Source organism: Streptomyces kronopolitis (assembly GCF_014646275.1).
Classification (GTDB): Bacteria; Actinomycetota; Actinomycetes; order Streptomycetales; family Streptomycetaceae; genus Streptomyces; species Streptomyces kronopolitis.
Window position 1 is genome coordinate 57,672 of the sequence record NZ_BMND01000018.1, and the last position, 55,556, is coordinate 113,227.

57 protein-coding genes and 5 pseudogenes (2 of these 62 cut by a window edge) are annotated in these 55,556 nt (G+C 68.5%); 43 read left to right on the top strand and 19 right to left on the bottom strand.

What is annotated here, in order from left to right; all coding sequences use genetic code 11:
* From IEY78_RS19905 to IEY78_RS19915, 3 genes are all read right to left on the bottom strand, one after another.
* Positions 1–411: the 5' portion of a hypothetical protein gene (locus IEY78_RS19905; RefSeq protein ID WP_189100158.1), read on the bottom strand. The gene continues 129 nt to the left of window position 1, outside the view; only the first 411 of its 540 coding nucleotides appear in the window; its start codon is at positions 409–411; the stop codon falls past the left edge of the window.
* Between the two features lie 111 nt (positions 412–522).
* Positions 523–1,368 carry a helix-turn-helix domain-containing protein gene (locus IEY78_RS19910; protein WP_189100160.1) on the bottom strand — a complete coding sequence of 282 codons (846 nt, stop codon included), beginning with the start codon at positions 1,366–1,368 and terminating at the stop codon, positions 523–525.
* Positions 1,369–1,442: 74 nt separating this feature from the next.
* Positions 1,443–1,694 carry a hypothetical protein gene (locus IEY78_RS19915; protein WP_189100162.1) on the bottom strand — a complete coding sequence of 84 codons (252 nt, stop codon included), beginning with the start codon at positions 1,692–1,694 and terminating at the stop codon, positions 1,443–1,445.
* 1,420 nt (positions 1,695–3,114) lie between these two features.
* On the opposite strand from IEY78_RS19915, the gene IEY78_RS34520 reads away from it, so the two are divergent.
* Positions 3,115–3,546 (top strand): hypothetical protein, encoded by a 432-nt coding sequence (locus IEY78_RS34520; RefSeq protein WP_229700062.1) that lies wholly within the window; start codon positions 3,115–3,117, stop codon positions 3,544–3,546.
* Positions 3,547–3,866: 320 nt separating this feature from the next.
* On the opposite strand, the gene IEY78_RS19920 is transcribed toward IEY78_RS34520, so the two are convergent.
* Entirely contained in the window at positions 3,867–4,619 is a 753-nt protein-coding gene (locus IEY78_RS19920; protein ID WP_189100164.1) for a hypothetical protein, read from the bottom strand.
* Between the two features lie 328 nt (positions 4,620–4,947).
* On the opposite strand from IEY78_RS19920, the gene IEY78_RS19925 reads away from it, so the two are divergent.
* The gene (locus IEY78_RS19925) at positions 4,948–7,017 is read left to right on the top strand and encodes a tetratricopeptide repeat protein (protein WP_229700063.1); all 2,070 of its coding nucleotides are present in this window, start codon (positions 4,948–4,950) and stop codon (positions 7,015–7,017) included.
* A gap of 27 nt (positions 7,018–7,044) precedes the next feature.
* Here IEY78_RS19925 and IEY78_RS35025 read toward each other — a convergent pair whose 3' ends face one another.
* On the bottom strand, positions 7,045–8,661 hold the full coding sequence (locus IEY78_RS35025) for an IPT/TIG domain-containing protein (RefSeq protein WP_189100166.1): 1,617 nt from the start codon (positions 8,659–8,661) through the stop codon (positions 7,045–7,047).
* A 412-nt stretch (positions 8,662–9,073) separates the two neighbouring features.
* On the opposite strand from IEY78_RS35025, the gene IEY78_RS19935 reads away from it, so the two are divergent.
* Both IEY78_RS19935 and IEY78_RS19940 read left to right on the top strand, forming a co-directional pair.
* Entirely contained in the window at positions 9,074–9,253 is a 180-nt protein-coding gene (locus IEY78_RS19935; protein WP_189100168.1) for a hypothetical protein, read from the top strand.
* 1,535 nt (positions 9,254–10,788) lie between these two features.
* Entirely contained in the window at positions 10,789–11,583 is a 795-nt protein-coding gene (locus tag IEY78_RS19940) for an SAM-dependent methyltransferase (RefSeq protein WP_189100322.1), read from the top strand.
* A gap of 3 nt (positions 11,584–11,586) precedes the next feature.
* On the opposite strand, the gene IEY78_RS19945 is transcribed toward IEY78_RS19940, so the two are convergent.
* Together IEY78_RS19945 and IEY78_RS19950 are read right to left on the bottom strand one after the other, a co-directional pair.
* Positions 11,587–12,513 carry a helix-turn-helix domain-containing protein gene (locus IEY78_RS19945; RefSeq protein WP_189100170.1) on the bottom strand — a complete coding sequence of 309 codons (927 nt, stop codon included), beginning with the start codon at positions 12,511–12,513 and terminating at the stop codon, positions 11,587–11,589.
* Positions 12,514–12,600: 87 nt separating this feature from the next.
* Positions 12,601–12,837, bottom strand: a complete 237-nt coding sequence (locus IEY78_RS19950; protein ID WP_189100172.1) for a DUF397 domain-containing protein — start codon at positions 12,835–12,837, stop codon at positions 12,601–12,603.
* A 715-nt stretch (positions 12,838–13,552) separates the two neighbouring features.
* Here IEY78_RS19950 and IEY78_RS19955 point away from each other — a divergent pair.
* Positions 13,553–14,482 (top strand): DUF5655 domain-containing protein, encoded by a 930-nt coding sequence (locus IEY78_RS19955; RefSeq protein WP_189100174.1) that lies wholly within the window; start codon positions 13,553–13,555, stop codon positions 14,480–14,482.
* A gap of 97 nt (positions 14,483–14,579) precedes the next feature.
* Here the strand turns inward: IEY78_RS19955 and IEY78_RS19960 are convergent, their stop codons facing one another.
* On the bottom strand, positions 14,580–15,326 hold the full coding sequence (locus tag IEY78_RS19960; RefSeq protein WP_189100176.1) for a DNA-methyltransferase: 747 nt from the start codon (positions 15,324–15,326) through the stop codon (positions 14,580–14,582).
* 580 nt (positions 15,327–15,906) lie between these two features.
* On the opposite strand from IEY78_RS19960, the gene IEY78_RS19965 reads away from it, so the two are divergent.
* The 23 genes and pseudogenes from IEY78_RS19965 (at position 15,907) to IEY78_RS34535 (ending at position 36,421) form a co-directional block, all read left to right on the top strand.
* The gene (locus IEY78_RS19965; protein WP_189100178.1) at positions 15,907–17,052 is read left to right on the top strand and encodes a C40 family peptidase; all 1,146 of its coding nucleotides are present in this window, start codon (positions 15,907–15,909) and stop codon (positions 17,050–17,052) included.
* Between the two features lie 90 nt (positions 17,053–17,142).
* Positions 17,143–17,451, top strand: coding sequence for a DUF6112 family protein (locus IEY78_RS19970; protein ID WP_093646278.1), 309 nt, complete (start codon positions 17,143–17,145; stop codon positions 17,449–17,451).
* Entirely contained in the window at positions 17,451–18,125 is a 675-nt protein-coding gene (locus tag IEY78_RS19975) for a hypothetical protein (RefSeq protein ID WP_189100180.1), read from the top strand. Before IEY78_RS19970 ends, IEY78_RS19975 begins: the two co-directional genes overlap by 1 nt.
* A 27-nt stretch (positions 18,126–18,152) precedes the next feature.
* Positions 18,153–19,466 (top strand): annotated as a pseudogene (locus tag IEY78_RS19980) (SCO6881 family protein); the annotation flags it as partial.
* Positions 19,467–19,607: 141 nt separating this feature from the next.
* Positions 19,608–21,080 carry an SCO6880 family protein gene (locus tag IEY78_RS19985; protein ID WP_189100182.1) on the top strand — a complete coding sequence of 491 codons (1,473 nt, stop codon included), beginning with the start codon at positions 19,608–19,610 and terminating at the stop codon, positions 21,078–21,080.
* Between the two features lie 34 nt (positions 21,081–21,114).
* A complete protein-coding gene (locus tag IEY78_RS19990; RefSeq protein ID WP_189100184.1) occupies positions 21,115–21,567 on the top strand; it encodes a DUF6238 family protein in 453 nt (150 codons plus the stop codon).
* Positions 21,568–21,593: 26 nt separating this feature from the next.
* The gene (locus IEY78_RS19995) at positions 21,594–23,093 is read left to right on the top strand and encodes a putative type IV secretion/conjugal transfer ATPase (protein WP_189100186.1); all 1,500 of its coding nucleotides are present in this window, start codon (positions 21,594–21,596) and stop codon (positions 23,091–23,093) included.
* Positions 23,094–23,177: 84 nt separating this feature from the next.
* The gene (locus IEY78_RS20000) at positions 23,178–23,594 is read left to right on the top strand and encodes a hypothetical protein (protein ID WP_189100188.1); all 417 of its coding nucleotides are present in this window, start codon (positions 23,178–23,180) and stop codon (positions 23,592–23,594) included.
* Between the two features lie 89 nt (positions 23,595–23,683).
* Positions 23,684–24,318, top strand: a pseudogene (locus IEY78_RS20005) (hypothetical protein).
* Positions 24,319–24,548: 230 nt separating this feature from the next.
* Positions 24,549–25,319, top strand: coding sequence for a hypothetical protein (locus IEY78_RS20010; RefSeq protein WP_189100190.1), 771 nt, complete (start codon positions 24,549–24,551; stop codon positions 25,317–25,319).
* Positions 25,320–25,703: 384 nt separating this feature from the next.
* Positions 25,704–27,486: pseudogene (locus IEY78_RS20020) on the top strand (type IV secretory system conjugative DNA transfer family protein).
* Between the two features lie 229 nt (positions 27,487–27,715).
* Positions 27,716–28,882 carry a DnaB-like helicase N-terminal domain-containing protein gene (locus IEY78_RS20025; protein WP_189100195.1) on the top strand — a complete coding sequence of 389 codons (1,167 nt, stop codon included), beginning with the start codon at positions 27,716–27,718 and terminating at the stop codon, positions 28,880–28,882.
* Positions 28,883–28,931: 49 nt separating this feature from the next.
* Positions 28,932–29,507: a hypothetical protein gene (locus IEY78_RS20030; protein ID WP_189100197.1), complete on the top strand. Its 576-nt coding sequence runs from the start codon at positions 28,932–28,934 to the stop codon at positions 29,505–29,507.
* Between the two features lies 1 nt (position 29,508).
* Positions 29,509–29,682 (top strand): annotated as a pseudogene (locus tag IEY78_RS34860) (DNA cytosine methyltransferase); the annotation flags it as partial.
* A 121-nt stretch (positions 29,683–29,803) separates the two neighbouring features.
* Positions 29,804–30,703 (top strand): annotated as a pseudogene (locus IEY78_RS20035) (DNA cytosine methyltransferase); the annotation flags it as partial.
* A gap of 93 nt (positions 30,704–30,796) precedes the next feature.
* On the top strand, positions 30,797–31,408 hold the full coding sequence (locus IEY78_RS20040) for a DUF4913 domain-containing protein (RefSeq protein WP_189100198.1): 612 nt from the start codon (positions 30,797–30,799) through the stop codon (positions 31,406–31,408).
* Positions 31,405–32,169 carry a glycosyl hydrolase gene (locus IEY78_RS20045; RefSeq protein ID WP_189100199.1) on the top strand — a complete coding sequence of 255 codons (765 nt, stop codon included), beginning with the start codon at positions 31,405–31,407 and terminating at the stop codon, positions 32,167–32,169. The genes IEY78_RS20040 and IEY78_RS20045 overlap by 4 nt, the downstream gene beginning before the upstream one ends.
* On the top strand, positions 32,166–32,642 hold the full coding sequence (locus IEY78_RS20050) for a hypothetical protein (RefSeq protein ID WP_189100201.1): 477 nt from the start codon (positions 32,166–32,168) through the stop codon (positions 32,640–32,642). The genes IEY78_RS20045 and IEY78_RS20050 overlap by 4 nt, the downstream gene beginning before the upstream one ends.
* A complete protein-coding gene (locus IEY78_RS20055) occupies positions 32,639–33,292 on the top strand; it encodes a hypothetical protein (protein ID WP_189100203.1) in 654 nt (217 codons plus the stop codon). The genes IEY78_RS20050 and IEY78_RS20055 overlap by 4 nt, the downstream gene beginning before the upstream one ends.
* Complete coding sequence (locus IEY78_RS20060) at positions 33,289–34,107, top strand: large ATP-binding protein (RefSeq protein ID WP_189100205.1); 819 nt, start codon at positions 33,289–33,291, stop codon at positions 34,105–34,107. The genes IEY78_RS20055 and IEY78_RS20060 overlap by 4 nt, the downstream gene beginning before the upstream one ends.
* 21 nt (positions 34,108–34,128) lie before the next feature.
* Positions 34,129–34,971: a winged helix-turn-helix transcriptional regulator gene (locus IEY78_RS20065; protein ID WP_189100207.1), complete on the top strand. Its 843-nt coding sequence runs from the start codon at positions 34,129–34,131 to the stop codon at positions 34,969–34,971.
* Positions 34,972–35,086: 115 nt separating this feature from the next.
* Positions 35,087–36,040 carry an SPDY domain-containing protein gene (locus IEY78_RS20070; RefSeq protein WP_189100209.1) on the top strand — a complete coding sequence of 318 codons (954 nt, stop codon included), beginning with the start codon at positions 35,087–35,089 and terminating at the stop codon, positions 36,038–36,040.
* Between the two features lie 66 nt (positions 36,041–36,106).
* The gene (locus IEY78_RS34535; RefSeq protein WP_229700066.1) at positions 36,107–36,421 is read left to right on the top strand and encodes a hypothetical protein; all 315 of its coding nucleotides are present in this window, start codon (positions 36,107–36,109) and stop codon (positions 36,419–36,421) included.
* A gap of 182 nt (positions 36,422–36,603) precedes the next feature.
* Here the strand turns inward: IEY78_RS34535 and IEY78_RS20080 are convergent, their stop codons facing one another.
* Positions 36,604–36,870, bottom strand: coding sequence for a hypothetical protein (locus tag IEY78_RS20080; protein WP_189100211.1), 267 nt, complete (start codon positions 36,868–36,870; stop codon positions 36,604–36,606).
* A gap of 219 nt (positions 36,871–37,089) precedes the next feature.
* On the opposite strand from IEY78_RS20080, the gene IEY78_RS20085 reads away from it, so the two are divergent.
* The 8 genes from IEY78_RS20085 to IEY78_RS20120 all read left to right on the top strand — a co-directional run bounded on the left by IEY78_RS20085 (position 37,090) and on the right by IEY78_RS20120 (position 40,008).
* Positions 37,090–37,437 (top strand): SPDY domain-containing protein, encoded by a 348-nt coding sequence (locus tag IEY78_RS20085; protein WP_189100214.1) that lies wholly within the window; start codon positions 37,090–37,092, stop codon positions 37,435–37,437.
* Positions 37,438–37,548: 111 nt separating this feature from the next.
* Positions 37,549–37,908 carry a MarR family transcriptional regulator gene (locus tag IEY78_RS20090; protein WP_189100216.1) on the top strand — a complete coding sequence of 120 codons (360 nt, stop codon included), beginning with the start codon at positions 37,549–37,551 and terminating at the stop codon, positions 37,906–37,908.
* Positions 37,909–37,927: 19 nt separating this feature from the next.
* Positions 37,928–38,110, top strand: a complete 183-nt coding sequence (locus IEY78_RS20095) for a hypothetical protein (protein ID WP_189100218.1) — start codon at positions 37,928–37,930, stop codon at positions 38,108–38,110.
* Between the two features lie 50 nt (positions 38,111–38,160).
* Positions 38,161–38,421, top strand: coding sequence for a hypothetical protein (locus tag IEY78_RS20100; RefSeq protein ID WP_189100220.1), 261 nt, complete (start codon positions 38,161–38,163; stop codon positions 38,419–38,421).
* 43 nt (positions 38,422–38,464) lie between these two features.
* Complete coding sequence (locus IEY78_RS20105; protein ID WP_189100221.1) at positions 38,465–38,677, top strand: hypothetical protein; 213 nt, start codon at positions 38,465–38,467, stop codon at positions 38,675–38,677.
* An 80-nt stretch (positions 38,678–38,757) separates the two neighbouring features.
* The gene (locus IEY78_RS20110) at positions 38,758–39,087 is read left to right on the top strand and encodes an esterase (protein WP_189100222.1); all 330 of its coding nucleotides are present in this window, start codon (positions 38,758–38,760) and stop codon (positions 39,085–39,087) included.
* A gap of 101 nt (positions 39,088–39,188) precedes the next feature.
* The gene (locus IEY78_RS20115; protein WP_189100223.1) at positions 39,189–39,443 is read left to right on the top strand and encodes a MarR family transcriptional regulator; all 255 of its coding nucleotides are present in this window, start codon (positions 39,189–39,191) and stop codon (positions 39,441–39,443) included.
* A 334-nt stretch (positions 39,444–39,777) separates the two neighbouring features.
* Positions 39,778–40,008 carry a hypothetical protein gene (locus IEY78_RS20120; RefSeq protein WP_189100224.1) on the top strand — a complete coding sequence of 77 codons (231 nt, stop codon included), beginning with the start codon at positions 39,778–39,780 and terminating at the stop codon, positions 40,006–40,008.
* Positions 40,009–40,078: 70 nt separating this feature from the next.
* On the opposite strand, the gene IEY78_RS20125 is transcribed toward IEY78_RS20120, so the two are convergent.
* Positions 40,079–40,681 carry a hypothetical protein gene (locus IEY78_RS20125; protein ID WP_189100225.1) on the bottom strand — a complete coding sequence of 201 codons (603 nt, stop codon included), beginning with the start codon at positions 40,679–40,681 and terminating at the stop codon, positions 40,079–40,081.
* Positions 40,682–41,486: 805 nt separating this feature from the next.
* Between IEY78_RS20125 and IEY78_RS20130 the strand changes: the two genes are divergently transcribed.
* The 4 genes from IEY78_RS20130 to IEY78_RS20145 all read left to right on the top strand — a co-directional run bounded on the left by IEY78_RS20130 (position 41,487) and on the right by IEY78_RS20145 (position 44,390).
* The gene (locus tag IEY78_RS20130) at positions 41,487–41,795 is read left to right on the top strand and encodes a hypothetical protein (protein WP_189100226.1); all 309 of its coding nucleotides are present in this window, start codon (positions 41,487–41,489) and stop codon (positions 41,793–41,795) included.
* Between the two features lie 464 nt (positions 41,796–42,259).
* Positions 42,260–42,901 (top strand): helix-turn-helix domain-containing protein, encoded by a 642-nt coding sequence (locus tag IEY78_RS20135; RefSeq protein ID WP_268240295.1) that lies wholly within the window; start codon positions 42,260–42,262, stop codon positions 42,899–42,901.
* Complete coding sequence (locus tag IEY78_RS20140) at positions 42,898–43,422, top strand: hypothetical protein (RefSeq protein ID WP_189100230.1); 525 nt, start codon at positions 42,898–42,900, stop codon at positions 43,420–43,422. The genes IEY78_RS20135 and IEY78_RS20140 overlap by 4 nt, the downstream gene beginning before the upstream one ends.
* Positions 43,423–43,559: 137 nt before the next feature.
* Positions 43,560–44,390 (top strand): SAM-dependent methyltransferase, encoded by an 831-nt coding sequence (locus IEY78_RS20145; RefSeq protein WP_189100232.1) that lies wholly within the window; start codon positions 43,560–43,562, stop codon positions 44,388–44,390.
* Positions 44,391–44,447: 57 nt separating this feature from the next.
* Here the strand turns inward: IEY78_RS20145 and IEY78_RS20150 are convergent, their stop codons facing one another.
* Positions 44,448–45,425 carry a helix-turn-helix domain-containing protein gene (locus IEY78_RS20150; RefSeq protein ID WP_308426929.1) on the bottom strand — a complete coding sequence of 326 codons (978 nt, stop codon included), beginning with the start codon at positions 45,423–45,425 and terminating at the stop codon, positions 44,448–44,450.
* A gap of 46 nt (positions 45,426–45,471) precedes the next feature.
* A complete protein-coding gene (locus IEY78_RS20155; protein WP_189100235.1) occupies positions 45,472–45,702 on the bottom strand; it encodes a DUF397 domain-containing protein in 231 nt (76 codons plus the stop codon).
* 667 nt (positions 45,703–46,369) lie between these two features.
* Between IEY78_RS20155 and IEY78_RS20160 the strand changes: the two genes are divergently transcribed.
* From IEY78_RS20160 to IEY78_RS20170, 3 genes are all read left to right on the top strand, one after another.
* Complete coding sequence (locus tag IEY78_RS20160) at positions 46,370–47,230, top strand: RNA polymerase sigma factor SigF (protein WP_189100237.1); 861 nt, start codon at positions 46,370–46,372, stop codon at positions 47,228–47,230.
* Positions 47,231–47,409: 179 nt separating this feature from the next.
* A complete protein-coding gene (locus IEY78_RS20165; protein WP_189100239.1) occupies positions 47,410–48,234 on the top strand; it encodes a hypothetical protein in 825 nt (274 codons plus the stop codon).
* Positions 48,227–49,438, top strand: coding sequence for a helix-turn-helix domain-containing protein (locus IEY78_RS20170; protein WP_189100241.1), 1,212 nt, complete (start codon positions 48,227–48,229; stop codon positions 49,436–49,438). The genes IEY78_RS20165 and IEY78_RS20170 overlap by 8 nt, the downstream gene beginning before the upstream one ends.
* 624 nt (positions 49,439–50,062) lie before the next feature.
* On the opposite strand, the gene IEY78_RS20180 is transcribed toward IEY78_RS20170, so the two are convergent.
* The 7 genes from IEY78_RS20180 to IEY78_RS20210 form a co-directional block, all read right to left on the bottom strand.
* Positions 50,063–50,467: a hypothetical protein gene (locus tag IEY78_RS20180; protein ID WP_189100243.1), complete on the bottom strand. Its 405-nt coding sequence runs from the start codon at positions 50,465–50,467 to the stop codon at positions 50,063–50,065.
* Between the two features lie 89 nt (positions 50,468–50,556).
* Entirely contained in the window at positions 50,557–52,323 is a 1,767-nt protein-coding gene (locus IEY78_RS20185) for a relaxase/mobilization nuclease domain-containing protein (RefSeq protein ID WP_189100245.1), read from the bottom strand.
* Positions 52,323–52,991 carry a plasmid mobilization protein gene (locus IEY78_RS20190; protein ID WP_189100247.1) on the bottom strand — a complete coding sequence of 223 codons (669 nt, stop codon included), beginning with the start codon at positions 52,989–52,991 and terminating at the stop codon, positions 52,323–52,325. Before IEY78_RS20190 ends, IEY78_RS20185 begins: the two co-directional genes overlap by 1 nt.
* Positions 52,988–53,212: a hypothetical protein gene (locus IEY78_RS20195; protein ID WP_189100249.1), complete on the bottom strand. Its 225-nt coding sequence runs from the start codon at positions 53,210–53,212 to the stop codon at positions 52,988–52,990. The genes IEY78_RS20190 and IEY78_RS20195 overlap by 4 nt, the downstream gene beginning before the upstream one ends.
* Positions 53,213–53,312: 100 nt before the next feature.
* Positions 53,313–54,365: a DUF2637 domain-containing protein gene (locus IEY78_RS20200; protein ID WP_189100251.1), complete on the bottom strand. Its 1,053-nt coding sequence runs from the start codon at positions 54,363–54,365 to the stop codon at positions 53,313–53,315.
* Complete coding sequence (locus IEY78_RS20205; protein ID WP_189100253.1) at positions 54,362–54,925, bottom strand: WhiB family transcriptional regulator; 564 nt, start codon at positions 54,923–54,925, stop codon at positions 54,362–54,364. Before IEY78_RS20205 ends, IEY78_RS20200 begins: the two co-directional genes overlap by 4 nt.
* A gap of 107 nt (positions 54,926–55,032) precedes the next feature.
* On the bottom strand, positions 55,033–55,556 hold the 3' portion of the coding sequence (locus IEY78_RS20210) for an ATP-binding protein (RefSeq protein WP_189100254.1). Its footprint extends 184 nt past the window's final position; the window shows 524 of its 708 coding nt (coding positions 185–708); the start codon falls outside the window, past its right edge — the gene reads right to left on this strand; it ends in the stop codon at positions 55,033–55,035.

The following is a 55,556-nucleotide window of genomic DNA, read 5'->3' on the forward strand; positions in this document are numbered from 1 at the left end:
GGCATCTTTGCTTATGGCCACGGATGCGATGGTTGCGCCACAGGACAGCAGGGGGTAGCTGTGCTTGTCCCCGTTGGGGAAGGTAACTGTAGTGGTGGCTTGTCCCGTGCCGTGGCAGCGGAAGCTGATGCGGTCGCCGGTCGTGTCACCTGGTTGCTGGAAGCGCAGGGTCACCGGGATGCCGGTCTGAGATTCGCCTGTTCGCACGACCCTTTCGCTGGAAGGCCGGAGGGTGCTGAGATCAGAAAGGAAACGGGCCTGTACTTCATTGTCGTTCTCCGGATCCTCGTTCTGTTCGTCCGTGAGGAATATCCCCGCCAGCGATAAGGTGACCGCGCACAGGGCTGCAGCCCCTAAGGTCACGATGCTCGTGAAGGTGCGCTCTCTACCGTAGTGGGTTGCGGGCCGCATAAGGGATTCTTTGGGGCCAAGACGGCCCCTGTCCTGCCGGGGCTTCAAACGTAGTTCTCCGTTCTCCGCGCATGCCGCCTGCGGGGCCCATCTGTCGAGCCCCGCAGACACTCAGGCGTACGAGCCGATTGCCGAGGCTATGAGAGTGAGGACCGGGCCGCCGTGCTCGGCCAGTTCAGTGAGGCGCACGAAGTCGTCGGTGTAACGCTTGACCTCGTGCGCCTGCTTGACGGTGAGGAAGGCGGAGACAAGTTCGACGTTGGCCTGCCGGTCGTCGAACACCCAAAAGTCCTCCACCGGGGGCATCACGCTGCGATCGGCGTCCCGCGGGATGATCCCGAGGCTGACGGAGGCCAGCACAGTCGCTTCCAGCAGGCGGCTGAGCTGCTCGACCATCACCTCGCGGGGTCCGACTCGGCGGTACAGAACGGTCTCCTCCAAGATGATCGCGAATTGTTTCCCCCCTTCGGTGAGCGCCTTCTGTTTGTCCATGCGTGTGACGACTGCCGCCCCGACGTCGTCCGGGAGGGACCTGCGCTCGCGGATGCCGGACAGGACGGCCCGGGTGTATGCGCGGGTCTGCAGCGGGCCAGGAACGAGGTTCTGCGCATATGCCTTGAACCGGCGAGTCTGCTCCCACAAAGGCAGAACGCTTTCCTGGGCCTGTTTCAGGCCGGCACGTTCCATGGCCCGCCACTCGACATACATGCCATCAATGCCGCGAGCCGTCTCGATGAGGTCCGCCGCAGCAGACTCCTGGCCACATGCCCGGGTCCACATTTCGATGTCGGGGGGCGCCGCAGCCATATGGCCGTTTTCGATACGACTGCACTTCGATTCGTGCCAGCCGCATCTGCGCGCCAGCTCGCGAGCTGTCAAACCGTGTTGCTGTCGTATGGCGCGTAACCGCTGTCCCAGGGCAAGTCGGGCTTCCCTGATGCTTGAGGAGGTAGGCATGCGGACAGTGTGCAGGCTAGCCGTAGCGGGCCACCAACCGCACTCACGTCCAAATAATCCCGATGTAATGTATGTTAGGGGGCTATCGTCTCGCTTTGACTTGCGAACCTCTGCGGCATGCTTTCAGGGGAGGGGAAGAGCATCAGCAGCCGCGCCGGGAACTCGACAATGGTTTCATGGTCGGGAATGGCGACGGACGCCAGCCGGTCGGGATCGTGGACCTTCCACGACTGCAGCAGGTAGCTGTCCGTTTCGTCGTCGTAGTACAAGGTAGGGCTGCCATTGTTAGGGCTCGCCGGGTCCTTGCACAGCAAGTGCAGCGCCACAGGTGCCTCCGTATGAACAGGTGACTGTTGACCCTTCGAGGGTGATCGACCGCGCAAGGTGACGACTACCGGCTTGCGGATACTTGCGCCAGGAAGTCACGCACATGCCGGTACTTGCGGAAACTTGCGCACTGAGGCCGAAGGCACGGTCTCTCCGGCCACGGCATCCATGAATTTGTCGTCTGGCTCGCCTCGTAGCGCAGCCGGCGACTTCAGACTCGGCCGCCTCCCCAGCACCGAGGCCATCCACCAAGCCGTCCTTAAGCAGCCCCCGTTCGTCTGCACGGCGATATCGCACGCCCGGTCCGAGGGCCACCCCGCGGTCGCCGACAACGCGTGAGGGACCACGGGCCCGTCCCATAATCGCCGTCGGTGCGCTGCGAGCCCGGAGCGATATCGCGTCTGCAGGGAGGCAGCGATACAACATCGACGAACGGGGACTGAGCCGGTAGCCGCCTGCCCCGTGGTTGCGACTCGTGCTGGCTGCCGGTGCCCTGGTGGTCTTCGCCGCGGCCTCGATACAACCGGCGATCGGAGCGCACTCTGCCAGCACCGCGTCGACGACTCCCTCGTCCGAGCCGTGACCCGGCGGATCCGCAGCGACCTCTCATCGCCGACGACATCGTTCTCCTGTCGGTCTTCACGGACGCCGTCGAAGGCTTCTTCTGCCTGGTCGACGCCGCCTACGAGCGGGGCGCGATGACCGTCAGCAGCAACCTCCGCCCCTCCAGCCTTGACGAATCATGCCCAAGCCCCTGGCCACCGCGACCATCGCCCGGCTCCTGGCACCCTCACGCCCTCATGACGCAGGGTGACTCATTCCGCCTTCACCGAGGCCACCTCGGGGAAAGCCGCAGCCACCAGTGGGGGCTTCTCATGTCCACCAGTGTGGAGGTCTGTAATCGGCCTCCGGAAGCTCCAGAAATCGGTTGACACCGTTCGGGATCGGTGGAGCGTCACCCGCGAGCACGTGGCAGGGACCGGTGTTGTTCATCGATCTCTCTGACAGAGCGCGTTGCCCTCCATAGTCTTGATGCATCCGAAGCGACAGGGGGATGCATGTCGGATTTAGGCTTTGTGGCCGAGAGCGTCACAACAGCACTTACTGGACTACTCGTCAGCGACGCCTACACGTCCTTACGCCCGCGGCTAAGCGCGATCTTGGGGCGCTCGCGAGGCAACGAAAGCATCCGTATCGAGGATCTTGATCGTCTTCGAGCTGTGGGATCCGCGACACGGCGAAGCACCGTGCATGAGTACGTCCAAAGGCTCGCAGCCTCCGACGAACACCTTCTGCGGCAGCTCCGAGACGTGCTGGGAGCGCCGGAGTCCCACATCCAACTGAACTTCCACGGCAACCAGTTCCGTGGGCCGACCCAGGTGGGTGGCATTCAGATCGTCAACATGCACGAGGTGGAACATGAGCCAGAACTCTGACGCCTCGGAGGTTCACCACAACGTCTTCACCGGCCCCACCGTGATCGGCGGTACCCAGAACCTAGTCGGCGCGACCCCCGTCCCGACGCCCCCGCGGCCGTCGATGGCCTCCCAAGCCTGGATGGCGATCACGCTGGCCTGGGCCTTCTGCCCGACGGCAGCATGGTGGACTATGTCTGCTCCCGGCGGGAGGCCCTTCCCGGGCCTCGCAGACCTCATCCATGCCGCCACTCCGTACGTTTGGCTGGCAGGTAGTGCCGCTGTCCTCCTCGACGCAGCAGGCTACTTTCTGTGGCGATACTGGCTTGTGGCACAGCGAACGATCACCCACCCGGTCACGTGGAAGCTGCGGCTGCTTGCAGCTGCCATTGGGGGTGTCTCCCTGCCCTTGGCCATAGTGATAAGTGGGCGGTAGCTCGCGGTCAGAGCGCGTTCCGAGTTATAGCCACTGCGCGGGCTGCTGACCAGGCTGGAGTGGTGCGTTGTCCTGGTGGACTAACTGCTGTTCAACGACACTCTGTGCGTGAGTGATACACGAGCGGAATGGCGTGGCAGAGGCCACCACGGTGCGCACCACCGACCTGATCAGGTGGTTCCGGACACCGAAGAACCTTCCGGAACCGCCGCCCAGCGAGCTTTGGCCAGGGCTCACAGTCTGGCGGGACTCACTCCCTTGCTTGCTTATTCGTCAGTCGGCGAGGGGGCGGGCTTCGTGTGGGCAAGGAGCCGCACAGGTCACGCTGGATCGCCAGCAGCATCCGTCGGCCTCGCGTATCGCGCCCCCGGCACGTTCCCGTGGCTCGATCCAGGAGTGGGGAGCGCCTGAGGGCTCGCCCCCAAAAACCGCTCGACCTCGCTGACGCCAGCCAGTTCGGCGAGCCCCTCCAGATAGGGGCGGAGGGAGCGCTGGAGTTCCCGGAGTTCGTAACGCCACTCCGCGTCCCGCTCCCAGGAGGACTCTGGTACTTCGGGGTGTGTCTTCTCAAACTCGGTCAGCGCCCTGTGCCAGTATCCCTGGAAAGACCGGACAGGGCCGTTGTACATCTCGTACCAGAGATGCTCCACCGACCGTGCGCCAGGCTTGGCGGTCTTGGCCGGCCCTTCTGTTCGGAGCAGTTCGGCAGAGAACTGTATCCAGGCGTAGATCGAAGTAAGCGCTTCGCGCAGATGTCCCTCTTCCGCTTTCAGCGGCTGGGCAACGACACGCCGGGCGGCCTCGTGGAAGATCTGCCACGCTACCTCGGCCTTGTCGCGTGCGACGACGAAGGTCAAGTCGCCCAATGGGTGGCTGACCGTGGCCGACGCAAGGCTCGTCTTCCTCAAGAGCAGGGCCCCCACCATGACCACAGCACCGGCCGCTGCGCCGGCGGCGGCATACTGAACCTGCCCACCCGCCTTGCTGATGTTGTAGGTGAGGCTCCCGACACCCCACCCGATGACGGCGGCGACGAAGACCGACGCGGCCACAGCCGATGTCTTCCTGATCACTGCTCCCCCTCCCCGGTAGCGATCTTCGGGCTCCAGCGTAGCCTCGCGAGCGTGGCGGGCGCACCGATACCGCCCAGCGCCGAGATCCGACGTTCTGAACGACACGACGGCCGGAGGACCTGCCGTGGAGCATGATGGGCCGGTGATGACGATGTGGAAGGTCCTGCGGAGGCGGCCCCACCTGGCCTCTTGCTCCCTGCCCCCCCCCCCCGCTGATTTGGGGTGATCACTGCCGACGTGGGACTCTGGGCCGTCTGGGGTGTCGCAAAAGCGCAGTGACAGAAAGGCCGGGCATCCGATGAGTCCGCAATCCGCGGGTGCGGAGTCCGTGCAGTGGGACGTATTTCTGAGCTACGCACGTGCGGACAGGCACCGCGCCGGCGTGCTCGCCGCCAGTCTCCAGTCCCGAGGGCTGCGCGTATTCGTTGACGATGCCGCCATCGAAGACTTCTCGTCCATCACCAGCTCGATCACTGATGCGCTGTCGCGATCAAAGGTGCTGCTGGCTCTCTACTCCTCGTACTACCCCGGGCGACGCGCCTGTCAGTGGGAACTCACCTACGCGTTCGTGGCAGGGCAGCGCGAGGGGGACCCTCTCCGGCGGGTCCTCGTCGTCAATCCGGAAGCAAGTGCCGATCATGTCCATCCGTTCGAGCTGCGGGACGCGCGGCACTGGCCGTGGCCGACTTCGGGAGAGTCCCTGCGGCAACTGACCGACCGCGTGTCCGTGCACGTGTCCAACCTCGATACCGCCATGGGGTATCGGGCGACGCCTTCCTCGGGCCCCGACTGGCTGCCGGCCCCCGCCCATGTCGGCAATCCCCGGTTCACCGGCCGACTCTCCGAGCAATGGCTGATCCACAGCAGCCTCCTCTCCCACCGGACTCCCTTGATGCCCGGACGGTCGAGCAGAATCGTTCAGGTCCGAGGCATGGCGGGCATCGGCAAGTCCGTCCTCGCCCAGGAGTACGCTCTCCGGTTCGGACCGGCCTTCCCCGGCGGCGTGTTCTGGTTCGATCTGCACACGGCCCGGGACAGAGACGCCAAACAGACGATGGCCGAGTACGCCGATCAGGTCGCCACGGCCTGTGCTGCTCTCGGGCTACGCAGCGGAGGAGCGACTCTCCCCAGGCTGCTGAGTCGCCTGGCCGTCGTCATGGGCGAAAGGGGGCGCACATGCCTGTGGGTGGTCGACGGGGTACCGGCCGGCCTCAGCCAACAGGACCTACACCTGTTGCGCGGGCCCCACCTGCTCACCTCCACCCTCGTCACCACTCGCTCTCTACTCCACCCCACCTTCGCGCCCGCCATCGACCTGACGCCACTGCCCGAACAGGAAGCTCTGCGCCTCCTCACTTTCGCGCGGACACCCCACGACGCGGCAGAATCGGCGGCGGCAGTCGCTTTGACTCACGATGTGGGAGGCCATCCAGAGGCCCTCAATGCGCTGGCCGACCGCGCTGCCCACAGCGACTTCACCGAACTCCGCCGACGCCTCCACAGCCTGCGCTCGGATCTACTCGCCCTCACGGATGCCAAAAACGGATGCGAGGGCATGCCATTCACTTGGCCCCTGACCGGCGACCAGCTCCACGATGACGTCCTACGGCTGTTGGCGCTTGCCTGTCCTGCTCCACTATCCGAAACCGCCATCGAGGCGATACTCGGTAGCGACGACGACCGCCCTGGCCCCCTGACCGGTGTCCGGCTCGCCATCGAGCAACTGCTTGGGCAGGGGCAGCTACTGCCCGAACCCATGACGACCCGTTCCTGGGGAATCCACCCGCTCATAGCCCGCGCCGTACGCCGACACGACCCGGACCCGGGCCGGCAGGAAGACCTTCGACGGTTCCTGCTTTACCACTTGGCCGCCCCGACCACCACACCGGAGACAGCTTCCAGTACGCACCAGCATCACTCACCTCTCTCCGAGGCACTCGCACTCGGGCTGGCCTCTCCACGCGAGGAGGAGCGGACGGCTGCGTACAACCTCCAGGTAGAGCTGGTGACCCGTATCGGTTACCAGCGACTTGCCCAGGGTCAGGGATCCCTCCGTGAGGCGCTGACATCACTGCACTCCCTCTTCGAGTTCACCCGAGGGACTCTGCACGGCATCGCGCTCACCGGTACCCCAACCTCCGACTTCCCGCTGATCGCCACGACCCTGCTCAACCGGCACCTGCGCCCCTTCTTGAGTCGATGGCATCCTGCGCTCCAGCAGCACGAAGCCCAGCGCCCGGCCGCCGCCAGTCCCACCGAGCACGAACAGAACTGGCCCCGCTCGGCCGCACTCCGCGCCGAGCTGGAAGATCTGCGGACTCCACTCAAGGACATCGCTCACCGACTCGGCGGACTGTGCGGAACCGATCTCACAGTCGACGAATCCGGCTCCAATTGATCTTGCCTTCCCTCCGCGTACCGAAGGTCAGGCGGTCGCCACAGCAAACGGGCCGGTTCCGGTGGTGATGCTGGTCAGGACGGTGTTGGTGGTGGTGTCGATGACCGAGACGGTGTTTGAGCCCTGGTTGGCGACGTAGGCGCGGGTGCCGTCGGGGGTGAGGGCCACGCCGTAGGGGGTGGTTCCGACGGTGATGGGCGTGCCGGTGACTGTGTTGGTTGCGGTGTTGATGACCGAGACGGTGCCGGAGCCGGAGTTGGTGACGTAGGCGCGGGTGCCGTCGGGGGTGAGGGCCGGCCTGCGCGGGGTGGTGCCGACGGTGATGGCGGTCAGGACGGTGGTGGTTGCGGTGTCGATGACCGAGACGGTGCCGGAGCCGGAGTTGGTGACGTACGCGCGGGTCCCGTCCGGGCTGAAGGCGACCCCTCGTGGGCTGGCGCCGACGGTGATGGGGGAGCCGAGGACGGTGTTGGTGGCGGTGTCGATGATGGAGACGGTGCCGGTTCCCTGGCTGGTGACGTAGGCGCGTGTGCCGCTCGGGTTGACCGCGACTCCGTAGGGGTTGCTGCCGACGGTGACGGTCGTCAGGACAGCGTTGGTGGCGGTGTTGATCACGGAGACGATGCTCAGTCCGTTGTGGGTGACGTAGGCGCGGGTGCCGTCCGGGGTGATCGCCACGCCGTGGGGGGTGGTGCTCACGGGGATGGTGGAGGTGACGGTGGCTGAGGCGGTGTCGATGACCGAGACGGTGCCGGAGCCGTTGTTGGTGACGTAGGCGCGGGTGCTGTCGGGGGTGACGGCCACTCCTCGTGGGTTGGCGCCGACGGCGATGGGGCTGCCCACCACGGCGTTGGTGGCTGTGTTGATCACCGTCACGCTGTTGGAGCCGGTGTTGGTGACGTAGGCGCGCTGGAGGGTGTAGGTGAAGCCGCCGGGGACGGTCGCGCTGCCGCCCGGCGTGGTGACCTGGACGGTGGCGGCGCCGGTGCCCGCCGGGGTGGTGCCGGTCAGCGACGTACCCGCGCTGTTGACCACAATGCCGGTGGCTGGCACGCCGTTGAATGTGACGCTCGCCCCTGCCAGGTTCGTCCCGGTCAGCGTGAAGGTCGTGCCACCGGAAGGGGCCCCGAAGGTGGGGGTGAGAGCGGTGACGGTGGGTGCGCCGACGTAGGTGTAGGACAGGCTGTTGCTGGTGCCGCCCGCTGTGGTGACGCTGACGGCGACGGCGCCGGCTGTGTCTCCGGCGGGCGTGGTGACGCGGATCTCACGGTCGTTGACGACGGTCGGGACGACCGTGTGGGTGCCGAAGCGTACGGCGGTGGCGGTGGACAGGTCCGTGCCGGTGAGGGTGACGGTGGCTCCACCCGCGAGCGGGCCGGAGGCCGGGCTGATCGCGCACAGGTACGGCAGGCCGAAGTAGTAGAACGACGCCGCGTTGCTGACGCCCCCGGCGGTGACCAGAGTCACGGCGACCACGCCGTTGCCGGCCGGGGACACCGCGGTGACCTGAGTCGGTGAGATTTGGGTGAGGTGGGTGGCGGGCCTGGAGCCGAACAGCACTTCGCGCGTGCCGGAGAGGTTCGTACCGGTGATCGTGACCAGAGTGCCACCAGCGGTGGGCCCCCGGTTCGGAGATATGGGCATGAAGGCGCCTCCTGGCAGTGATCACCGATAAGAACGCGAGCGCGGACCGACCGGCATGGCGGTCCGAGCACAGCGGACCCGATCACCCGGGGAGGCCGGCAGAAGGCCAAGCTTGCCCGGAACAGGTGGGCGGCCTACGGAACGGGGCGTAGCCAGTAGCCCACCGCCACGAAGCCCCGGCAACAGCCATGCCACGCATTCGCCTGGATGGAGGAGAGCGCAAAACAGCCAACGCACGCCGGCGAGCTGCTCCACCCGGCTATGTCGCATCTGGCAACGGAGCGACTGCCCAGCTGCCTCGTTCGCTGCTGCCCTGCCCTCTCCAGCGTTCTTGCGTACCCGCCCCCAGTGCTCGTCACTTCGTGCTGCGGCGTACGCGGCCCCTCAGCCGAAGCGAGAATGCTAGAGCGAGTTGGTCGCCTACCTCGCGGCGGAGGGCGTCAGTGAGGCCGTCTTTGACATCGGCGGCGTTACGAAATTTCACTTCCGCACCGACGGCGATACGGCGCCAGGACGCGGCAGGGAAGAGCAGCCACCTGAGATGGGTGAAGGAGCGATGAATGCGGCCGTGGTGGCTCCTGACCGCGAGTGATGGCTCCCGTCAGGGTTGCACTTGCAGCGACAGGGGAGGGAAGAGAGACCGAAGTTCCCTCTTTCGGATGACTATATGCGAATCAGATCACCCGCCCTTCGCAAGCCTGAGGATATTTCCCTAACCTGAACGCCCTACCTGTGATCGAACCTGACCGCCTATGTGCAATCTGCTCTGCCTGTCGGGCATTCTGTGCGTCAACTCACCTACAGGCGGGGGACGGTGAGCCCACTTTCAGAAGTTTCACGCCAGTGGTAGTGCGGGCGGCTGCTCGCTACGTTGTGGGAAGGACGGCAAGAAGGGCTCCGAGGCGACGGCAGCCGGACTCGAAGCCCTTACGCGTTCGTTCCACCCAATTCCTTAAGGAGAACTTCGAGTTGATCGCACGCGTGCACCAGGACTGGATCAGTCAGCGTCTGGCACCTTTCGGCAATAGCATTCCACCCTGCGACCTAAGCCAATCAGTGATCATGAGCATTCTTGCAATCACTGTGCGGTGGCGTTCTGTTCTGACGACCACTCTGATCATTGTTACGGTCATCCAGGGTGACCTACTGATGGCCGGCGTGATCCTGCCTCTGACCCCAATGGTGTTGGCAGATCGCTCCGTTCTCACCTTCCTGCGGGTTTGGAGGCGATAGCCCCTTCCGCGGCACGGCTCCATGAGCCCTGCCCGGCTGCCCCGTCCGAGGGCAGCCGGGCTTTCGCGACGCCGCAGCGCGGGTGACAGAGGAGGCAGGCACCGCGCAGAGGTATGGCGCGGTTGCAAGCGAACCTTCTTGGCATATGCCGTCTCGAGCGGAACGGGTGGCATGGTCACGTGAGCACGCATTGCGCACCAGCCAACCTGTGGCGCTCGCGATGCCGCACGTTCGACACTCCGACAACTACGGGCCTGCCATATCACTGTTAGATCCCGCTCTGAGCTTAGTTAACCAGCGCGAGAGACGCGACTGCCGTCGCAGGACGCATGGCTGGCGTAGGCGGGCAACCGCGAGCGGTGCATCGTTTCCAGTCGGCGCCGTGAGGATTCAACGGACTGCGGTCCGCATTGCCGCGTCCCCGCCGAGGCTTCTTTTGAGCAGGTCAAGGCAACCGCCTTGCAGGGTCTCGTGACTTGGCAACCATGCCGTCTGGTTTCAGCCATCGTAGGCGCCCGTGCAACACCTCATCCCAGTCGCATAAGCATTCCCCTCCCCTGCGGAACTGTGCCGCGTGGAGCTACCCGTCAGGCACCAGACCTGGTGGGGGCAGCGACACGGAGCAGCACCCAAGCCTCAGGCACCCTGGGCATGTATTGCATATGCACCAGGCATACGATCCAGCCGACTGATGTCCGCATGCCGGCGCCGGGGCATGGAAATCACGCACAGGAATCGACCGATTCACCCCTCCCGAGTCACCCTGGACTATCGGACCAGGTAGCCCGATGCGAGCCGATACTCCTAGCATGGGTGAACTCACTTACCAGGAGACCTGCGCACCCCCCATGAGGGCCGGACGCGGGCTGGCTACGCGGGGAGCATCGCATTCCTATTGATGTCAGCAAACCCAGCGTCGCAAGAATGTACGACCATTTACTCGGCGGTACGGACAACTATTTCTCCGACCGCCTGGCGTGTGACGACCTGTTGCGGATGGCGCCGAGCACTAGGGAACTCGCCCTCATCAACAGAGCGTTCTTGATCCGCTCTGTCCGCTTTCTCGCCGCGCAGTGCGGAGTCCGCCGGTTCATCGACTTCGGCTCGGGCCTTCCGACTCACCCCAACGTCCACGAAGTGGCACAGGAAATCGACAATACTGCTCAAGTCGTTTACGTGGACAATGACCCTATCGTCCTGGCTCACGGGCGCATGATGCTCCAGGAGGACATGAAGACCACCGCAGTGATCATGAGCGACATGCGGGACACAGAGCGGGTCTTCGCCACCGACCAAGTGCACCGACTCCTTCGAGACCGCCTGCCTGTGGCAGCCCTCTTCGCCTCCGTGCTGCACTGCATCCCCAACAACTCCACTCCCGACCCCTGGCAGCTCGTGCGTGACGTAGCAAAACGACTACCACCAGGCAGCTACCTGGTGATCTCGCAACTCACCAGCGATGACCCTAAGCTGCGCGAAGATGTGACACGCTTCATGTGCGACATCACCGAAGGAAATTGGGGGGAAGTGCGCTCCTTTCACGATGTGCGCCGCTTCTTTGAGGGGCTCGAATTGCAAGAAGCCGACGAACCGTGCGAGGTCTCGCAATGGCGACCTGACTCCCAAATTTCTCCTCGCCAGGCAACGCAAGAGTGGGTGGAATATGGCGGCGTCGCTCGAATTCCCTAACGCCTACCGCAGCTTGTTGGTGTAAACATCGAGCAGCTTCAAGGAAGCCTCCTTGTCCATGGCATGCTCCCACAACTCCTCAAAAGATGCCTTGTGCCGCTCCACGGGCTCTCGCTCGTTCTCGTATGTCCCGCCTTCATTGCTGCATTCGATGTATACGACGTCACCGCCCTGGCCGGGAACGAACTTGAGAAGAGTCATAGCCGTCTTCAGTGGGGTGACGAACTCAGCTGCTGAGAAGGGCAGGACGCGGATGTGAATCCGTGACTTGTTCTCACCGTAGTTGTACAGCTGGCGGAGCTGCCCGCGCATCACGGACCTTCCTCCCGTCGGCCGGCTGAGGACGTTCTCGTCCAACACCACATACAAGTCCGGCGCGTTGGCCTGGTCCAGAAGACTCTGCCGCTGGAGGCGTACCGTCAGCCTTCGCTCGATCATCTTCGCGGCCTTGAGGTCAACCCCATCGCTACCCGGTCGCCTGTACGGGGCGCACATCAAGGCACGTGCGTAATCTGACGTCTGGAGCAGGCCGGGAACGAAGTTTCCCTGGTAGGTCCAGATCTCGTGAGCAGAGTTCTCCATGCTGAACAGCCGGCTGAGCCAACCCGGCACGACGTCCGAGAATCCGGACCACCATTCCTTGGCCCTTGCCTGGCCCACCAAGGCGCGCAGCTCGTCAAGTTCCTCGGCATCCTGGATACCGAGGAACTTGACGAGCTTGATCACAGCCTGTTCCTGGACGGTGACCTTGCCCCCTTCGTACTTACTCAGCATGGACACCGAGCTGAAGGCGCCGGCGTCCACAACCTGCTTCAGGGTGAGCCCTGCTTGCTTGCGCAGCTGAAGGAGGTACTTGCCCAGCACGAGGTCGGCAGTAGCCGGCGCTTCCTCGTCGCCGCCTACAACAACGCTCAATACCCGATCCGACACTCGAACTCCTCATACAGAAGGCGATTGCACCACCCTATTTCAGCATGAGGGACCGACGCGTCAGTAACCAGTTTTGGCCATCGACTTTCAGACAGCCATGTTGTCGAACTCTCCTTTACGTGCGCCGTCCAGGAAGGCCGCCATCTCCGAACACGTGAACACCAGGGCGGCTCCGTCCGGGAAGCGGGAGTTACGGAACGCCACCTCACCGCTCCCCAGTTTTGCAATTTCAACGCAATCATGAAGTGGGTCGCTCGCGCTGGCCTTCACCCAGTGGGCTCCCTTAATCGACTTCGCTGCCACCCCGTTGTGGTACTCCGCCATGTGAGCCTGTCCTTTCCCCTCTGACCTGCATCAACCCCGTTGACGCCCGAGACGTCAATATGGACTCCCCGTCGCGCTGCGGTCACGTGAAACCCGCCCTGAAATTTCAAGGAGCATCGGGTTATTGATGATCTTAGCTGTCGACCAGGAGGCCCGCCGTCCCTCGAAAGAGTGTTCTTGCGAGATGACGATACGACCCTTGCCCATCGAATAACTGTGCGGAAGCATCGTGCATCCGGTCCTGCGAGATTGGCCGAAGCGCCAGCGGTGGCGTGGGGGGTGGCCTGACCTGATGAAAAGAACTCAGCGGGCTCCCGACCTACTAGTCGAACCGAAAGTAAAGGAGCTTTCGCTATTCGTTGTCGTCGGATTTCTGTTCCGTCGCGACATTTCCCAACAAAGGCGTTGAAGCAGAAAACGACGTTCTACTGCACAACGTTGGCGAAGCACTGCACCGTTATCCGACACCGTTTCTCTGACAATGCCCGCGAGCAGCGCCATCGCGGGCACGCCACACCGAGAGTTGTCGGCCGACCCCAGCAGTGCCCGTCGGAAAAGCGTGGTCACCATGGACGCTACTGCCGAGGCGCAACCTTGGCCACGCAGGCGCGTTACGCCCGGAGCTGGGCAAAGGGTCGCATTGACCGCCCGGCTGAGGAATACCCAGAGCCGTCCGCCGATTGGTCCTTTACAGAGATCACGGGAGGGGCTGCTGGTGGCCGAGTTGATGTTGTTCCGGCGGGACGCGGATGGGCGGGACGTGGCGCTGTCTGGTTCGACGGTGGCGCTGGAGGTAGAGCTGCAGCGGCGGGTCGAGGCCGGCATGGAGGAGATGCTCGGCATCCGGTTTCTGGCGTCGGAGTACCCGACCGGTCCGTGGCACCGGGGGCGGATCGACACGCTGGGTCTGGATGAGAACGGCAGCCCGGTGGTGATCGAGTTCAAGAAGGGCTCTGATAGCGGGGTGTTGTCGCAGGCCGTCTCTTACCTGTCCTGGTTGGATTCGGCGCACCACGAGTTCGAGGCGCTCGTGCGGAAGGTGGTGGGCGCGGAGGCTGCCGAGTCGATCAACTGGCGTCGGCCGCGGATGGTCTGTATCGCGGCCGGCTTCTCCCATCACGATCGCGTGGCGGTGCAGCGGCTGCCCGAGCGGGTCGACCTGGTGCGCTACCGGATCTTCGAGGGCGGCCTGCTCTCCCTGCTGCTCGTGGACTCCTCGCCCGGCTTCCCGACCGCCGCTTCGTCTCGGCGAAGCCGAGAGATGATGGTCGGCAGCTCGTCAGCGGCACCGGTTTCTCCTTCGCCGGCGGGTGCCGGCCTTGTTCCGGAGTGCTTGCGGGATTTGTACGCGGAGCTGGACGATGCTCTGACGGCGTGGGGCGAGGTCGAGGTGGCGCCTCTGCGGCACTACATCGCCTACCGGCGGCTGGTGAACGTGGCATCGGTGATCTTCCGTCCGAAGCACGAGGCGATCCTGGTCTATCTCAGACTCGACCCGGACACCGTCACGCTGGAGGAGGGCTTCACGCGGGACATGCGCGGCATCGGGCACCTCGGGACCGGGGACTTGGAGGTGCGCCTCGTCTCGGCGGCCGGTCTGGAGAAGGCGGCGCCGCTGATCCGGCGGGCGTTTGAGGCGGCCTGACGCGACGAGAAGGGCGGCTGGCGCATCGGTTACTCGATGCTCCAGCCGCCCTCTTGGCGTCTGCGGCCCACCGGCCCTGGGCTCTCCGGTCTCATGGTCACGCCTCCGGTCCGGCCAGGGTGAAGTCCTCCTGCGTCAGTTCGGCATGGAGGCGCTGCTCGGCCACTTCGGCGTAGTGGGAGGACAGCTCGACGCCGACGAAGTTTCGGCCTTCGCGCAGGGCGGCGACGCCGGTGGATCCGCTTCCGGTGAAGGGGTCGAGGACGGTGCCGCCTTCGGGACAGATCTGGACGAGCTGCTGCATGATCTCGACCGGCTTCTGGGTGATGTGCACCCTGCCCTTCCGCGGCTGGGAGGCGATGTAGTGGCCGGGCAGGTAGAGGTCGCGGGTGTTGTCGAGGGATCCCTTGACGCCCCAGATGATGTACTCGGAGTCCTGCTTGAACCCGCCCTTGCGGGGCCGGCTGGCGGGCTTGATCCACGGGATCGTGCCCGACCAGGTCCACCCCGCCATCTGCAGGGCGTCCGTGGTGGTCGGCTCCTGGCGCCAGTCGGTGAAGACCATGACGACTGCGTGCTCAGTCGAGGCACGGTATGCCTCCGTCAGCAGTTCGGTCAGCCAGGCTCGGTACGAGCGCTGATCGCGGTTCTCGCCGGGGAAGTTGGCGAGGTCGTGGGAGGAGTTGCTGGTGACGTACTTGGCGCGGGCGGTGCGGCCGGTGCGGTCCGAGCTGGTCCGTCCGCCGGAGTTGTACGGCGGGTCGGTGATCACCGTCTGGACGCTCTCGTCGGGGAGGGTCTTGAGCACGGTGAGGGCGTCGCCTCGGTGCAGCGTGTAGCTCATGTGCAGGGCCTCTTTCAGGGCATGGCAGGGCTGAGGACCGCTCCGGACGGCGTTCAACGACGCTCGTCGGGGCGGGTGGTGCCGGATGTTAGGCGTGTTTTCCGGCCGCACCTAATGAGCTGAGTCGTGCTCCGGGTGGGGGTCCGGGGGTCGTTTGGTGCGGCCGGAATCCCGGTCTACTGTCTCGTCCTGTCACCGGGCAGAAGCCTCGCTTCACCCCCGTTGACCTGTGCTTATCCGTGTTATCTCGTCCAAGCGAGGTGTGCGGGAGGCGCGTTTCCCTCGTTGCCCATGCCGTCAGGAGAGCCGGTGTACTGCCTGAGATTACGAGCGCGGCTGGCTGCCGCGCGTGACCTGAGACCGGCGTCCGGGAGCTACCAACTCCTGTGACCCGGGCCCGCCCGAGAGGCGGATTCACATCGGCGCGGTGCCGGCGGCTTTGCACGAGAAGTCGGCACCGCGTCTCCTGCGAACACCGAGGAGCCGCTGCGATGCAGCATGCCCTGATACCCCCGCGCCCCGACCCGCCATCGGCACCCGGCCAGCACCATCACCTCGGTGACGGTGAATGGCGGCGGCGATGAAGAAGACCGCCGGAGCCGTCGTCGGCCTCTGCGCAACTGGTCCGCTGCTGCTGGCCGTTCCCGTCCTCGCCTTGGGCGCCGAGACGGCTTCGGCATCGTGCTCGACCGACGGTGCGCAGCCTGTGGATTCCGCGGCCGTCGCCAGTCAGGTGAAGTCCGTCCTGGACGGCGGCGGCAAGGGCTCGGTCCACGTGCCGGGGCTGAGCGTTCCGGCCGAGCAGGTGCCCAACGCCAAGACGATTCAGGCCACCGGCGTTGCGATGCACATTCCGGCCCGGGGGCAGGTCGTGGCCCTGGCGACCGCTCTGCAGGAGAGTGGCCTGCGGAACTTGACCTACGGCGATCGTGACTCGCTGGGGTTGTTCCAGCAGCGTCCGTCGCAGGGGTGGGGCAGGGCGAACGAGATCCTCGACCCGGTGCACGCCTCGGCCAAGTTCTACGAGGGGCTCCAGAAGGCCTCGGGCTGGCAGTCCTTGTCCGTCGCTCAGGCTGCTCAGGCGGTGCAGCGGTCGGGCTTCCCGCAGGCGTACGCCAAGTGGGAGCCGCTGGCCACCGCACTGCAGAAGGCCGTCGAACCCGTGCTGTCGAAGGCTGGTGACGCGTCACCGAGCCCTTCGCCGTCCGGCCCGACCGGCACCGGCAGTCCTTCGCCCGGTACCGCGGGCGGCTGCGCCGCCGACGGAGACGGGACCGACTTCGGCACCATTCCGCCCGGTGCGGTGCCGGCCGGGTACAAGATCCCCGCCGATGCTCCGCCGAAGGTCCGCACCGCGATCCGGTGGGCGCTCGGCCAGCTCGGGACGCCGTATCAGTGGGGCGGGCACTGCACTGCTCCCCACGGCAGGGTGCCGATGGGGCGGTGTGACTGCTCGTCCCTGATGCAGCAGTCGTACAAGGCCGCCGGTGTCGCTCTGTCTCGGACGACGTACACGCAGGTCAAGGACGGCAAGCCGGTCTCGGTCGGCTCGCTGGAGCCGGGCGACCTGGTGTTCACCGAGGGCACCGCGTCCCGTCCGGAGCACGTCGGCATGGTCATCGGCCGCGGTCTGGTCGTCAACGCCCCGCACACCGGCGACGTGGTCCGCATCGCGACCCTCGCGTCCTGGAAGCCGCAGATTCTCGCGGCCCGCCGAGTCATCTGACCGGCGCCTCTCCTCCTCTCCCCTCTTCTCGCACCGCCGCTGCTCCATCCTCTGGGCTTTGGCGTGCACTAACTCGCACTGGAGTTCGTCATGTATCTCGCTGACCAGGTCATCCAGCTCGCCTACGACCCTGGGATCAAGCCGAACGAGGGCGGGCTGCCGGGCCTGTCCGTCCTCAAGCACGTGATGGGCTCGATCAACCTCTACGGCATCATCGCCGCGGTCGGTTCGCTCGCCGTCAGCGCGGGTGTGTGGGCCTGGGGACATCACTCGGGCGGTCACCAGGCGGAGGCCAACGGCAAGAAGGGCGTGCTGGTGAGTGCCGGCGCGGCGCTGCTGTTGGGTGCCGCGAACGGTGTGGTGGCGTTCTTCAGCGGTCTGGGAACGCAGGTCCACTGATGTCTTCCCGCCCGATGAACCCCGGCGGCGCGTCCCGCGTGCGCCGCCGGGTGCTGCTCGGCACCGCTGTCCTGGTGGTGCTTGTCGACCTCGCCGGCCTGGCCGCGTACCTCACCCGCGATGGCAGGAGCCCCTCCAAAGCCCCTGCTGTCCGCCCGAGTTCGCCCGCGGCCCCCTCGACCACCCCGTCCGCACCGCGCACCCAGCCTCGTGCCCTGCCGGTGCCGCCGAAGACCCATGACCCGATCGCGTTCGGGAAGGCCGCTGCGGCGGCGCTGTGGTCCTACGACACCCGCGCGTACTCGCGGACGGAGCTGCGCACCGCCCTTCGCGCGTGGCTGACCTCCGAGGACAGGTACGCCGATCCGGCGTCGGTCGACAAGGTCGTCCCCTCGCCCGTGCTGTGGAAGGAGATGACCGCCAACCGCCAGTTCGCCACCGCCAAGGTGCACGAGGGGCACTTCCCCGACTCCTTCACCCGGGCCCTCCAGTCCGATCCCGGGGCGATCACCCAGGCGTACATCTACGCCGTCACGGTCTCCGGCAAGCAGTCGATCGCCTGGAAGGGCTCGCACGCCGGCGGTGCGGAGAGCCGCACCAGCACCCTCGCGGTCCAGTGCCGTCCCCACCGACCCTGCGCCCTGGTCGGTGTCATGCCGTCCGTCGCGCCCTGATCCCCGTTCAAGGAAGGAGGTGCCACCATGGCAGTCTGCGACTTGCCGCTGATGGACAAGGTGTGCGGTGCCGTCGACTTCGCCGCCAACCCCGCGGGAGCTGTCACCGACGGCATCGGGGCGTGGATCGCGAAATCGGCTGGTGAACTGGCCGCCAGCGCGGCGGACCTCGCCGCCAAGGCCGTCAACGAAACGACCGCCATCGACCTCAACGCCGGATGGTTCCGGGACAACTACGAACTGCTGCTGCCCATCGGGCTCGCGCTGACCGTCGGCACGTTCTGCCTCCAGCTGATGTTCGCGGCCTGGCGGCGAGACGAACGTGCCCTGGCGCAGGCCGCGATCGGCACCATGACCGGCGTCCTGTTCAGCTTCTGCGCTACCGCTTTCACCAGCGTCGCCATCACCGTGGTCGACGCCTTGTCGAACGGGCTGTTCCAGGCGGCCAACAGCTCGATCGACGATGCGACCCGCCGTGTGATCAAGGTCAACGAACTGGGGGCGATGTACGGTCTCGGCTGGGGCGTCCCCAGCCTGGTCGCACTCGGCTGCGCGATCGGCGCGTTCCTGTACTGGGGCGTGATGGTCGCCCGCAAGGTCGGCGTCCTGGTCCTGGTCGCGCTCGCCGTCTTCGCCGGCGCCGGGGGCGGCTGGGAGGTCGCCAAGCGATGGCGGCGTGGCTGGATCGAGGCCACCGCCACCCTGGTCGTCTCGAAACTCCTGATGACGGTGGTCTTCCTCATCGGCGTCTCGGCGATGGGCAAGTCCGATGCTCACGACGGCATGGCCGCGCTGTCCGACGCGCTGGCCGGCATCGTCGTGATGGTGCTGGTCCTGTTGTGCCCGTATGCCACGTACAAGTTCGTGCACTGGGCCAGCGACGGCGGCGGTCACGACGACGTGCACCGCACCGGTGTCGCCGGCATGGCGGTCGCCGCGGGGGCCGCGAAGACCGCGGGCACCCTGGCGATGCAGGCCGGCACCGGAACCCCCGCCCCACAGGGCCCGAGCCAGGTTCCCGGCGCCGGTGCCGATGGCGTCGCCTCCGGCATCAACCCCTCCGGCGGCACCCTCAGCAAGGAGGGCATTGACGCCGGTCCGCCCCAGCAGCAGACCCGGTTCCGGTACGGCGAGGATCCGAACGCGCAGGGTGACAAGGGCCGGTCCCTGATTCAGCGACCCGGCATCCCGCCACTCATCACGCGCCCCCACGAGGACGAAGCAGGGCCTGCTGGAGTGCCCGTTCAGGGCACCGCCAGCGTCACTGGCGCATCGGCTCCGGGCGACAGCGTGTCCTACGTGGGCGCCGGCGACCTTGGCGCACCGCCGCCTTCGGGCACCTGACCGATCACATCCGGGGGCGGGCTGCACACCCAGCCCGCCCCCACCTCTCCCGACCGACCACCAAAGGAGCCTCCCCATGACCTCCAGAAGAGCGCCGCGCACCCCTTCCACCGCCCGCTCCCACCGTCTGGAACCACCATGTCCGGCAAGCACCAGGCCGAAGCCACCACGGCCACCGTGAAGTTCCCCCACCGCAGCAGGCGCGGCATCCTGCTCGGCCTGACCGCCCCACAGCTCATCGTCGCGAGCCTGACCGGCCTTCTTCTGCTCGCCATGGTCATCACCCGCGGCGTGGTCGGCGCTCTCGAACTCATCCCCCTGTGGGCCGTCATCGCCCTCCTTGTCTTCGTTCGCCACCGGGGCCGGGCTCTGGCGGACTGGGTTCCGATCGTCACCCGGTACGTCCTGCGCCGGATGCGTGGCCAGCTCCTCTGGCTCACCCGGCCCTCCCGCCGACCGTCTCGCGAAGGGCTCCTCCATCTGCCCGGGACCGCGGCCAGTCTGCGTGTGGTCACCGCGCCCGACCGTCGATACGGTGCGGTGCACGACCCCCATGCCGGCACGCTGACCGCCGTGGTCAAGGTCGCTTCCCGCGCCTACGCGCTGCTCGACCCGGGCACCCAGCAGGCCAACGTGGGTGGCTGGGGACGGGCGCTGGCCGCGCTCGCCCGGACGGGGCAGATCGCTCGCATCCAGGTGATCGAGCGCACGGTCCCGGACTCCGGCGACGCCCTTCGCCGCTATTGGGAGGAGCACGGCCGGCCCCATGCCCCTGTGGCCGGCGCGCTCTACGGCGACCTGGTCCAGAGTGCGGGCCCGGCCGCGGCGCCGCACGAGGCGTACGTGGCGGTGTCGCTGGACAGCAAGGCGGCGCGGCGGTTGATCAACCAGGCCGGGGGTGGTCTGACCGGGGCGTTCAGCGTGCTGGGGCAGCTGACCTCCACCTTCGATCAGGCCGCTCGGACTGCCGGTCTCACTCCCACCGGGTGGCTCAGCGCCCGTGAGATCGCGGCTGTCGTGCGGACGGCGTATGACCCGAAGTCCCTCGCAGCGCTGGATCGTTGGTCCGCCGCCGGTCGTCCCGAGGCCGAGCCGGCCGCTGCCGGCCCTGTCGTGGTCGTCGAGAAGTCGGACCACATCGCGACCGATACGGCCGTCCACAAGACGTACTGGGTGGAGAACTGGCCCAGGACCGAAACCTCAGCGGGCTTTCTGCATCAGCTCCTGTTCACCGGCGGGGTCCGGCGCACGCTGTCGCTCTCGTACGAGCCGAAGGGGCTGGACGCCGCGCTGCGCGATGTCCAGCGCAAGAAGGCCAGCGTGATGGCGGATGCCGCCGAGCGGGCCCGGCGCGGGCAGGTCGACTCCGAGGCGGACTCGATCGAGTACCAGGACATCAAGTCGCGGGAGCGGCAGCTCATCGCGGGCCATGCGGATGTCGCCCTGACCGGCCTGCTGACCGTCTCGGCTGACTCCGAGGACGAACTGTGTTCCGCCTGCGCGGTCGTGGAGACCGCCGCTGTCGGTGCCCAGCTCGACCTCCGGCCGCTGACCTGGCAGCAGGCCGAGGCGTTCACCGCCGCCGCCATGCCGCTCGCGCTCGCCGCCTGACCCCGGCCGCCCCTCCCTCCGAAAGAACACCCTCATGTCCCGCACCGCCGTCCCTACCGCGGAGGACTTCGTGCCCTTCGCCACCGCCGCGCTCGACTTCCACCGCGCGCTCAACCTTCCGAACGGTCCCCTGGTCACCACCCGCGCCGAGCTGGACGCCCTGCACTCCCACCTCGTCTCGCTGCACGGGTTGCTCGATGCCCATGCCGTGCGTGTCGGGCAGCTCGTCCCGGCCGAGGGCGACCCACTCCGTGCCGCCCGCACCCGCATCTGGCAGGCCGCTGACCACGTCCACGCCGCCTACCACGCCGCACCACGTCCCGGCTCCGGCGAAGTCCTGGATCGCGAGGCATGTCAGGCCGGCCTGCCCGAAGGGGCTCCGGAGCTGACCATCTGCCAGCGCCACCAGCGCACCGCGCACCTGGTGCGCCGCCGCACCACCCCGGCCGACCTGCGCGCCCCGTTCACCGGCCTCGTCCGCCGCTGACCCTCTGCCCGTCTGGAGAAACGTTCATGCCCCGCACCCGCGCCAGCGCCTCCCCCCTGTTCGTCCCCCGCAAGGCACCGCGCGCCGGGCGGAAGGCCGCCCGTGCCGGTTTCGCCGAGGCCCGCCGCCAGGCCCGCATCGCCGGAGCACCGCCGAAGCGCCGTACCGAGGGAGCCTTCGATCCGGAGCTGCGGCCGACCTACCCGCCGTCCGGACGCCCCGGCCCCTCCTCGGCCCGGGGCAGCAAGCTCGGCCTGCCCGCCCACCGGATGACCACCGCCACAGCCTCCGGCGCCTACCCCTTCGTGGCCGAGGGCGGTCTGGGGGCGGACGGGGTCTTCATCGGTCGCGATGTCCACGCGGAAGCCGCGTTCTGCTTCGACCCGTTCTCGCTGTACGGGCGCATCGAGGGCTTCACGAACCCCAACGCGGTCCTCGCCGGGATCATCGGCATGGGGAAGTCAGCGTTGGCGAAGTCCATCGCCACCAGGTCGATCGCCCACGGCTACCGGATCTACGTCCCTTCCGACCCGAAGGGCGAATGGACGGCCGTGGCCCAGGCCCTCGGCGGCCACACCATCGCCCTGGGGCCAGGCCTGCCGGGCCGGTTGAACCCGCTGGACGCCCCGGCCCGGCCCGCCTCCGTCAGCGAGGACGACTGGGCGACCGAATTGCGAAAGCGCCGCCTGCTGCTCCTGGCCGGCCTGGCCCGCACCGTGCTCAAGCGCGACCTCCAGCCGATGGAGCACACCGCCCTCGACCTCGCCCTCGACCTGGTCGTCACCGAAGCGGACGCAAGCGGCACGGTGCCGCTGCTCGGCGACATCGCGCACGTCCTCGGCTCACCCGAGCGCCTCGACCGAGCCCTCGGCAACCAGACCGGACACCTGGGGTCCGCCGCTCAGGACCTCGCCCACGCCCTGCGCCGGCTGGTGCACGGCGACTTGAGCGGCATGTTCGACGCCCCGAGCACCGTGGAGTTCGACCCGACCACGCCGATGCTGTCCATCGACCTCTCCCGCCTCGGCGGCGGTGGCGACGACACCGCGCTGGTCCTGGCGATGACCTGCGCGAGCGCGTGGATGGAGTCCGCCCTCGCCGACCCCGACGGCGGCCGACGCTGGGTGATCTACGACGAAGCATGGCGGCTGATGCGACACGTCGGCCTCCTGGAACGGATGCAGAGCCAGTGGAAGCTCTCCCGGGGCCTGGGCATCGCGAACTTGATGATCATCCACCGGCTGTCGGACCTGCTCTCGGCAGGCGATGCCGGCTCACGCGGCCGGGTACTGGCCGAGGGTCTCCTGGCCGACTGCTCCACCCGCATCATCTACCGCCAGGAGCCCGACCAGCTCACCACTGCCGCGTCGCTGCTCGGCCTGACCGGCGTCGAAACCCAGGCCGTGTCCGCCCTGACCAAGGGCCGGGGCCTGTGGAAGGTCGCGGGCCGCAGCTTCATCACGCAACACGTCCTGCACCCCGCCGAGCGCAAGCTGTTCGACACCGACGCCCGCATGGCCGCCTAGCCCAAACAGCTTGCCTTGGAGGGGAGTTATCTCATGTCGTCCACCGTAGCGCGGGCAGAACACCGAACGCTGGGAGAAGTCCGCATGTCGACCGGAAGTTCGGACATCGGCGGCCTGTCGGCCTGCTGGAACGACCGTCTTGCCGCCGCCCGGCCCGAGGAGTTCGACGAGCTGTTCTCCACCGCCGTCACAGGGGACGTCGGCACGGTGGCCGGGCTGCACCAGATGCTCGAAACCGCCTCCGAGTGGTGCCGCGCTCACGGCGCCCGCGGCAGCGCCGCCGAACTGGACGTCCTCGCCGGGCGCCTGACCGACCTCGGCGAAGAGCTGCACCTCGTGAGGGAGGGCATGGCCCACGAGATCCGCTCCGGCTCGCACCGAGCGGCAGCGGCAGCCCGCGCCTCCCCGGCCGCCTCAGCACGAGGGGCGCGCGTCGGTCCGACCGAGGCACCTGCTCCCCTGCCGTCGCCCCCTGTCCGTTCACTGCCGCGTTCGCGGTGACGACCGGCACAGAACAAGGAACGATCATGTCCACTTCTCCCACTTCTCCCGCATCCGCTGAGAACCGGTCCCCGGCGATCACCGATCACCTGGCGTGGCGGCGACACGTCCCGGCGCTGCCTCGGCCGCTGCCGGCATCGAGCGGGCATCCGATGCCTGGGACGCAGTCTCGGACTCGTTCTGCGACCGCGACGGCTGGCCCATCAATGAGGAGAGCTACCCGGATGGCAAGGTGACGCGCGACGCCGAAGCGTGGCAGCACGTCGAGGTCTTCCTCGCCCACGGTCCCGAGGTGCTGGCCGGTGTCCGCGCCACCGCCAGCGGCGCCGACTACGTCGAGGGGCCGATCAGCGAAGACCTCCGGCGGCTGCGCGGGATCGACACCACGCTGGCGCGAGCAGGCCAGCTCCGGCACGAGTGGGACCAGATCATGGCGCTCATGGATGCCTCTCTTCCGGGCTCACGGGCGATCTACGAGAGCCGAGCGGAGCGGATCCGGAATGCCGACGGCTGGCGGTACGCGGATGAGCTGTCGTTCCAGGGTCCGGCGCTGGTTCGGGCTGCCGACTACCTGGCGGGCCGGGCGGATTCCGGTCAGCCCTCGCGGACCGACCGTGCGCGGGTGGCCCTGACGCGATCCGCCGCCGGCGACCGCGGGGCCCTGCCCGCTTCGCCTGCTGCGCCCCCGGCGCCGACTCCGATGGCCCCAGGTCGTTCCCGCTGACGCGCATATCACCGACTTGCGGCGCGGCCAAACCGGCCGATCCCCGGATCCTCATCTCAACGCGGCCGGACGGCGCGCGGTCCCAGCACCTGCCAGCGGCTTCGGCCGCACGCCTGCTCGCTGTCGCCCGGCCCTCGTTCCTTCTTCGGAGTCCCCCATGTCCCGCACCAGCAGAACCATCCCGGCCCTCGACCGCCCCTGTCGCCGAGCCAGTACCGGATGGATCAGCTATGCCCGCCCCCGATCACGATTCGCTTCCCGACGTCGCATTCGGCCGTCACCCCGACTACGGCATCGTCGCCGCGAACCCGAAGTACCTTGCAGCCAGCGCGTGGGTGCTGAAGGGGTTCGACTTCCACCCCGTCCCGGATCACCCGACGCTCTACGCGCTGGCCGATCAACAGCGTGACGGACAGGGGCGCGTCACCCGGGCCGTCGCGATGCTGCGCAAGGCCGGCTACCAGGTCGACGTGGACTCCGCGTTCGACCCCTCACTGGCCCCCGAAGCGGCTCCTTCCCGTGACCGGACCCCGCGCATAGAGCCCGACGTCGCGTTCGCCGAGCATCCGCAGCTCGGCATCGTCGCGGCCACCGATGACCGCGCCCGCGCGCTCGGCGGTCGGCTCCTGGAAGAGCACGGCTGGCGGCACGACCGGGCCCTGGACATCTACACGCTGCCCGTCACCATCGACCGCAGCGACGCCCTGGAGAAGGTCGCCACCGCCACGGTGTCGATGCACCGGTCCGGTCTCCAGGTCGCGGCCCAGCCCGCCCTCGCTCAGGACGCGGCAACGCGCCGCCGCCCGACGCCCGCAACGGCGGCGAACCACGGGCGCGACCCGGGCTTCACCACACACGCGTCCCCGATCAGCGCCGCCGCGCTCGCCGCCAGCCCAGCCCGCGCCGGCCTCCCGGGCACAGCGCCGGTTGCCTCTCCCGCTACCTCTGCTGCGACGGCCCGGCCTGTCGACCCGCGCATCGCCTTCTCCCGCACCCGCTGACCTTCGATGTTCAGGAGCAGTTGGAGAGTGCTGCGGACGCGATCGCCGTGTGTCCTGCCGAGCGCACCGACCCCAGGTTCCACGAGAGGGTCAACGTCCTGCGGACGAGGGAGCTGCTCGACGACGTCCTCGGCGCGGAAGCGATCCCCGCACCGTCGTCCGGTCGCAGTCCCGAAGCGGATCGGCAGCGCGCCGCCCGTACGTTCTCACCGCACGCCGGCCCCACGCCGTCGACCGGCAGCCGCGCCGCCTCCGCCCGCGTCGCGCCCCGCCGGCCGACCTCGCTGAAACGTTTCCTTTCGAGCCCCAGGAGTGACCCCATGAACTGCACGAGAGCCGAGCGCGCCCCGCCCCGCCGCCCGCTCACTTTCAGGAACCACGCTCATGCCCGCACCGCGTACCAGCGCGCCCTCGACCACCACCGGGTCGGACGCGCTCCTCTACCTCCTCTTCGCCATACTCAGCCTCGCGTTCACCTTCGGCTCGTTCGCCTGGCTGACCGGCAACATCATTAACTCCGCCGTCGGCATCGGTCCTTGGACCCCGTTTGCGGTCACCGAGGCGCTGCTTCGTCCCGAGGCTCTGTGGCCGCACCTGGGCCCGACGGCCCTGCTGGTCGGCGCGCGGATCATTCCCGGCGTGCTGTCCGTCGGCCTCGCCGTCCTCGGCCTGGTGCTGTGGGTGCGGCTGCGTGGCGGCGCGCAGAAGGGCCTCGCCGGGAAGGGCGACCTCGCCCCGCTGCTGGACAAGCAGATCACCGCCAAGGCCCGGAGCCTGCGGCCGTCCCTGAGCGGCCGGGAGTGTAAAAGAGGTCGCTCCCGCTGACCGCGGCGTCCTGCTCGGCACCCTCTCCCGGGGGCGGGCCAAGGTCCGCGCGTCCTGGGAGGACGTGATCGTCGCGATCATGGCCCCGCGCAGCGGCAAGACCTCCACCCTGGCCATCCCCGCGATCCTCGCGGCGCCCGGCCCGGTCCTGCTCACCAGCAACAAGGCGGCCAACGATGCCTTCACCGCGACGGTGGACGCGCGCGCCGAGGTCGGCACGATCTGGGCCCTCGACCCCCAGCAGATCGCCCACCACCCGCGCGAGATGTGGTGGGACATCCTGGCCGACGCCCGCGACCTGGCCGGGGCAAAGCGGCTCGCCGGGCACTTCGCCGCCGCGAGCGTGGACGAGTCGAATGGCACCGACTTCTGGTCCACCGCCGCGTCCAACACCTTGGGCGCGCTGTTCCTGGCTGCCGCCAGCCACCGGCGGCCGATCACCGACGTTTCGGCCTGGCTCGCCTCGCCCGCCGACCGCACCCCGGTGGACCTGCTCACCGAGGCCGGCCACGAAGCGGTCGCCGCCCAGCTCCAGGGAACCGTCTCCGGCGCGACCGAGACCCGCGACGGCATCTTCGAGACAGCGCGGCAGTACGCGAGCTGTCTGCTCGATCCGGAGGTCGTTGCCTGGGTCACCCCCAGCCCGGACCTTCCCGAGTTCAAGCCCGCCCGCTTCGCCACCTCCCGCGACACGTTGTACCTGCTCAGCAAGGACGGCGGCGGCAGCGCGAGCGCGATCATCGCCGCTGCGGCCGACGCCGTGATGCGTGCCGCGGTGATCGTCGCCGAGCGCTCCGGCGGACGGCTCGACCCGCCCGCCCTGTGCGTACTCGATGAGGCCGCCAACGTGTGCCGGATCTCCGATCTCCCGGATTTGTACAGCCACTTGGGTTCCCGGGGTGTGATCCCGATGACGATCCTGCAGTCCTACCGTCAGGGGCAGCGGTGCTGGGGCGATGCCGGGATGGACGCGCTCTGGTCGGCCGCCACCATCAAGATCGTCGGATCCGGCGTGGATGATGCCGACTTCGCCGACCGGATCAGTCGGCAGGGCGGTGATCACGAGGTCCAGACCACGTCGGTGTCGATGAGCGAGGGCGGCAAGTCCACGACGGTGAGCATGCGTACCGAGCGGATTCTGCCGCCCGATGTGATCCGTGCCCTCCCCAAGGGCAAGGCGTTGCTCCTGGCCACCGGCATCCGGGTTGCCATGCTCGACCTGAAGCCCTGGTACAAGGAGCGGTCCGCCAAGGTGATCGGTGCGACCTCGGTCCGCGCGACGAGGGCCATCACCGAGCGGGCCCAGGCCAAGACCCGTGACGACTTTGGGCAGGCGGCATGACTGCCCTCCCGTCCCCGGCGCGCTCCGGACCTCTCGGGCAGTCACCGGCCGTCCGGCGCGATGGCCGGTGGTGGCTGGTCGCCACGTCCGGCTCCGTCGCCATCACGGATCCGGTGTTCACCGGCCAGCTGAACCGCTTCGCCACCGCGATGGCGGCAGCCGACCAGGCTGTCGCCGGTCGCCCCGTCCAGCAGGGCCAGCCTCCGGCCCGTCCCGATGGGAGGCGTCGATGAGTCCGCTGCTGGAAGCCGAGCAGGCGGTGCTCGGCGCGGTCCTGCTCGACCCCGGCCAGCTTCGACAGCTCGGCTGGCTCGCCCCGGAGCATTTCCACCGGCCCGTGCACCGGGCCCTGTTCGCCGCGATGCGCAAGCTCCACGCCGACCGCCACCCGGCATCGACGGCCGAGGACTCCGTCCCGCTGTCGTGGGTGACCGACACCGTGGCGGAGGCGGGACAACACGTCCGCGGGCTGACCGCGTCGCACGCTCACACCCTGATCTCCGCGTGTCCCCGCCCCGGGCATGCTCCCGTGTACGGGCGCATGGTGCTGGAGGGCGCGATCCACCGCAGCATCACCGCGCACGCGATCCGCCTGCACCAGGCTGCCCGCGCCGACGCCCTGCAAGGAGACGTCGAGGGAGCGGTGCGCTGTGCGGACGTGCTCCGCGACGTGCTCAACGATCTCGCACGACGTTGGGGCACCGAACCACGCCCCGTAGACCCTGGTATCCCGCCAGCCTCCAGTCCGGCCGCAGCTCCGCCGCCCGGTTGGGCAACGGGCGCCGAGGAGGAGCAGGTCCTTCTCGGCGTCCTGGCCGAGCGGCCGAAGGGCATGGACGAGGTGGTGGGCTGGCTGCGGCCGGCCGACTTCGCCGACCCCGCCTGCGGGGAGGTCTACCGGTGTCTCGGTGCACTGCATCACCGGGGCGAGCCCATCGACCGGATCACCCTGCTCTGGGAGGCCCAGCGACGCGGCCTGCTGGCCGACGGCACGCTGTCGCCCGGCCAGCTCGCCGCCATCTGCGACGGCATGGGTCCTGGCAGCGCCGAATGGCTCGGCGAGCAGGTGATGCGCTCCTCCGTCACCCGCACCGCGGCAGCCTCCGCCCGCGTCATCCGAGCGCTGGCGGAGAACGAGGCCCTGGCTCCCGGGCGGCTCATCAACCACGCGCTGCACGCGCTCGGTCCCCTCGACGAAGTGCGCACCCGCTGGCAGTCCGCGAAAGGACACCCCGCTCCGACACCCCCGGCTCCTTTGCCGAACGGGCCCCCTTCTGCGCAGGTGCACGCCGCCCTCGCCCGCAGTACACCGCGCCCGGTCTCGCCGCCCTCGGCACCATCGGGCTCTACCCCCAGCCCGGCCGCCGTGCGACCGCCCTCGCGCGGACACGGCTGAAATCTCCTCCCTCCCGCCCGTTGCCCGTCCTCCTCCTTGGGATTCACCCGTGAACAACACACCTGTGGCCGATGCCTGCGCCCTGCGCGCCACCGCATCCGCCTTCGATGCACAGCGCAACACGCTGCCTGTCCCCGGCGACCGCTCGCCCGACACCGTGGCCGTCGCACGGCAGATCTCCCAGCTCGGAACTCTGATCACCACCCTGGGCGACCAGGTTCTCTTCCGCGCCAACTCCGAGAACCAGGCACCCCACAGCGCGAGTGTGATCACGAGCTTCGCCGCCGTTGTGGCGCCCGCCGGCGAGGCGGCATCCGCTCTGGGCGCGGCGGTCCATCTGTACTCGTTCCTGGACCAGACCGAGCACCTCCGTGACCAGCCTGATGCCCGGGATGCTCGGGAGGGTGCGACGCGGGTGGCGGAAGGCGTCCTCCGCAAGGCGCACACAGCCCTCCGCGAAGTCGCCGACTCCCTTCACGCCGCTTCGGCGACGATCTCGCCCCCGTCCGCGCGGGTTCAGGCCGCCCGCAGCCGGTCCACGACCGCGGCTCCCGCTCCCACTGCACCTCCCGCTACCACTCCGGCATCAGCAGCTGCTGCCGACCGGATCACTCGGGGCCGGTGACATGGAGACCTCCGTCGCGCGCCCTCCGCTGGTCGGTTCGCTCTGCTCGGGGTACGGCGGGCTGGACCTCGGGGTGCAGTCCGTCCTCGGGGGCACGCTGGCCTGGCACGCCGAGGTCAATCCGGATGCCTCGCGGATCTTGGCCCGGCACTGGCCTGGCGTGCCCAACCTGGGCGACATCACGGCCGTCGACTGGGCCGCCGTCCCCCGGGTGTGCGTCCTGACGGCGGGCTTCCCCTGTCAAAGACGTCTCGGTCGCCGGCCGACGGGCCGGACTCAACTCCCAGACCCGTTCAGGGCTGTGGCTGCACGTAGCCCGTGCGGTCGAGGCCCTCCGCCCCTGCCTGGTTGTGATCGAGAATGTGCGCGGCCTCCTCACCTCCCCCGCCGGTTCCCCTGGCGACGTGGAACCCTGTCCGTGGTGTCTGGGAGACACCCCAGGTCAGCCTCCTTTGCGGGCACTCGGTGCCGTACTCGGATCCCTGGCCGACCTCGGGTACGACGCACGGTGGCTCGTGCTTCGTGCCTCGGACGTCGGAGCACCGCACCGTCGCGAGCGGACCTTCCTCGTCGCCTGGCCCGCCGAGCACCCTGCTCAAGACGCCGACCAGCAACCTCGCGAAGAACGGCGGCTCACAGCACCCCGCCAAGCGGAAGAGCGGCGGTCACGGGCCGAACCTGGCGGACGAGGTGGAGTGGCTGCTCCTGCCGACCCCGAAGGCATCGGACGGGATCAAGGGGTCGCCCAATCAGCGGAATGGCAATGGGGACTTGACCCTGCCGAATGCAGCGGCGTCGCTGTTGCCAGCGCCACAGGCCGGCGACACGAGCACAGCGGCCCACCGCTGTGGGAAAGGGTGGCGCCCTTCCTTGTCGGCGGTGGTCCTGCCGCTCTGGACGGAATCGGCTCCGGGAGCCGAGCAGACCGATGGGGCGTATACGCAGCCGCCATCGCCCGATGGGAGACGCTCACCCGTCCCGCACCCGAGCCCACCGATGCGGGCGGTCGGCTCCGTGCCGACTTCGTCGAGTGGATGCAGGGCCTCGATGACGGCTGGGTCACCGCCATCCCCGGGCTCGGACGACCGGCTCAGCTCACCGCGCTCGGCAACGGTGTCGTTCCCCAACAGGCTGCACGAGCCGTGCAGTTGCTGACACCGCCCTTCCCGCGGTGCCCGCGCTGCACGGCCGTGTAGCGCTCCACTACCGGGTTTTTCCGGCCGGGCCAAACCGCGGATTCTCCGCATCCTCTGGGGCATGTCGCCGTCTCACAGATGGAGAAAGCCCCGATGTCCGACACCGGCCCGACCACCCCCAACCCCGGCCCTGAGCCGTTCCGCGTCCCCGACGGGGACCTCGACGACCTCGCCAGCACCCTCGCCAAGACCATGGCCGAGGTCCGGCAGCACGGCGTCATCCTCGACCGCCTCGGCTCCGAGCCCGACCCCATACCCGCGGCCAGTCCGGCCACGGACGGCGCTCCGGAAGCCGAGGCGGCGGACGACGAGCAGGCAGACGGCCCCGCCTCGGTGTTCATCCTCGCCTTGGGCGGCAAGGCATACGCTGCCGAACTCGTGGCACTCAGCGACTGGGTGAACCACCTCTTCCTCCCCGTGTACGGCCGGGAGATCAGCACGAATCGTCCGTGGTGCGCGCAGTGGCACGAACACCCCGAGGCCGTCGCGCGGCTGCACGCCCTCTGGCTCGCGTGGCAGCAGTTCACTGATGCGCAGGCCGGCCTGTCCGGTCCTTCGACCTGGCACCGCGACCACCTGGACCAGGCCCTGGCCCACCTCCGTGCTCCCGACGGCCCCTTCGCCGCGTGCACGACGAGCCCCACCCGGCCCAACCATCGCGTGCTGACCACGCCCGTGCCCGAGCAGTTGGGACCGGCGGCATGAGGGACGTACTCGACTTCCACCTCGACGATCTCGTGCCCGCCGACGCGGATTCCGAGTACGTCGAGCAGCGGCTCTGGTCCGGTGACCTGACGGTCCTGGCTGAACACCACACGACCGCCAACGGCTATGTGGTCGCCCACGACGGGTCGGTCACGTGGGGTGTTCCCGGCAGGCCACAGGTATCCGCGATCAAGATCGCGCGGGATCCCAGCCTGAACACCTTCACCCTGGAGACGAGCTACCACGCCACGGTGTCCTTCGCCCAGAGCTGGTTGATCGAGCACGGATGCCCGCCCGGGCGCATCGCTCGGGTCGGCGACGGCTTCATGAAGCCCGCCGACAACCTCACGGTCCGGGTCGAACAGCAGATTCGAGAGTCAGGCTCTCGCTACGAGGTCCTCGACACCCAGACCTGGGACTTCGACCCCTGCGAGACGTGGACGCTGACCCGCGACTCCCACACCGATCAGGCACCGATTCGCGTCTTCCTCGAAGAAGGGGACCGCGAAGCCCATACGTACACGATGCGTGAGGGTGCCTTCGCCGACGAGGTCACGGCCCGCCGCTGGCTGGACGACCGGAGCACCCCGCTGCCGTGTCCGCCGGAATACCGCGTCGAGGCCACCGGCCTCCGGACCCGCGCTGCCCTCGCCCGCTCCCCCGGTGCTTCCGCGATACCGAAGGCCGGCCTCGATACCCGCGCCCTCCAGGCGCCGTCGGCAGGAGCAGCTCCGCGGCCGGATTCTGGGAGGTCGATGTGAGCCGCGCCCGCTTCGCCTTCGCCGCGCACCCCGATGCCATCGCGGACCTGCGGGAACTTCCGGATCGTGTACGCGACTTGGCTCTTCTGGAGCTGCAGAACCTGGTCCACGGAAGCGACGACTGCCTGCCGTTGAAGGGCCGCCTCTCGGGCTTCCACAAGGTCTTCGTCGACCCGTCCGTCTCCTACCGGATGGTCATCCAGTTCCGCCCGGCCCCGCCCACCTCGAATCACACGCGCGAGATCTATCTCGTTGCCGCCGGCAGTCGGAAGGACTACGCGGTCTACCGCTCGGCCCACCTCCGCACCGGCCGGCAGCAGGACACCGAGCTGGTGTCCTCCACCGAGGCGCGTGTGCAGGCCGCCCAGTCCCGCTCCTCCCTCGTGGCCGAACGCCCGACGGCCGCCCCAGCCCCCTCTCCCTCAGCAGTGCCGCCCACGAGCGCAGCCCCCCGAAAGGCCCCCCAGCGATGACCACCGACCGCACCTCTCTGCCCCGTACTGAACTGGCCGGCCTTCTCGCTGATGCCGCACAGAGCGTCTCCGGGATCCTCACCGCCGAGTACTCGACGGCCGCCAGCCGTTCCTACCTGCACCCCGTGCTGGGTGCGCTCTCCGCCGGGCCCCAGGTGGTCTGCGAGCTGAACGACCAGCTCGAAGAGCTGGTCGAGCCCGCTACACCGGCGGGCCTGTTCACGCTGGCCTCCTTCGCCGCCGCGCTGGGTTGGCTCACCGAGTCCCTCGCCGAGCTGACCACCTCGGTCGACCAGATTTGCACCCGCGCGGGCATCCCCACCGAACCCCGGGCCCCGGGCGTCGCCACGCCCGGCGCCGAGCCGGACGGCGAGTTCGACTTCGCCTTCAGCGCGCTGGAGTTGGCGGCGATCCGCACCGCGGCCGAGGCTGCCGGCCTCCCGCCGGGCGACTACGTCGAGGTGCTCTCCGAGTCGCTGCTCGCCGCCTCCCGTATCACCGACGCCTGCATGGAGATCTCCAGCGGCCTCCTCGAAGACGCCGCGTACGTCCTCGACGAGGCAACCGACCACGTCTGGCTCGGCGACGGGCCCAACGACCTGCCCACGCTGGTCCGTTCTCTGCTCGCCCGGATGGAGGCGGCAGAGTGAACCCGTACGACGCGAACACACACCCCGGGACACATCTCGTTGCCGAGACGCTCGGCATCTCAGAAATCAGCACGCCCAACATCACGCACCGCCCCGGCGAACCGCTGTACCAGTCCGCGACGCGGATGATCGGGGCCGCGCACGAGTTGGACGAGCTACACAACCGAGTGACGGACGCGGCCAAGGACGCTCTCCGGCTGCTCGAACCCGTTGGTCGCGGTGAACTCCGCGGTGCACGGGTCTCGTACGCGTTGCTGCGGACTGCCGTCCCGAAGATCGGGGATCTTCTCAGCCAGCAGGACCGGGCGTACGACCAGCTCGTCGGGGCGATCTCCGCATATCAGCGCCTTCTGCCCGGTGCGGGTGCTGCTGAGCACTCGGAAGCATCCGCCCCAGACAGGCCGGCGCCGACATCGGGCATGGCGAGCACACCTACGGCCGGGCCGCCGGCGCCCTCCCCCGAACAGTTGCGTGCTCTCGAAGAGATCAAGCGCAGCAGGGTGTGGCTGAAAGAGCGCGTAATGCGCTCCGGCCTCCGTGTCGCCACCGAAGCGGGGGCGCAACGCCTCGACATCGCCACGGTACTGACGATGCACGAGGCGGGATGGGTCGAGCGCGACACCAGCACCACTCTGCGTCTCGGTCAGCGGCTAGCACTCACGACACTCGGCGAAAGCGTCTTCCGCACCGGATGCAGTGCCGATCTCCGTGTCGCCGCGGCTCTGCACCGTGGCGCACAAAGCACGGCGCCAACGCGTCCGTCGACGAACCCGGCAGCTCCGCCACCCGCGGCAAAGCCCGGCCTCTCCCGCTGACCTTCCCGATAGGACCCTTCCATGCCCACCCCCGCTCAGCCCCCCACCTTCTCCATCGGTTCGCTCGATGCTCAGCGCGTCGAGGACGCGCTCTCCCTGATAGCACCGAAGTGGAGCACCTGGTCGGCGCAGACCCTGGCGCAGCAGGGCCGCCCCATGCGTGTGCGCGAGGTCGCCGCCCGGCTCCCCTTCATCAGCCAGCAGCTCGTCGCCCAGCGGCTGGCCACGATGCGCTCGGACGGACTGGTCAGCCGCGCCGACGGCAGCCACGGGGCTCAGTACCAGCTCAGCGCACTCGGCAAGTCGCTGTCTCCGGTGCACCGTGCCTTGTCGGACTGGTCCCAGGACTACCTGTCGCTCGGCAAGGTGGCCGGAGCCGAACGGGTCGAGGACGCCGTGCGGCGTCTGCATCTTCGGCATTCGACCGCCGTGATCCAGCTCCTCGATGAGGGCGGCCCCATGCGGTTCGTCCACATCGCCGAGGAGGCCGGTCTGGACAACGGCCTCACCCGGTATCGGCTCAAGCGACTTCAGGCCGACGGCCTGGTCACCCGCATAGGCCCGCGCCACGGCGACCCCTACGTCCTGACCGACGCCGGTCGGGCACTGGGCCCCGTCTACTCGGCCGCCGAGCGCTGGAGCAACCCCGTCGCCGCACGGAACAACGCCGCACCTCCGGCCTCCGTCAGGGCGACCACGCGGACCCTTACGAGCGTCCCGCTGGGGTCGGACAGCAGCCGGACCTCAGCGGCCCTGCGCCGGAGCACCGCCGCGCCGAGCACTCTCTTCAGCCATGCCCCGCAGCCCGAGCCGCGGGTGCCGGCGGCCGTGACCGCCCAGTCAGCCCCGGGGCGGGGTCGGTGACCGTCATGACGCCGAGAGCCCGCCGCCTCTCCTCATTGGCCGACGCCCGCGTGCAGTCCAGCACTCTGTGCCGCTGCACGCGGGCGCGTTCTCCCCCACGCCCCGGAGCTTCGACATGCACACCCCTGATGCCCGGCACCTCTACGAGGAGGTGCTGGTCAGTCCGATGTACCTGGCCGGTTCCAACGGGACCGGCGACGCCGGCTTCGCACCCGTCGCCCACTGGCCACACCACTACCTCGACGATGGGCCTTGCCAGCTCCTCGTCACCTCGCCCGACCAGCGGATCCGGATCGGCTGGTTCGGCGATGACTTCGAGCTGTGGAGGATCAGCGCGGCCACGGAGGCCGCCTCAGCAACCCGCTGGACGGCCACCTTCAACCACGTCACCCCGTCCGAGATCGTCGCCGGCCTCACCACCGCCCTGGCCCACGACTACGCCGAGGCCGACCCCTACGACAGCAACGGACGCTTCCTGGCGGACCCGTCGAGCTACTGGGAAGACGCCGCCCGGCCGCTGACCGACGCCGGCTGGAAGCGCGGCGTCCCCATCAAGCCCGGCACGGTCGAGATCGTCGCCCCCGACGGCCAGGCCGGCGCCGTAATCGACAGGCGCAGCTACGGCCCGGATGACGAGGCCGTCATCCTGTGGGCCGGTCCACCGGGCTGGGGCACTCGGGCGGAAGCGGTGTTCACCACCCGCACCCCGTCCCACCTGATCGCCGCGACCGCGGCCGTCATGGCAGATTCGACCCCGGTGATCCGTGAGCGGCATCAAATCGATCGCGAGATGGAGCACCTGGTCACGCTGACCCCAGCCGCCCCGGACGCTCCGGCTGTGCCGGCCGCCGAGCCCTCGGTCTCCCGCGCTCCGACCCCGCTCGACGTGCGGCGCACCGCTGTCACCCAGGCCGTCCATCGCGCCGCACGCGCCCCGCGGACTGCCGCCGAACTCCGCGTCATGGCCGCCCGCAGTCGCACCGCGACTTCGACACGGACCGGGGCACCCAACCCCGTGCCCGCAGCCGTGCCACTGCTCAACCCGTCGGCTCCTCGCCGCAGCCGCTGACTCCCACCCCGGACCCTCCGGGACCTCGCTTCGCCGAACAGCACCTCCGAATACGGGAGTTCCGCCATGCCCGACGCCACCGCACTCGACCAGGCCACCGCCATGATCGAGAAAGCCTGGGGCCATCCGATCGACGCTCTGGAAGCCCTGGCGGTCCGCAGCCCCTGCGCGGACCCGCTCCTGCGCTCGGCCATGCATACCCGTACGGCCCTGAACGTCACCGACCACGCGGTGTCCGTTCACCAGGACCGTCTGCACGCCCTGACCCGCTTGGGTACGTACCGGGCTTCTACGAAGAAGACCAGATCACCGGAGCGTCGGTCGACCTCCGCATGGCCCAGACGGAGAGCCGTGCGTATCTGCAGGCGATCCAGCGCGTGATCAAGGCCCGTGAAGCCGCCACACCCGCGGCCCGGGCCCCGGCAGTCCGGCTGGCCCAGGCCGCTGTCACCCGCTCCGGGCATTCCTCGCCCGCCCTGGGCCGGTTGCCCGAGCAGCCCGCTCCTTCGGCCGCTGTCGGCCCGCCCGGGGCCGGACGGGGGCCGCACCGCTGAGCGGTCCGGTCAGGCGAGGTCCTCGTCGCGGTGGGCGTCCCCGATGCGGGAGTTCACCGCGCGGGCCAGCTCCTCCACCGTCAACTCGACGCGACGCCCCTCTGCGATCCTGGCCTCCACCACCGCATCCTCGTCCCGCCGTCCGTCGGACTGCGAACCGACGGCCCACTGGCCGTCGTCGACCATCGCGATGTCGCCCACCGTCCACGGCCGCCCGGCCGCAAGGATCTTGCGCTCCAGCCCGGCGCCGTCCCGGTGTCCGCTCGGCTCCGCCACTCGTGCTCCCCCCTTCGATTCCGTGCAGCCCGTTGCCGCAACCCGTATAGGACAACCGCGTCCGCCGATCCATTCCCGGGCCCCGGCGAACTGCTGACGTCCGCCAGTTCGCCCACGGCAGACGCCACTTCCCGGGAACGGACTACGTACTTCGGCACACTGCATGTCAACGTACGGGTGTTGGGAAAAACCGCAGGTCAACGAAGGGATCGTGCAACCGTGACCGCCTCCACCGCCCTCCTTCCCGCCGTCGTCCGCCCCGCTGTGGAAGACCGCCAATGGCTCTCCTCCGACCACTGCGCGGACACGGTGCTCGACCTCCTCGACAACCTCGGCTGGACACTCGTCGACACCCCGGAGGCCAACGTCCACGCGATGAGCCCGGACGGCCGGGTCTACGTCGGCTGGCTCCCCGAGAACCCCACCGCCTGGAAGCGCAACATCGTCTGGCAGGTCCGGGTGCAGCCCACCGAAGGCGACCCGTGGGTGCAGGAGTTCGGCCTCCACACCCCCTCCGAAGGCGTCGCCGGGTTCATCGCCGCCCTCGTCGCCCACTCCTCCCGCTGAACCACCGGGCGGGCCCGTGGCGGCCCGCCCCGTTCACCGGCACTCGTCCGGACCCCGCCTCGTCGGTCCGGTCCGTCTCCCCACCCTTCTCCGAAAGGGCACGCACTGCATATGACCATCTACGGCGACGACTTGATCCGGATCACGCACCGGGCCACCGGCCTGAGCGCCTGCGCGTTCGGCGTCTACGACGCCGTCGCTGGCGCCGGCTCGGATGTGCACGGCCTCGTCATGACCTACTGCGGGGCGGTGCTGGCGTACACCACGGGCAGCTTCCTGGACTACCTGCGTCGCCGCGACACCCAGCTCGTTGCCCACCTCGCGGGCAACCCCGGCTCGTCTCTCCCCCAGATCTGCGCCGCTACCGGCCTGCACGAGGACCAGGTCGGCAGCTCGCTCCAGCGCCTGACCCGCGATGGCCTGCTGCTCCCGGAGAGCGGTGCTGCGGTCGCTTACCGCCTCTCCCGCTGACTCCGGGAGGCGTCCGACCGTGCGCATGCTCCTGGCCACCCGCCCCGGCTACCGCCGCAAGTGCTCCTACGCCCGACTCTGCACCTGCTTCTGCCTCCCCGGCCAGTACGGCCGCCACGCCAAGCGCCTCCGCCGCCGTGCCGCGCGTCATGCCGAACGACGCCAGTGGCAGCGCGACCTCTTGGCCGCGCACACCCGGTAGTCGTCGCCCCGGCCGACCGATCACCCCACCCCACCCACGAGGAATCGACCATGCCCTTCCGCGCCCCGCTCACCAACCACCACGCCGATCACAGTCTTTGCCCGGCGGACCACAAGCACACCAGCTCCGGCAAGCCGCTCCACCCCGACTGTCCCGGTCGCGCCTACACGCAGGCCATCTGCTCGTGCGGCGACTGGGAGATGAAGCAGTCCGGCAAGGGCTACGTCAGCGAGAGCCGCAAGCGGCACCTCGCCACCCACACCCAGGGACCAAAGGCCGTTCGCGACCTGCTGCGTCTCGACGGTTCCTGACTTCCCCCGGCTCCGCCGTCCCGCACCACTCTCGGAGATTCCCGTGCCCCTTCACCTGACCGTCGGCCACCTGCTCCGCCAGCTCCAGAACATCGACCCCAGCCTTCCGATTCGCCTCGCCATCAACCCCGACTTCCCCTTCGCCCACTACGTGGGGACCGACGTGGTCGTCCGGGACGGCAAGGCGTTCATCGCCGAGGACGGCCAGGAGGACTACCTCCCGACCGCGGTCAACGACGCCCTCGACTGGGCCTGACCACAGCTTCGGAGGCTCCTATCTCGTCTCGATCCCGCCCGTCCCACGTCCTTCCGCTGCACGGCCTCGCCGAGCGCCCCATGCCAAACGGGGTCCGAGGCGCGCTGGTCCAGCGCGTCTCCGCCCGGCCCGACGGACCACTCGACGTCACCTGGCTCGCCACCGAAACCCCGAGAATCGCCCTCGGCCGCATCCACCTGAGCTGGGAGCCCGCCTCCGTCGCAGGGTGGGACGTCACCGCCCACCTGGGCCTGGCCACCGCCGAGGTGCATCTCGCCTCCTGGCCTGCCGCCCCGGACGACTGGCCGCGCCTGGTCCGCCCGACCCTCCACGAGGTGCTCGGGCTGAGCGCCGCCCTCGCAGTCGCGACCGCCGCCCTCGACCTCTCGAACCGCCTCGCCCAGGTCTGACCGAAACCGCACAAGGCCGCCCTCGCCGATCAGGCAGGGGCGGCCTTGCCGTACGCCCGGCCGCGTTGCGTACGCTCATCCCGACGAACGAGGAGGACACGATGGCCGACGACCAGCAACTCTGGGGGTACCCGGAGGTCGCCGCCCACCTGGGCATCAGCGTCAGCGCCGCCCGCAACCGCAAGAGCCGAGGCACCCTGCCCGCGCCCGACGACACCACCGTCCCGGACCGGCCCCGCTGGAGGCCGGCCACGTTCCAGGGCTGGAAGCCGGTCGGCCGGGGGTTCCGCAGTGACCTGCACGGCGAGTCGGCTCCCCCCGCGTCACCGACGGCCTCCGGACAAGGAGCGTCATGAACAAGTTCGTCGTCGGTTCCTCCCTGGTCGCCGCCGCCGGAGCGGTCACCGCCATCGCCACCGCTACGGCACCTGCAGCATCGCCCTGTTCGCGGTCGCAGCCGGCGCCATCGGCGCCTACCGGATCAGCCGGTCCCAGGACGCCGCCAACGACCGCGCCGTCCTGCACCGGCTACGAGAAGCACCCCAGACGTCCGTCGACGACCTCTCCGACGATCTTGGGCTTCGCTCTGCTGCATTTCGCCTCAGCATCCACCGTTTGACCAGGTCCGGCGAGCTGCCCGCGAACGCCGATTCCACTGACTGACGGCACGTTGCCCCCTAGGCTCAGGGCATGACCGACTCGCCAATGCCATCCCCGCCGTTTCCCTCGCCCGACAACGCCGCGCTCCAGGTAGTCGTCAGCAACGCCATCGCAGCGGTCCACAGCGGCGACGCCACGATGGAGGAGGCGATCCTGCACGCGGCCGTCCACGGCTGGTACGAGGGACATATCCAGGGCGAGGACGAATGCCCCGGATGCGACTTCCGAGGTGGGCTGCCGAAGAACGCCAACCGCGGCTGACCGTCCTGCAGCGGCGAGGAGCGCCACTGACATGCCGGTGGCGCTCCTCGCCGCTTGGTACCTCGCTCGCCTAGGACTTATCGAAATCTCTGGTCAAGCTGGTGGGGTTGCTGGAGGAGGCCAACGGTGTTCGACGGGTGGTTTCCTCGTCTGCGTCTGCAGTGACGCCCAGATCACGACGCATCGCCTCTTTCGTGACGCTTATCAGAGGCCAGAGCGCATGCTGCGCTTCAGCGGCTGACTGCAGGGTCTCGCCCGGCCGGGGGTTTCCCTGTTCGAGGCGCTTGATTTGGCCGTAGATCCCGGTCAGCGCTTCGTTCAGTTCGTGAGCCGGAACAATCACGGCGTCGGGGGCAACCATCAGGGCCTCGGACCACCGGTCACGGTAGGCATCCTTGGTTCCCTCCAACGCCGACACGTCCTCCTGCCCGAGCGTGCGATCCCGCATGACGTACAAGTGCCGGCTGAGCGCCGTGGCGAACTGCCTGGCTTCCCGGTGCAGTTGTGTGTAGCAGCTGCGGCGTAGCTCACGATTGTCGCGAGCGTCCTGGATGACATGGACCATCTCCAACTCGCGCTTCTTGGCGCGGTCGGCGCCCCGCTGGGTAAGCAACGCACCCCCGAGAGTTCCCGCTACACCAGTGATCGAAATCAGTACCGCCCCCACGTCCATCCGAGCACCCTAGACCGCGTCACGTGCCGACCGGATCAACACGGCAATCACAACGCGCCGCCTCGATCGCTGCGAGTGCTGGCCCATAAGAAGGGCCCTGGTTGTTCTGTCGGGTGAAGCCGAGGGTGGCCGGCCCTCCGGGCGATGGGCACGGGCCGGCAGACGCTCACCCGCCGAGAGCGACCGAACCGCCGAACACATCAGATGTGACACAAGTCACGACAGTTCCCACGAAGACCCTTACTGCCTCGTAGTGCCGTTTGCAGGCAAAGCGCACAGTTGCGACACAACGCCCCTCCGAAGTGAGCAATGGGTACTCTGTGAAGTTTTCCGAAGGGGGGCCTCACGCACCGTAACTGTAAATTGCATTCGCGAAGTTTGCTTGATTCCCGTTAGCTCGTGCATGAGGATCGGACGTGACGATTCCGGATCCGAGAAGAGGGCCTGTCATTCCCTGATCGATCGGCAGGGCCTTTGAGCAGGGGACCTGATGAGTGGAGATCGGAATTGCCCATTCTTGAAGCAGATGTATGACATCTTCTCGGCCAGACTTGACCATATTGCCAAACAGAATGAACGAAATCTGAGGCTAAGGGAGCCCGAGCGATCGCCTGTTGCATGCGGGATGCTTTCCCATCTTGGGAAAATTTCCCGGGGCAGTGAAAACGGGAGTGAAGCACTCCGCCGTACAGCTAATGTGGAATGACAGCGCGCAGCGGAGTGATGGCACGCTGTGCGCAGGCGGTCTCGGGGTGAGGCCCGAGACCGCCCGGCAGGCCATCGTCAACCCTTGAAAGGTCTAACTGTGACCGTGGAAAGCAACCGGGAACAGCCTGATGTTCCCCCGGTCGTTCCATTCCCGATTATCCCTGCCCCTGAGGGTCCCAAACCCCGCGGCGCGAATCTGTATGAGCTGCGTATCTGCGCCAGCCTCTTCTTCGTCGTCCTGTTCACCTTGCTGGGACTCGTCGTGGTCCCGACGGTGTGGCCGGGCTGGGAGGAGCTGCCCGGCCTCTGGCCGCTCGTCTGGCCGCTCGTCCTGCCTCTGATCGGCCTCTTGGTCGCGCTGTCCAAGCGCAGCTACCTGCGTTACGTCCGCGTGCGCCAGGTCTGATCTCCACCACTGTGGGGGACCGTCGCGCGGCGGTCCCCCACGGGTCGCTACCTGCCGCCGGCGGGCCCGCTCGGGCGTGTGGGCGGGGTAAAGGGAGGGGTGCAGGGATGTCAGACGCCTCACGCGAGGCCGGGTGCGGGTACTGCGGCAAGACCATCGTCCAGCGTCCTGGTGGCGGACACCCACGCGACTACTGCGACGACGGCCACCGCCGACGCGCTCAGCGTAGACGGGACCGCGAGCTCCAGGCTGCAGTCCCCCAGCTCACCCACCGCTTCATCGCGGCGGAAATCAGCCTACGTGCCGACGAGTTGGTGACGGCATGTTTCAGTGACGTTCCCCTCGACGGAGTCCTGGAGCTGGCGGCGAGGATCGTGGACGACGCCGAATGTGTAGCTGCGGCCGCGGTGGTCGACGAGCGCTCCGCAGGCCGAACCTGGGCGGACATCGGCGCAGCGGCCAGGATGAGTGAGGGGCAGGCCAGGGCGCGCTGGGGCGGTCCACGCTCCGCTCAGCGGCTGACTGCCCGTGACCCAGCACCGTGGGCCGGTCAGCCGCACAGCCTTCCTCCGGGCGCCTGCGGAGCGGCCACTCGCCCCGACCGGGGTGCGAGGCAGGCTGCGGCTGCTCTCGGCCGGGCCCTGCGTACGTTGCGGGCGCGTTCGGGTCTCGACCTCGACGACGTCGCGGCCGAGGCTGGGATGCCGCTCTTCGCGGTGCGCTGGGTGCTGGAGGGGCAGGTGGTGGTCCCGTGGACCGCCACCTACACGCTGGTGCACCTGTTGGGCGGGCAGCCCGGAGACCTTCGTCTGCTGTGGCAGTCCGCGTCGCAGTCTGTTCCCCGTGTGCCCGACGCGCCGCGCCTCGGCAGCCAGATCGCCGCAGGGTTGCGCGGTGCCCGGCTCGCCGCGGGCTACCCCACGGCAGCAGCCGTGAGTCCCCCCGGGCTCACCGAGGCGGAAGCTGAGGCTGTTTTCGACGGGCGACTCGTACCGGAGTGGAGGGTGCTGTGCGAGATGCTGCTGTGGCTGGGCGCCGATCCGCAGCCCTTCAGGGGCCTGTGGGAGGCTCATCGGGCGGCCCGAGGCCAGGGGCGGTCCACATGATCCGTACGAGCTGTCGGCCGCTACGCGTGACGGGCGAACGCATGCCGGCCGCCTTCTGCCTCGAATACGCTGCCTTCCGCGAACTCCACCTCGACTGGTACCTGCGCTACGCGTATGTACGGACGGGTGAATGGACGCGAGCGACCCATTGTGTCAAGGCGGTCTTCGACGCTCTCAGCGCAGGCTGGGCAACGGCCCTGCGCAGCGCCTGCCCCGCCGCCCGCGCGTGGCAGCTGCTGCGCGACCAAGCCGGCGAGCGAACGAGCTGTGCCGAGGGGCACAGCTGGAGCATTCACTGCCTGCTCCACGACGCCCAGGCCGACACGGTCCTACTGCACCACCGCCTTGGCCTCTCAATCACGCAGACTGCCGGCCTGATGGGGCTCGAAGACCATGCGGTGCGTGCCCTGCTGCGCAGCGCCGAGCGCGCAATTGAGGGGTTCCCCCCCTGCGTCGCCTCACGCCTGCGTACCGCGAGAAGTTCGACGGCGCACGACACCGCTCTGTGTGCCTGGGAGTGATTCGTACTACTCGAAGTCGGTAACAGGGCTCTGCTGACGCCCATTTAGCCGACTGGCGGGCCTGCTGCACGGCTCCTACGATGGATCTCCTCAACCGAGGACATCGCCCTGGACCAAGGGCTGCGAGGAGTTGACGCATGGCCTACGGGGAGAAACCCCAACCTCGCCCCCCCATCGACACAACCACCCCTAGTGTCGCCCGCATGTACGAATATCTCTTAGGAGGCAGTCAGCACTACGAGGCCGATCGGAAAGCCTGTGCCGATCTGCTCAGCATCGCGCCCAGCACACAGCAACTGGCCCGAACCAACCGAGAGTTCCTCCGCAGGGTGGTCCGCATCCTTGCCCGGGACATGGGCATCAGGCAGTTCCTCGACCACGGTTCGGGACTGCCCACCCTGGACAACGTCCACGAAGTCGCCCAGCGCATCTCGCCCGATGCCAAGGTCGCCTACGTCGACAACGACCCCATGGTCCTCGCCCACGGCCGTACGCAACTGCACGAGAACGACAACGTCATGGTCATCGACCAGGACATGCGCGAGACACAGAAGATCCGCGCCGCCACCGACGCCTTCCTCGACTGGAATCAGCCGATCGCGGCTCTCTTCGTATCCGTCCTGCACTGCCTTCCCGACACCGATGACGAGCGAGACCCCGCAGCTCTGATAAAGCGTGTAGCGGCCGAACTCCCTGTCGGCAGCTACATGGTCATCTGCCAGCTCGTCAGCGAGGACACGACGGTACGGCACAGCGTCACGCGTCTCATGGCCAAGGCGACCCACGACCGGTGGGGCCGGGTGCGCGAAAGGCACGAGGTCCGAAAGTACTTCGACGGCATGACCATCATCGACCCGCCCGGTCTCGTCGACGTCATCGACTGGCAGCCCGACAATCCTCCGCCGCCCATCCATCTGCGCCCGACCGACTGGATCGAGTGGGGCGGCGTCGCCAAGATCGAGGCTTGACCTGGCCGTCCCCGGCTAACGCCGGAGCAGTGGCACCTGATCACGTGATGACCGGCGTCACTGCTCCAGGGCGGCCTGATCAGCCCAGTGCTTCGCAGCCTGTCGTATGGCGTCAAGGCTGTCGTCTTTGGACATGGCGTTGTCACGGGCGTCGGACAGCACCTTGCGGTAGTTGTCCAGCGAACGCTGCCTCGTCGCGTACGTCGCGCCCTCGATGTTCTCCAGGTAGGCGAGGTCACCCGGTACACAGTCCGGGAAACGCAGATAGGTGATAGCCATCGGCGGGGACACCCGGTCCTTGCTGATGATCCGCACGTTCACCTTCGGCCTCCCGGCCGCAGCGAGCAGATGCTGCATCTGCTCGCACATGACCTCCGCGCTGCCCCGCCTCCGTTCCAGAACAGTTTCATCCAGTACGACAGTGATCCGCGGCAGGTCCTGATCGAGGATGAGCTGCCGGCCCATTCGCAGCGCTACGATCCGAGCGATCTCCGCGGCCGGGAGAGGGGTGGCCTCCATCATGCTGATCAACGCCTCGGCATAGCGCTCGGTCTGAAACAGGCCGGGGACCACCTGATTTTCGAAGATCGTGATTTCCTCAGCACGCCCCTCCATGCGGATCAAGCGCTTGAGGAAGGCGGGCGTCACATCGGCGAACCGCTCGTACCACTCAGCGTTCGCCGCCTGGGCCAGCAGCTGGTCGAGGAAGGCCACTTCCTTCCGCGACAGATCGTAAAACACGGCAAGGTCGTACACATCCCGCGGTTTGGCTGGACTCTCCCCGCGCTCCAGCCGGCTCATCTTGGATGTCGATCCCCTGATAGCCCGCGCAGCAGACGCAAGCGTGTAACCCCGGCGCTCCCGATGCAGGCGAAGCTCTTCGCCCAGGAGTTGCCCAGCAGGGCGCTCGCTATCCGCTGATGGCAGAGCAACGACCAATGAATCAGGACCCGACTGCCAATGACGGGCGACGGACATGCGAACTCCGAAAGGCGCTGGGAGACATAAGTCGAAACCCAGAATGCCCGGGCACATGCCCGCCGCACAATCTATGGCCAACGCACCACGCTCCGCTCACGCTTTACGCAACGAGGTGGTCGAACTCCTCCCCCTTCGCGCCGTCGAGAAATGCGGCCAACTCCGCCTTACTGAAGACGAGGGCAGGCCCCCCGGGGAACTTCGAGTTCCGTACGGCCACACCCCCCTCCGGGAGAGACGTCACTTCTACACAGTTCCCGTTATTGATGCTGGCGCGCGCCTTCTGCCACTCCACTCCAGAAATCTCGTTCGCCCGCACACCGTTCACGATCATGGTCGCTCCCTACTTCCGCCCGTCGCCCATTCCGTCGCATCGGGCTAGCAGTTCCCATATGGGATTGCATGGATGCTGTCGTGCAAAATGCTAGTCACCGGAACCTGGCAGGGCACTTCCCCGAAAGAGTGCAGTTCAGGGGCGCTTTTCCTATGAACGTTCTAATCCGAATGGCGCGGGATCGGTCCATCCGGCTCGTCGGCCACTACGGGCCGAGCCACGCCGCACTGTCCGACCCCACGCCCCGTCGCACCCTCGGCCTCATCCCCTCGACCAGATCGAAGCCCCGGCGGAGACTTGCTTCGTCTGCCCGGCGCCTCCTTGTAATGCGGGGCCGCTGAGTGTCGCGGGAAGGCGTCGGCAGGCGTGTGACAGCGATCGTCTGCAAGGCCAGCAGCGGCCCCCGGACTGACGTCCGGCTTGCCGCACGGGGCTCCGGCCCGGCAACCCGACGGGCGCGCGACGCTCGCGCGATAGCGTGGCCGTGGCTGAATTCCCCCGGCCGTGGATCCCGCACAAGGTCGGTCTCGGCCGAGGGGTTCGAGGTCTGCGGATGCTGTCCGGAACACCCGGACAGCAATGTGAGCCATGTCATGCACATGCTCTGTGTGGGTCGGGGTAGACGGCAGTGAGACGTCCGCCCCTTTCGGCCGTCTGGGAGGGCACCATGATCACCGCCGTGAACGACACCGCCATCCTCGAACGCACCGCCGAGGTGAGCACAGAGCTGCCGGCAGTCGAGTGTCCGAGCGCGGTGGCCCCCCAGGACGCGCGGGAACTGTCGAAGCGGTTCTTCGACCGTCTCCAGGACCTGGACGAGGGCACGCACGAGTACCAGTACGCGCGCAACACCCTCATCGAGATGAACATGTCGATGGTGCGCTACGTCGCCCGCCGCTACCGCAACCGCGGCGACGACATGGAAGACATCATCCAGGTCGGCACGATCGGGCTGATCAAAGCCATTGACCGCTTCGACCTCACCCGCGAGGTGGAGTTCTCCACTTTCGCCGTCCCCTACATCCTGGGCGAGATCAAGCGGTTCTTCCGCGATACCGGCTGGGCCGTCCACGTCCCCCGCCGCCTCCAGGAGCTACGCAGCGACCTGGCCAAGGCCAAGGAACAGCTGCACATCAAGCTCGACCGCGACCCCACCGTCCGTGAACTCGCCACCCACCTCGACCTGTCCGAGGAAGAGATCATCGAGGGGCTCGTCGCGGCCAACGGCTACAACGCCGGCTCGCTCGACACGCCCACCGACTCCGACTCCCCGACACAAAGCCGCACGCTGGCCGACGTCATGGGCGAGGACGACCCGGCGATGGAGACCGTCGAGAACCTGAACACCCTTGCCCCGCTGCTGCACCAGCTCGACGACCGCGAGCGGCAGCTGGTCGAGCTGCGCTTCGGGCAGGAGATGACCCAGTCCCAGATCGGCGCCGAACTCGGCGTCTCCCAGATGCACGTCTCCCGCCTGCTCACCCGCACCCTGGCCAAGCTCCGCAAGGGCATGCTCACCGACCACTGAAAGGCCCGGCCCACCCCTGTCCTCTTGGCCCCCAAGGCCGGCCCACAGGGCCGCCACGCCGTCGGACGGCACGCATCCAGCAGGGACCACCACGCCCACCGGGAAATCGATGAGCAAAAGTTAAGTCGAGGTGCTATCTTGTTGCTCACTCGGTAAGTGGCTAGCTCCCTGGGGGGATCATGGCTGGTGAATTCACGCCGTCGCAGTGGGCCGATGGCCAGTTCGGTGAGGACGCTGCGGAGGTGGTGCGGCATGTGGTCAAGGGGCTGGCACGTGGTCAACAAAGCGCTTACGAGGTGCAGGTAGCAGCCCGGAAAGCGGGGGCCGCGGACAAGCGCGCTTACGGCAGCATGTGGGCCACGCGCTACCGACAGGTCATCAAGCAGTTCGAGCTGTCCAAACTCCCCGGCTATGAGGCCCGCAAGCCCAAAGGAGCGTCGTACAGCCTGGCGGTTGTCAACGGGCGAGTGCTGATCCCCTTTCGACACGCCGACTCGCTGAAGGAACCGATCTCCCGCGCGAAGCTGAGCACGAAGATTCCTCACCAGGTCTCCCGCGACAACGGCGTGGGCCGTGCGCAGCCCCCGTTGACGTTGTTCGACCAGGATTCCGCAGCCACCGAGCGAGTGGCGGACCCCTCGGTGGCCGAGGCTGCCGCGGCGGCCTTGGCGGAGCAATTGACGGTGATCTACATCGCGTACGCTGCCAACGCCGACAGCGATAAGGTCCTTGCCGCCTGGTGGGGTACGCCGACGTCGCTGGAGGACGACGGCACCATGGTGTGGGATCCGGAGCAGCTCGACATGAGCATCGCCACCGCAGAGGAGAACTCCAGTCACTCCCGCGATGACCTGCGCGATGCAGGTACTGCCGTGGCTCGCGCGCAGGGCTTCAGTGGAGGTGACCTGCCTGGCCTGGGCGTCACGCACCGCTCCGAGGTCGCCGAGAGTCCGTCGGCTGAACAGGAACCGACCATTTCCAACGTAGAAAACGGCGATGAGTAAGAACACCCAACCACCGCTGTTCACTGCCGCGGGCCGCCGCGGCGCTGTCAAGGGCCGCATCGAACGGGGACAGCCATCCCCGGCTGCCGTGCACGAGGTCTTTGACCCCGCACGGTTGGCCCAGGCGCGGAGCCTCATCGGGATGACGAAGAGGCAGCTGGCCGACGAGCTGGGGGTGACTCCGGCCGCAGTGAGCCAGTACGAGATGGGCACCAACCGTCCGCGCCCCGATCTGCTGCCGCCCCTGGCCGAAATTTTGGATGTACCGCTTGCCTACTTCCTGGCGGGGCGCCCGCATGCGCGGCTGGACCCCTCAGCTGCGCACTTCCGCAGCCTGCGCAGCACCCGGGCCTACCAGCGGGCAAAGGCCGTTGCGTTCACCGAACAGGTCTGGGAGCTGACCTACGCACTGGAAAAGCGTGTCCAGTTCCCCGTGGTCGATCTCCCCGGCTTCGCCGGCGGCGAGGTGCACCCCGGCACCGACCTGCCCAGCGATCCCGCCTCCGCGGCCCGTGCCCTGCGAGTCGCGTGGGGGCTGGGAACCGGGCCCATCGCTCACCTAGTCCGGCGCCTGGAAGCACATGGGATTGTGGTGGTCACCCCACAGCGCGACAAAGACCTTCGCTCCGTCGACGCCTTCTCCACCTCACACCTCCCGCGCCCGTTGATCGTGTTGACGCCAAATCGGACCGACGACGTCTACCGGCACCGCTTCAGCGCGGCCCACGAGCTGGGCCACCTGATCTTGCATAGCGACACCAATCCCGGGGACATCACGCAGGAACGCGAGGCTGACACCTTCGCAGCCGAGTTCCTCACCCCCCGCGAATCGATCCTGCCTGAGCTGCCCTCGCGGGCGGACCTACATAAGCTCTCGCAGCTCCGCGACGGCTGGGGGGTTTCGGTGCACTCCCTGCTGTACCGCTGCCGAGAACTCGGGCTCTTGTCGGACTCCTCGGCCAGCCGCGCCTACCAACGGCTGAACGGCTTGAAGGGGCAACCTGGCTTCGCTCCGGATCCCCTGGCCGGCTATCCCGGCGAACAGCCCGCGCTGCTGTCCCACGCCTTCACCCTCGCCAGCGACCACGGGCTGACAATGACCGAACTAGCTCACGAGTTGGCCTGGAGTGCAGTCCAGGTGCGGCGCATGCTTGGTGTCGAGGAGGACCGGCCAGCCCTCCGATTGGTCAGTAGTTCGTCGTGATGGCTTGGTACTGGGGCCCGATGGCCTAGGGCGCTGCAATCGGTGCGGCTGGCCCACGCGAAACCACAACACGGTCAATCCGTATGCCAACAGTCGACGGATCGCGCTCCGGCAGCAGCGCCGGATGAGTCGGACAGCTACGCGGCGGACGCCTTGGCCGCCGGCCTCAACGGTCGGACGTCCCATTGGACCGTACGACTGAACGCAGAGGGAAGACCATGATCAATCTGCTGCTGCTCGGCATCGTGATGCTCGCCGTCGGCGGGTGTGCATGCGTGCTGTGGGCGGAGCGCGGCGGACCCCGCTGGGCCCCCGCGTGGCGACCGTGACGCTCGCCGTGAGCGAGCTGGTGCATCGCTCCGAGAAGCGCCGACGCCGACGCCAGCGCCTGAGCATGACGCCGACCAACAACAGCGGTCGTGACTAGGAACGGTGCGACCGAGGTCCCGCCCGGCAGCCCTTGGCGCACCGGGCGCACGCTGCTCATCGGTGACGCGGCGCAGGCGGCCTCACCAGCGACCGAGCAAGGCGCCTCGATCACACTGTAGGACGCCGTCGTCCTCGCCAAGTCCCTTCGGGATACACCCGATCTGGACAGCGTGCTCTCCCTATTCGCAACGAGCCCTAGTCCAGGTAGGTGCCGGCGAAGGCCCCGTCGAAGCCGAGCGCGGCGAGGCCCTCCTCGACGCTGGGGTAGGTCCTCCGGTCCGGGATGGCGATCAGGGCGTCGAAGTCGGCGCGGCTGATCTCGGGTTCGAGCCACTGGTTGTTGCAGCGGCAGACGATCCAGACGTTGCGGCCGTGGTTGATGAGCAGCCAGTCGCGCCGGGCGCGGCAGGCCGAGCACCGTACGGGGATCCCTCGCAGGGCCAGCTCGGCCGGGTGGCTGAGGATGCGCGTCGCGCCGGGACCGCTGGGCTGCTGTATCTCGTATTCGAGTTGCAGCAGGGGGTCGGTGCCGGCCGGGAGGGTGGGCAGCACGGGCGCCGGCTCTGCGGTGCGGTCGGTGGTTCTGAGCACGAGCGTCATCTCCCGATTGAGTCCTTCTGGTTCCAGACGTAACAGCCGGGGAATCGGCTGTCCAGGGGATTTGTAGTGAGCGGCCTGCCGGTCAGTGGTCAGCGGCGTGGTGGTCGGGTGCGCGGGTCGGCGGGGCGAGCTGCCGCCGTGGGGGCCGTCCGGTTGCTGGTGTGGTCGTTGGTCGAGGCCGTGGGCTGACGGGTTCCGGCCTGCGGGTGAGGAGTCGCTTCTCCCGGGTGTGCGGGGAGTTGGGCGAGGCGGCGCAGGCGCCAGACCAGGACGTCGTTCACGTCCTCGGCGGTGTCGAGTTCGCGCATGGCGATGGCCTGCTGCAGGAGCGCCTGGGGAGCGTGGCCGGCCTGCTCGGCCTGGGCAAGGGTGGCGACCAGGGCGTCGGTCTTCGTCGGCGTGCCGTCTGCGCGTGGCTGCTGCTCGGGTAGTGCTGCGCGGATGGTGGCCTCGTGGGTTCGGCGTTCGGCTTCGGGGAGGGCGCGGCCTTGGTCGTGCAGTGCTCGCATGGGTGTGGCGGCGGTCTGGCGGTAGGCGGTTCGCAGGTGCTCGGCGGTCTGGCGGGAGGCGTGGGCCTGCTGGGCGTGGCCGCGGGCGGAGTGCCAGCGGGCGGCGGCGAGGGTGACCAGGACCAGGGTCGAGACGAGCATGGCGGTGGTGCCGCCGTCTTCGCCCCGGCCGAGAGCGCTACCGGCCTGGATGATTCCCCGCGCGGCCGAGCGGAGAGCCCGGGTGTCGGCGCGCTCCGCTCGGACGTGACTGCGGGTGGCCCGCTCGAATTCTCGGGCGGCGGCAGCCAGCTCGGCGCGGGTGGCGGCCGGTGAGGTCTGGGCGACCGCGTCCAGGAGTTCTCCGACGCCGACGAGCTGGGCGGCGGCTTCGTCGCCGCCGTCGAGGAAGACGGCGGCACGCTCAGCGATGCCGGCGGCACTCCGCCGTGCCCTGGCGGGCGGGGACCAGTCCGGTCGGCCGCTGGTGGCGACCAACGACGTCATCTGGTCGACCGTGTCGTCGGCGAGGCGACTGCGGATCTTCGGCAGGGACAGGTCGGGTGCCAGCTTGGAGCCGGGGAACCAGACCGGTTCACCGTTGCGGTTGCGGTCGCCGGGGAGTGCGACGTTGTAGCCGAGCGCGTCACCGGACGGGGCGGTCCGTACCTTCACGCGTAGCCCGGCCTCGCGGAGCCGGGTGAAGAACTCCTCTTCGGTGGCTGCTCCGGCGAGGGACTGGCGGACGGCTTCGCGCAGCGTGTCACGCGAGGGCTCGGGGCGGCCGGTGCGCTCGGCCTTGAAGCGCTCGGCGCTGGTGGGCCTCTGGGCTCCGGTGCCGTCGCCCGGGTTGAGTCGGCGCAGCCCCCACTCCTTCTCGATGCGACGGCATTCGGCCTGGGCCTTCTTGAAGTCGTAGTTCATACGGGGGCGGCGCAGGTCGCCTCGGACCATGGTGGCCAGGATGTGGATGTGGTCGTCCGCGTGGCGTACCGCGACCCAGCGGCAGCCGTCCGGGTCGCCCTCGGGGGCGATTCCAGTCGCCGCGACCAGGCGGCGGGCGACGGTGTTCCACTCGGCGTCGGTCAGCATCCGGTCGCCGGGGTCGGTGCGGACCGAGCAGTGCCACACGTGCTTGGCGGGCGCGCGGTCGCCGGCCTGCTTGACCCGGAGGTCGAGGGCGGCGGTGAGGCGGGCGAGGGTGGCCTTGGGGTCCGGGGCGGGGCTGGTGTCGCGGCCCGGGTCGGGGGCGAAGCCGTCCCAGCTCCCGACGAGGTGAGGATCGATGTGCTCGTCGCGTTTGCCGGGGCCGTAGAGGTAGACGAGCAGGCCGTGGGTTCGTGAGCCTCGGCGGATCTTGGGGACCATCAGAGGCGCTTCTTCACCAGGGTGTTGGCCGTGTCGTCGATGCGGGACAGCAGACGGGTCAAGGCCGCGAGGGCGAAGTCGAGTTGGCCGGGCCGGGGCTGCCCTCCGACGTTGTAGACGAAGGCGATCTGGTTGATGTTGTTGCCGACCCGGGAGAGCGCGGTGCGCAGGGCGGCCAGCTCGTCGATGGCGGCATCGAGCTGCTCATTGGAGTGCAGGGTGGTGGAACCGCGGGCGGCGGCGAGGCCGGCGGCGGCGATGAATCGGGCAACGGTGAAGCCGCGTTGCGCGGCTGCGGTGACGATCTCGGCGTGCTCGGTGTCGGAGAGGCGGGTGGTCGTCTTGCGGGTGCGCTCGCTCGGGTTGCGGCTGCGGCGGCGCGGTGTGCGATCGGGGAACGCGGGCGTGCTCGGGCTCGGCTGCTCGCGGTGGTCGACGCGGTCGGCTTCTCCCTCTGTGACCGGCGCCCCCTGGTGCCGGTAGTCCGGTTGGTCCCCGTGCGCCCTCGCTCGGGGATCAACCGGGCTTCCGCCGCCCTCCTGGGCGGGGGCAAGTGCGTGCGTCGGGCCGTAGGACCGTCGTATGCGACAACTTGCTCCGCCAGGAGCCGTCGTGGGCTCACGCTGCTGTCCGGCCGTGGTGACCACCGGGTCGTTGACGGTTGTCACCGGCTCGCCTCCGGGTCCTGCTGCTGAATTTCGCGGACGAGGCCCTCGATCCAGTCCATGGCCAGGACCGGGTGGTGCAGGGTCCAGGGGCGACTGTGGCGCTCTCGTTGCACGGTCCAGGTGGTGTCGGGGCCGGACTGGGCGCGGTGGAGGTGACCGCGCTGGTGCAGGACGGTCAGCCAGGAATCGACCTCGGCAGGCGTGGCCGGGCGGGTGCGCATGGGATGTTCTCCGCTTCGCTTCGCGAGGGCGCGGGGTGTGTGTCCGGGGCGGGTGACCGGCCGAGGTATCCAGCTCGGTCACCCGCTCCGTGATGTCCGGTCAGGTCCGGGCGGAAGTGACCGGCTGCCCGTGTTGCTTGCGGAGCTGGGCCATCAGGGCGGTCAGGGTGTCGCTGGACAGGGGGATCTGCTGACCGCGGATCGCCTGGGCGACCACCTTGCGGGTCAGCTTGTCCTCGGCCCTGACCGCTGACCGGGCGATCTCCAGCAGCTCCTCGGTGTCCGGGTCAGGCCGCCGGTCACCGGTTGTCCGGGCGTCCCGGTCAGTGACCGGCGGCTGAGTGACCGGCCGTTCGGTGACCGGCGAGGGACTGCCCTGGTGGCCGGTGGTCTCCGGGCGGTCAGTGACCGGCGGCGCGGTGTCCGGCTGTCCGGGCAGGTCAGCGGCCTCGTGCGGCTGACCGCGGTGACCGGTGACCGCGTTGCTGCTGTCCGCCGGGGCACTGTCCTCGGTCAGTGACCGCGGGCTGGGGGTCTGCTTGTCCAGGGACAGACGCGGCCGGTCGGTCAGGGCACTGACCGGCTGCCCGTCCGTGACCTGACCGGGCTCCGCCTGCTGACCGACCCGGTCGGCCCGGGTGACCGCGATGCCGGCGGGCTTGTTGTCCTGACCGAGGTGACCGGTCTGACCGTGGTCCTCGCGTTCGCTGTCCTTGACCGGGCCGCGGGCGATGAGGATATAGAGGTGGACCGCTCCGGCCAGCGCGAGCGGGGCGATGGTGGACAGCACCGCGACCACGGTGTCGCCGAGGCGGAGCCCGGTGTCCGGTGTGGCTTCCTCGTTGAGGCGCACGGCGTGGAGTGCGTTGGCCCAGATGCTGGCGGCGGTGGCCGTGCCGACGAGCATCCAGACGTAGAGCCGGGACCGCAGGGGCGCGTCGCGCAGGACCATGAGGGCCCGGATGCCGTAGGCGATGAACCCGTCGATCACCAGCGGGAAAAGGTAGCTGAGGAAGCCTCGGACGTGGATGGCGACAGCCATCTGCTGCAGGGCGTCCCAGCTCAGGGCGCATCCCACGCTGCCCAGGGCCATGACGACCGCGCGGTCCCAGTCGGTGATGTGCACGGCCTTGGGCGTGCTCGCGTCGCTCACGCCGCCGTCCCGAAGTCGTCGCGGCCCAGGCGGTCTTTGTTGGACTTGAGGGTCGGGGTCTCCGTGCTCTGTTTCAGGTCCCGGTTGCGCTGGGCCCGGCGAAGTTCGCGGTACTTCTTCTGGGCGTGCTCCTCGGTGACCTTCAACAGCCAGGCCAGGCGTTGTTCGGTCAGCCCGTGGCGGAAGGCGGCGTAGATGACCGCGCGGCGCTCGGCCTGGGTGAGGTGGATGTCCCGCCCGGCGACCGTGTCGTTGACGCGGCTGTAGTCCAGACGCTCGGCGAGCTGCTCGTGCAGCAGGCCGCGTTCCTCCTCGGTCAAGCCGCCCCGGATGCCATGGGTGTCACCGCCTTCGAGGGCAGCATCCAGGCAGGTGCGGCGCACCGGGCACTGAGCGCACAGCGACTTCGCGATAACGATCTTGTCGGTCTCGTCGGGCTCCGGGAAGAAGAGTTCGGGGTCCACCGGGTTGTACTCGGTGCGCTGGCAGACGGCCTCGTCCTGCCAGGTGTGGTCGCCGAGCGACCGGTGGCGGGCAGGGGTGATCGTCGTGGTGGTCATGCGGGGTGCTCCGATCGCTCTCCGCGCGCAGGGCGTCGGCGGAGGAGGCGCTGGTCGTGAGAGGTGAATGAGGCGGCGCGCCAAGGGCACGGTCGGCCTGCCGAAGGTCAGGCGGCAGCGCGGAAGCGTCTGCGGTCGACCGGCTCGAACTCGACGCGAGTGGTCATCTGCGCGAGCCGGGAGGCGACACGATCGCCGAGGTAGGCCCGGAAGTCCCTGATGCTCAGGTTGGTGGTGATCAGCGTCGGCAGTTCGAGGTTGTACCGGCGGTTGATCAGCCGGGACGTCACTTCCTCGACCCACTCGGAGGACTTGGCCGCGCCAAGGTCGTCCAAGAGCAGCAGCGGACACCGGCTGACGGCGGCCAACTCCCGCTCGCTGTCCACCCCGGGCCGGGGGCGCAGGTCGGCGTACAGGTCGGCGGCGGTGGTCGCCCGCCAGCGGACTCCGATCCCTCTCTGTGCCAGCAGCCGAACCGCGCCGTACGCCTGGTGGGTCTTGCCGGCGCCGACGACCCCGGCCATCAGCAGGCTGGGGCCGGTGGTGACCTGCCGCCGGGCTCCCCGGCTGGGGGCGACGGCCGCCTCGGTGACCTCCCGGGCCCAGGCCAGGACCTGCGGGTGGTCGGCGA

Excerpts from the sequence above, each read along its gene's own strand:
- IEY78_RS19970 (WP_093646278.1), top strand. The coding sequence starts at position 17,143 with ATGTATCTCGCTGACCAGGTCATCCAGCTCGCCTACGACCCTGGGATC.
- IEY78_RS35025 (WP_189100166.1), bottom strand. The coding sequence starts at position 8,661 with ATGCCCATATCTCCGAACCGGGGGCCCACCGCTGGTGGCACTCTGGTC.
- IEY78_RS20010 (WP_189100190.1), top strand. The coding sequence starts at position 24,549 with ATGCCCGCCCCCGATCACGATTCGCTTCCCGACGTCGCATTCGGCCGT.
- IEY78_RS20040 (WP_189100198.1), top strand. The coding sequence starts at position 30,797 with ATGTCCGACACCGGCCCGACCACCCCCAACCCCGGCCCTGAGCCGTTC.
- IEY78_RS19960 (WP_189100176.1), bottom strand. The coding sequence starts at position 15,326 with ATGAGCTACACGCTGCACCGAGGCGACGCCCTCACCGTGCTCAAGACC.
- IEY78_RS19985 (WP_189100182.1), top strand. The coding sequence starts at position 19,608 with ATGTCCGGCAAGCACCAGGCCGAAGCCACCACGGCCACCGTGAAGTTC.
- IEY78_RS20120 (WP_189100224.1), top strand. The coding sequence starts at position 39,778 with ATGACCGACTCGCCAATGCCATCCCCGCCGTTTCCCTCGCCCGACAAC.
- IEY78_RS20110 (WP_189100222.1), top strand. The coding sequence starts at position 38,758 with ATGCCAAACGGGGTCCGAGGCGCGCTGGTCCAGCGCGTCTCCGCCCGG.
- IEY78_RS20170 (WP_189100241.1), top strand. The coding sequence starts at position 48,227 with ATGAGTAAGAACACCCAACCACCGCTGTTCACTGCCGCGGGCCGCCGC.
- IEY78_RS20090 (WP_189100216.1), top strand. The coding sequence starts at position 37,549 with ATGACCATCTACGGCGACGACTTGATCCGGATCACGCACCGGGCCACC.
- IEY78_RS20145 (WP_189100232.1), top strand. The coding sequence starts at position 43,560 with ATGGCCTACGGGGAGAAACCCCAACCTCGCCCCCCCATCGACACAACC.
- IEY78_RS20180 (WP_189100243.1), bottom strand. The coding sequence starts at position 50,467 with ATGACGCTCGTGCTCAGAACCACCGACCGCACCGCAGAGCCGGCGCCC.
- IEY78_RS20000 (WP_189100188.1), top strand. The coding sequence starts at position 23,178 with ATGTCGACCGGAAGTTCGGACATCGGCGGCCTGTCGGCCTGCTGGAAC.
- IEY78_RS19965 (WP_189100178.1), top strand. The coding sequence starts at position 15,907 with ATGAAGAAGACCGCCGGAGCCGTCGTCGGCCTCTGCGCAACTGGTCCG.
- IEY78_RS20150 (WP_308426929.1), bottom strand. The coding sequence starts at position 45,425 with ATGTGCCCGGGCATTCTGGGTTTCGACTTATGTCTCCCAGCGCCTTTC.
- IEY78_RS19910 (WP_189100160.1), bottom strand. The coding sequence starts at position 1,368 with ATGCCTACCTCCTCAAGCATCAGGGAAGCCCGACTTGCCCTGGGACAG.
- IEY78_RS20070 (WP_189100209.1), top strand. The coding sequence starts at position 35,087 with ATGCACACCCCTGATGCCCGGCACCTCTACGAGGAGGTGCTGGTCAGT.
- IEY78_RS20055 (WP_189100203.1), top strand. The coding sequence starts at position 32,639 with ATGACCACCGACCGCACCTCTCTGCCCCGTACTGAACTGGCCGGCCTT.
- IEY78_RS19995 (WP_189100186.1), top strand. The coding sequence starts at position 21,594 with ATGCCCCGCACCCGCGCCAGCGCCTCCCCCCTGTTCGTCCCCCGCAAG.
- IEY78_RS20135 (WP_268240295.1), top strand. The coding sequence starts at position 42,260 with ATGAGTGAGGGGCAGGCCAGGGCGCGCTGGGGCGGTCCACGCTCCGCT.
- IEY78_RS20160 (WP_189100237.1), top strand. The coding sequence starts at position 46,370 with ATGATCACCGCCGTGAACGACACCGCCATCCTCGAACGCACCGCCGAG.
- IEY78_RS19990 (WP_189100184.1), top strand. The coding sequence starts at position 21,115 with ATGTCCCGCACCGCCGTCCCTACCGCGGAGGACTTCGTGCCCTTCGCC.
- IEY78_RS34535 (WP_229700066.1), top strand. The coding sequence starts at position 36,107 with ATGCCCGACGCCACCGCACTCGACCAGGCCACCGCCATGATCGAGAAA.
- IEY78_RS20125 (WP_189100225.1), bottom strand. The coding sequence starts at position 40,681 with ATGGACGTGGGGGCGGTACTGATTTCGATCACTGGTGTAGCGGGAACT.
- IEY78_RS20065 (WP_189100207.1), top strand. The coding sequence starts at position 34,129 with ATGCCCACCCCCGCTCAGCCCCCCACCTTCTCCATCGGTTCGCTCGAT.
- IEY78_RS20165 (WP_189100239.1), top strand. The coding sequence starts at position 47,410 with ATGGCTGGTGAATTCACGCCGTCGCAGTGGGCCGATGGCCAGTTCGGT.
- IEY78_RS34520 (WP_229700062.1), top strand. The coding sequence starts at position 3,115 with ATGAGCCAGAACTCTGACGCCTCGGAGGTTCACCACAACGTCTTCACC.
- IEY78_RS19950 (WP_189100172.1), bottom strand. The coding sequence starts at position 12,837 with ATGGCGGAGTACCACAACGGGGTGGCAGCGAAGTCGATTAAGGGAGCC.
- IEY78_RS20185 (WP_189100245.1), bottom strand. The coding sequence starts at position 52,323 with ATGGTCCCCAAGATCCGCCGAGGCTCACGAACCCACGGCCTGCTCGTC.
- IEY78_RS20025 (WP_189100195.1), top strand. The coding sequence starts at position 27,716 with ATGAGTCCGCTGCTGGAAGCCGAGCAGGCGGTGCTCGGCGCGGTCCTG.
- IEY78_RS20155 (WP_189100235.1), bottom strand. The coding sequence starts at position 45,702 with ATGATCGTGAACGGTGTGCGGGCGAACGAGATTTCTGGAGTGGAGTGG.
- IEY78_RS20205 (WP_189100253.1), bottom strand. The coding sequence starts at position 54,925 with ATGACCACCACGACGATCACCCCTGCCCGCCACCGGTCGCTCGGCGAC.
- IEY78_RS20100 (WP_189100220.1), top strand. The coding sequence starts at position 38,161 with ATGCCCTTCCGCGCCCCGCTCACCAACCACCACGCCGATCACAGTCTT.
- IEY78_RS19975 (WP_189100180.1), top strand. The coding sequence starts at position 17,451 with ATGTCTTCCCGCCCGATGAACCCCGGCGGCGCGTCCCGCGTGCGCCGC.
- IEY78_RS20045 (WP_189100199.1), top strand. The coding sequence starts at position 31,405 with ATGAGGGACGTACTCGACTTCCACCTCGACGATCTCGTGCCCGCCGAC.
- IEY78_RS20195 (WP_189100249.1), bottom strand. The coding sequence starts at position 53,212 with ATGCGCACCCGCCCGGCCACGCCTGCCGAGGTCGATTCCTGGCTGACC.
- IEY78_RS20140 (WP_189100230.1), top strand. The coding sequence starts at position 42,898 with ATGATCCGTACGAGCTGTCGGCCGCTACGCGTGACGGGCGAACGCATG.
- IEY78_RS20115 (WP_189100223.1), top strand. The coding sequence starts at position 39,189 with ATGGCCGACGACCAGCAACTCTGGGGGTACCCGGAGGTCGCCGCCCAC.